Below are 48,065 nucleotides of genomic sequence, written 5' to 3'. Positions count from 1 at the left end.
GTTCATAATTTATTCTGGTAGCACAATTCTTATCAACACTTAACTAATATTTGAGCAGCGATAAGTACAGAAGAGCCCTTTTTTTCAAGCAGTCTCAAGTACTTACCCTTTTTTTGCTCAAAAGTCAATAGGTTGCGCGGGATATTAATGAATCAGTCGGGAGAAAGAGGATGTTATCAGAATATTTCAATAAATTAAGAAATATAAGAACACTAAAGACATCCAGAGGAGACACGACAGATGGTAGCTACCTTAGAAGATACCAAGCGTCAAGCGATCGCGACTAAATTAGCAGACATGAAAGCGCTGCAAAACTTGTTGATCGCCAACGAGCAATTGTTCATCAATTCCTGCAACGACTCCGAACTAGCCCAGCGCTTCCGGGATATGCTTGAGGACGATCGCAAAAACTTGGGCGTATTGGAAACAACCATCATCCAATATGGCATTCAATCCGAGCCCAAAGAAACCACCACAAAAATGATCGAAGCAGTTCAGAAACTAATGAAAGGTTCTGAACTCACAATGTTTGAAAAAGTCGGTCAGCACGAACTGCTCAAACACCAACAAACAATGGCCGGCTTGTTAATTCATAAAGCCGCTCAAGTAGTCGGCGCCGACATCGAAGCAGCCATTACCCCCCTCAACACCGTTAACTTTGAGAACCGCGCTCACCAAGAACAACTCAAAGGAGTTCTCGAAATTTTAGGCGTGCGCGAACTGACCGGCAAAGACCCCGACCAAGGCGTTTGGGCTCGCGTGCAAGATGCAATGGCAGCCATGACCGGCATCATCGGCGGTGCTGTCACCCGCACCAAAGATGAGATGAACATCGTCGAAATCATCACAATGGATCACCGCAAAGTCGATACCCTATTTATGGAAATCGAAAAAACCGACGATCCGAAAAAATTGCAAGAATTCTTCGGTCAAATTTACAAAGACCTCAGCGTTCACGCAGAAGCCGAAGAACAAATTGTTTATCCCGCAGTTCGCAGCTACTACACTGATACCCAAGAACTGTACGACGAGCAAGCAGAAATGAAGCAAATGCTCGCCAAAATCAAGGCTATGAACCCCAGTTCTTCTGATTTCAAAGCTCAAATCAAACAGCTCAAAACAGCGGTTCAGGATCACGTCAAGCAAGAAGAAGGCGATATGTTCCCTCAAATTCGCCGCAACCTGAGCGAAGCACAAATGGAACAAATGGCTACTAAATTTAAAGCAGCCAAAAGCACGATGCAGCAAGAAATGGCTAACATGAGCTAATTCAGCAGCGAGCTAATTGTAGCTCTAGCTGAGTTCAAAACTAGCTAAACTGCAACCTATCAATCCCGCTACCCAGGTGGCGGGATTACTGTTTTGTGTGAAAAACAATATATATTACTTGTAGGGGCGGGTTTCACGAAAGATATTTCGGGTAATTAAAGAGATAAATAAACCCGCCCTCCTCCTTCTTTGGTTGTGGGGGGCGGGTTTATTTATATTATGAATGTCATCACAGATTTTCGGTAAAACCCGCCCCTACGAGCATTGCGAGCAAGAAGATTTTAGCCATTAATCACAGAACCGCCGTTGGGATGCAAAATTTGACCCGTCATGTAAGACGAATCTTTTGAAGCTAAAAACACGTAACTGGGAGCAACTTCATCGGGTTGACCGGCGCGTCCCAATGCCGTGTCTGCACCAAATTTCTCCACTTTTTCTTCAGGGAAAGTTGCAGGAATTAGAGGCGTCCAAATCGGGCCGGGAGCTACTCCGTTAACGCGAATTCCTTTCTCAGCTAAACTTTGAGACAAAGAGCGGGTAAAGGCAACAATTGCTCCTTTTGTGGAGGAGTAATCTAGCAATTGTTGATTGCCTTTGTAGGCGGTGACTGAGGTAGTGTTGATAATTGCACTTCCTTCTTTGAGGTGTTTGAGAGCGGCTTTTGTGAGGTAAAACATTGAGAAAATGTTGGTGCGGAAGGTGCGCTCTAATTGTTCGGCTGTGATGTCTTCGATGCTTTCTTGGGGATGCTGTTCGGCGGCGTTGTTGACGAGGATGTCGAGGCTACCAAATTCTTTAACTGTTTGTTCTACAAGGTTTTGACAAACGTTTTCGTCGCCGATGTCGCCGGCGATCGCAATACAGCGCCGGCCTTGTTGTTCGATCGCCTCTTTGGTCTTTTTGGCATCATCATCTTCGTTAAGATAGCTGATGACCACGTTAGCGCCTTCTTTGGCAAATGCAACAGCCACTGCACGCCCGATACCGCTGTCTCCGCCTGTAATTAAGGCTACTTTGCCGCGCAATTTGTCGCTACCGCGATAGCCCTCCGCGAAGGATTGGGGTTGCGGGGTCATTTGGGATTCAATACCGGGTTGCTGTTCTTGATGTTGAGCCGGATTAATCTTCTGTTCGGTTGGCATAAAAAAATTCTCTACGTTCTACCTCCATAAATAAAGGTTTTCTGGATGTAGGACATCGTTCTTTTTGCCGATCGTGCCCTACGACTAAAGACAGTTTGGGCGATCGAAACCGCTTGTTATAGTTGTCACAAAAGCAAAAAGCACGCCAAAAGATCATTTGACGTGCAGTTTAAACAAGCTAGTTGCTAATTGCTGAGTCTCAAACTAGAAACCCAAATTAAGATTAAAGCAGCGAATTCGTAGGAGGCTTAGGAGGAGCAACAAACAATGATTCATCGAGACCATTCTCTACTAAAAATGTTGCAATCAGCGAATTCGCCGAGTTTACCAACTCGTCGGTGTTAACAAAGCTGCTAACACCTTCAGTCTTATTTGCGATAAAGTTATCGGCGCTGTTGTCCGGTACCAGAGCCGCCACTGAACGGCTGGGGTTATTCAGCGGATCATTGGGGATGCTAGAACCAGTTACCCCACCCGTGCCGCCAGTCAATGGATCGAGGCTCAAATCAGTTAGCTCTGGCGCCGGCACGATCGGCGTTACAAAAGTAGATGGCCCCGGCACGGAGAACTCCACAGGGTTATCCCCTGTCGGAATCGGGAATGGGTTGGGAACGCCCGGAGCGTTGAAAACTTCCAATACCGAGTAGTTGCCCGGAGGTAAATTGGTGAACAGGGCAATACCACTGGCATCACTCCTTACCAGAGGCTCGGTAGCAGCATCGTAGCGCTCATTGTTGTTCAAATCCAAAGTGAACGGGATGCCCTCCAAAGGAGGCTCGCCCGGATCTGGAAGGCCGTTGCGGTTGTCGTCCCGGAATTTAGGAACTCGCAAGTTAAAGAACTGGCCGTTGCCCACCAAAGCACAACTAAAGGTTTGGTTTGCGCCCAGAACGATGTCTAGTGGTTGAGTAGTTTGGAAAGAATTGGAAGGCGTGACTTCCCGGACTCGGTAATTACCAGGGGTCAAATTGCCAAACTCCCAGCGGCCGAACTGATCGCTAACGGTACTTGCTTCTCCGGCATCAAGGGCGTCGTTACCGTTGCTGTCGAGGTAGATTGTGACCCCTGCGATCGGCGTTTCAAAGCCGTCTCGGTAGCCGTTGGCGTTCAAGTCTTGGAATTTGCACCCAGTGATCCGGCTGTTGGGGGTGTTGCCAAAGACGACGTTGGCATCTCGATTGCTGAGGTCGAACTGCACCCGATCCGGAGTAGTAGCACTAAAACCAGGTTGCGGCACTTCCCGAACCACATAATTGCCCGGTTCCAGGTTGGTGAAAGCACCACGCCCGTTCGCATCAGTTACTAGGGACTGTTCCCCTGTGTCGAGAGCGCCGTTGTCGTTGGCATCAAGGTAGACCGTGATGCCGCGAATGCCCACTTCCGGTAGACTGTTGCCCGGTTCGAAACGACCGTTAGCGTTCTGATCGTTGTATTTGAAGATCGTGATGTTGGGGCGCGTATTCCCGACAGCACCGATACCTTCATTTACCGAAATCGGGGTGAAGAAGACTGCGGGTTCCGGGTTGATCGGCGGGAACGGGGGCGGAAAGTTCGCCGAAACGATCCGCTGGCCGCCTGGAACTGTTGGATCTGCCACTATGAAAGGCAGCGATCCCTGCTGTCGCGATTCGGGCCCGGGGACTGTGACTTCTACCGGGTTCTCGGTAGTTGCAATTGGCGGCTGGTTGGGTATGGGTGTTTCAAAGGTTTCCAATACTGAGTAGCTGCCAGCTTTCAAATCTCTGAAGGTAGCCCTACCATCAGGGCCGGTTAACAGTCGCGGTTCGTCCTCGTCTGTCCTGCCGTTCTCGTTCAAATCGAGGATGAACGGGATGCCGGCGAGGGGAACTTCGCCTGCGTCTTGTATGCTGTTGGCGTTGTCGTCCCGGAATTTGAAGATCGGGATTTCGTACAGGGGAGTGTTGCCCACTTGAGCGCAGGCCCAGATTTCGTCCTGGCCGAGGTTAATGTCAAGCAGGGAGATGCTGCCGGGGGGCGTGCTTTGGGGAAAATCTTTTTCTAAAGGTTCAGTGCCCGGCCCGTTGGCTCGCTCTTCCCGAATCCGGTACAGCCCTGCCTGCAAATTGGTGAATCGGTACTCGCCGTTTCTATCAGTTAAGGTACTGGTGTCCCCTGCATCTAGCTGACCGTTGTTGTTGGCATCGATATAGATTCTGACGTTTTCCATCGGGGGTTCACTCCCGTCTCGAAAGCCGTCGTTATCTACGTCGAGGTATTTGCAGCCAATAATCTGACCGCCACCTGTAGCATTACCGAAGAACACTGTGGTATTCCTGCCCGCCAGGGTGACAACGACTGGGTTGGCAGTTGTCGGGCTGAAATTGGGTGGCGAGATTTCCGTGACAGTATAAGTGCCTGGAGGCAAGCCTGGAAATACGAAGTTTCCGCCGGCGTTAGTCAACGTCGAGGGTTCACCTGGCTCGAGAATGCCGTTGTTATTGTCGTCAATAAAGATTCGGACGTTGCCGATTCCCGGTTCGCCTCCATCTCGAATGCCGTTGCGGTTCTGGTCGTTGAACTTGATACCCTGGATACCCGCAGGAGCGTTGCCAAAATTGATGGTTGGATCTAGCACTACTGGGGGAAATACAGGAAATACCTGACTAGCTATTCTTTCGTCGTTTGCCATGATTTTCTTTTCCTTCACACCTAAATCTACGTAAGCTACAGGCTACTGTATCACTTTGTCAATCAGCAGTTAGCTGCTAGCGACTGACGATCGCTACTCAATCATACATACGTCTACGTTGCTCAAAGGTTCCTCATCTAACCTCCGGCTTACTCCAGCTTTGTCGCACGAGATTATATCAGGTTTTGAATAGCTGTGGCAATTTGAGCGCAATATCTTCAAGATTTGCGCCCTGAGTTCTTCTGCCCGTGGACACTTGCTGTTTAGAGCTGGAACAACGTTAAGATTCACTGAACCTCTGTGAATTGAGCGACCTGGCCACGAGGGCGATCGCACTTGGGGAATTGTCTGATAATTCCTAAAAACAGGTATGATACTGCCTCTGAATCTTGCTCCTGATCTACAAGCCAGCTTTGGGCTTCCCGGAACTCTGGCTATGCGTTGGAGGTTGCCAACAATAGGGTATCACGCGATCGCCCTTTAATCTCTTCCTTATTTTTATCTGCGGTTTGGGATTCGGGGCGATCGAGCTTTGTGTCACCCTAAATCACCGGGAAATCTCTTACACCCATCGGCACAACCGAGTGAGCGATCGCCCCATTAATTAATTCATTTCTATTGACAAATTCACCGATTTGTGAATTAGGCTCCAGACCGACATTCTGTTGCCCAAAGTTAGGAATATAACCTAAATTCGCCAAAGGTCGATCGGCCAAAAATTCACTACTAATTTGATAACTATCACGACCCTCGCTCAAAAGCAAGTTATAGGCCCCCATATTACCCGCAGGTTGCAGTTCCGCATAGCTGCTGGCATTCGTCAGCGGGTCGTCCTCGTCCTTCAAGGATTTAGCCGACCTAACCTCAGTATCTCCCGTCACCAAATCGATGCTGCTGGCCGCAATCTCTGCCGAGACAACAACCACCGCAGGCGGAGTCGTTTGAATAAAACCCGGCGGCGGAACTTCGCGGACAACATAACTACCTACAGGAACGTTACGGAAACTGTAATTGCCCTGAAGGTCGCTTAATGTACTCGCTTCACCCGGATCTAAACTGCTGTTATTGTTGAGGTCGATGTAAATTTGAGTATTGGCGATCGGCGGTTCCCCGGGATCTAGGCGGCCATTGGCATTAAAATCGTTAAATTTCACACCGCTGATCGTACCCGTTACCAACACGTTGCCAAAGCTGAGATTAGTGGCATTTGTGCCGTTGCCCACGGTGATTGGAGTCGGATTTGGCGTGGTTTGTCGAAAACCGGGCTGCGGGACTTCCCTAGCAACATAAGTTCCTTGAGGCAAATTGATAAAAGAGAAATTACCTTCGGGGTTGGTTAAAGTCGAAGGTTCGCCCGGATCTAAACTGCCGTTGTTGTTGAAATCAAGGTAAATCGGCCAGTTGGCAACTCTCGGTTCCGTCGGTTCGTTGATACTGTTAGCGTTGAGGTCGTTGAACTTGAAGCCGCTGATGCTGCCGGTGGGGAAATTGTTGCCGAAATTGAGGCCGACAGCGTTGGTATTGCCGGTGATGTCGATCGGGCCTGGATTTGGCGTAGTCTGTACCCATCCCGGTTGCTGGACTTCCCTCACCAAATATCGGCCGGGAGAAACATTGGCAAAAGTGTAGTTGCCTTGCGGGTTTGTGATGGTGTTGGGTTCGCCCGGTTCAAAGCTGCCGTTGCTGTTGAGGTCGAGGTAAATTGGCCAATTTGCCAGAGGCGGATCTGTCGCGTCTCTGACGCTGTTGGCATTGAGGTCGTTGAACTTGAGACCGCTGATGCTGCCGACAAAAAAGACATTGCCAAAATTGATGTTGTTGACAGTGGCGTTGGAAGTAACGTTAACCGGGCCGGGGTCAGGTGTGGTTTGGAGAAAACCCGGTTGTTGGACTTCTCTCACCAAATATGTATCTGCAGGAATATTGACAAAAGCGTAATTGCCTTCAACGTTTGTCAAAGTAACAGGTTCGTCGCCGTCTAGCCTGTTGTTGCGGTTGAGGTCGAGGTAAATTTGCCAGTTAGCTAGCCCTTGTTCCCCGGGATCTCGGCTGCTGTTGTTGTTGATGTCGTTGAATTTTGTGCCTGCGATCGTCCCTGCGTTAAAGTTATTGCCAAAATTGATATTGCCAGCGTTTGTGCCGCTGGTAATCGTGATGGGTGCGGGATTTGGGGTAGTTTGGCGAAAGTTCGGCTGCTGGACTTCCCTAACTTGGTAAGTTCCCGGCGGCAGGTTGGCGAAGATGTAGTTGCCTTGCGGGTTTGTAAAAGTGGAAGGTTCGTTAAATTCTGGCTGGCCATTGTTGTTGAGGTCGAGGTAGATTTGCCAGTTGGGAATGGGGACTTCTCCGGGATCAGGGCGGCCGTTGGCGTTAAAATCGTTGTATTTGGTGCCGCTGATGCTGCCGACTTGGAAGTTCCCGATGTTGACGTTGCCGATGTCTATTTGGCTGGCGGTTCTGGATTCGGACATGGTGTTGCTGGGGCCCAATGAACGCGGTTCAATGTTTTCTGTAGGGCAATCTAGCAGTTTTTTTGCCAATTGCAGCTATTTCAGGGGATAAATTATTTTTAGGAAAGGGAAGGGGAGGAGGGAGAGGGGGAGGAGGGAGAGGGGGAGAGTGGGAGAGTGGGAGAGGGGGAGAGGGGGAGAGGGGGAGAGTGAAAGAGGGGGAGAGTGGGAGAGTGGGAGAGTGGGAGAAGGGGAGAGGGGGAGAAGGGGAGAGGGGGAGAGGGGGAGAGTGAAAGAGGGAGAAAATCTTCACGCTTGACTTGTTCGCTCAAAACCCATCCGTTAAATCTGAGATGTTGCACCATTGTCAATAAGCCTTTTATGAACGGGCAAGATGCCCGTTCCACAAGAAAATCTACTCTTTGTGGAACAGGCCGGAGAGCCTGTTAAGAGAGAATGGTGCAAGATGTGAGTTAAATTCGCCCTTGCCAATCCGTTGCCGAACTTCACGCTTGACTTCTTTGCTTAACATCCATCCGTTACATCCCGTACATTGCTCGTTGCCGAAATTCCCAATTTTTCCAGATTTGATGTACGATCGCTACCAGTTTTGCAGAGGTCGAATTCCCAATGTCCCAAAACTTGACAGCAAGCTGGAATGAAGCCCGCGAGGTTCCGAGTTTGCTCTTCGGCTGGAGTTTGTGCGGTTTATTGGTAATGGGATCGATCGCCCCTACTCCTGCTGCTGCACAGCTACCTACCTCCGAACAGAGTAACAGCAACAGCCCGATCGCTCAAACAGGTGCGATCGTCCGCCCCACGCTCAAATTGGGCAGCCGCGGCTCAGAAGTGAGCGAACTCCAAGCTGCTCTTAAATTATTGGGCTTTTACGCTGACACTGTAGACGGGATTTTCTCGCAAAGCACTGCTAGAGCTGTGTCTCAGTTCCAGGAAGCAGCAGGCCTGGCTCCCGACGCCATAGTCGGTCAAGATACTTGGAACCGGCTGTTTCCAGCAGATCCGAGCGCGATCGAAAACCCGATCGCCAACGCTCCGGCAACTGCCGATAACTCAGAGATTAACCCCCAAGTGCAGCCAACTAATTTTCCGGTTTTGAGAAGACGAATGCGGGGGGTGGCAGTCAGAGATTTGCAAGAGCGGCTGCGGGCCAAGGGATTTTTGCGGGTGAGTGCTGACGGCGTGTTCGGCCCGGAAACTCAAGCTGCTGTCAAGGCGGCTCAGCGACAATATCAACTGCCAGCAGACGGCATTGTCGGCCGCGCAACTTGGGAAGCTCTGCTGCGTTGACAGCAAGCGAAAAGTGCCGGCTATGCACGTTGCGGTATCGGGCGATCGTACAAATTGTTAATAATCGCTTTTGGAAGTATTTCTTCACATCAAAAAGTGTCAAGTTTGGTAAACAAAGTGTTTTTATGCGCGCAGTTGGTGTTAACTTAAAAACATGAGGGGCAAAACCAAGAAGCACAAAAAACTTGGATAAAAAATTTGGAATTAGAGTATTTGTCCCGATCGGCTCTAGTTCGCAGGCAACGCCTGAACCGTGTAGCTTATTAGCAAAGAAAGGTTGACATTGCGATAGAGATTTGTTAAATAGCTTGAGGCTATTGGATTAATTGAAAGTTGCGATCGCACAACAGTCAAACACAGAAGTCTGAATAGACTCCGCTGATAGCTAGCTCGTCCGCAGAGTAGTTGCAAAAAAGTCCACCTTAGTTGTAGTTTGCTGAAACTCAGCATAGCTAAAAATCCACTTGAATCAACTTAATTTACAAAGTTTTTAGGGTCTGGCATCCGATATGCTAGGCCCTAAAATTTTGTTGTTGACAGTTGATAGTTGATATAGCAATCCTAAATGATTTGCGTAATTATTGTAGCAATCCCCCCGTGGTTGCCCCGATAGATAGGGGGTAGGCACGGGGGCACTACCCCTACAAATTTATCTGAATGATTTAGGATTGCTATAGTGGACAGTTGATAAACTAATAGACCTCTTGCAAAAGTCCTTTTAATAAAATTTTGGAACGGGCAAGATGCCCGTTCCACAAAAAACATTTTTTCTTTTGGAACGGGCATCTTGCCCGTCCTAGTTATTTTTGAAAGAGGTCTAAGGACTAATGACTAAGGACTAAGGACTAATGACTAATGACCATTTCATTTGATATCTTCAATTCGAGCATTCCAACCGTTAGCGCTGAGCATTTGTAGCAATTCCTCAGCTTTTTCGCGTTCCCGAAAAGCACCGGCTTGCATCACAGGTCGCCCGCTGGAAAAAGAGCGAAAAGCACCCGGAACCAGGGCTTGCATTTTTTGTCGATCGCCCGGCCTGTCAGTATCCACCACAACTCGATAGCGCAAACCCAAAGCGGAAGCTCGATCGAATGACGGCGAATTATCCGTGGCATCGGGCAAAGAATTCCCCCCTAAAGCAGCAGGTACATAGCCGCCCCTTCCGATCGGAATGTTGCGGCCCGGAACCGGCAATCTACCCTCGGAAGAAACCGAACTCGAACTATCAAAATTGGGAGAAATCATTGGTTGCTGTACCGAAATTTCCGAAACCGATCGAGAATTCGGATCGGGCACGGGAATTGCGATGACCCCTGGGACTACCGCTGAAGCAGCGGCAGTCCTCGGAGAAAGCTCTTGCTGCAACTGAGCGCTTCGCGGTGCGGGTCGATTTTGCACCGGTTGCCTGGAAACTGGCGCCGGTGGGGGCAGTGGCGCTCTTTGAACTCTGGGACTTAGCCGCCCGGGAGTGTAAGCAGGGAGAGAAGTGTCTGGGCCACCGATGCTGGGAGGTCGATCAATCGTTAGCTGCAAAGCACTTTCCCCCATTGCCCCAGGGGTAAAAGTTCCCGCCACATCAACCGATCCCGTAGTCCGGCTGCTCAACAATTGATTGCCGTAAGCTGGGATTACTTGACCTTTGGCCGCATTGTTCACATCGTACTGACCGTTGTTGCGAATAACATTGCCCCCCGGTTCGGCAGCAGTTCCCAAATCCGGCAGAGATCTCGATATCGCCACAATTCCGTCCCGCCGATTACTCTCGATATAATTGTTACGCAGCACAGGTCTAGCATCAGCTTGCACCACCACGCCATCTTTATTGCGAGTAATTTTGTTACCGATGAGCAGAGGCTTCGCGTTCTGCGCTACATTCACCCCAAATCCCGTGTTTTCAAACACATTATCTCGAACTTCCGGCTGGGAACTGCCAAAAATAGTAATGCCGTTAGCTCCATTTTTCGAGAAAACATTCCCGCCAATCGTCGGCCTGGAAGTACCCACTACCGAAATGCCGTCGTGAGTGCTGCCAGAAAAAGTATTGTTGACAACCGTCGGAGAACTCGATTCGATCCACAAAGCGTAACCGCGATAGTTGGTATTCGTCACCGTCACCCCGCTGAGTCCCGCCCCATCTGCGCCTAAAATCGCAATATTTTGACCCGCCGAAGTCGGACTGATAAAGTATCCTCCGCCTTTGATGACAATATTCTGACCGCGAGTGTTGGGATTTCCCTGAACTGTCACGCTGGGCCTTAACATTAATGGAAATTTTTCGCCGGTTTGCTCGCTGTAAGTACCGGGTGCTAGCAAAATCGCTGTTTTGGGCGGGGCCACGCTTAAAGCGTAGGTAAGGGTTTTAAACGGAGCTTGATCGCTGCCGTTGCCCCCCGTGTCGCTGCCACCAGTCGAGCTGACGTAGAGTATGTTAATGTCGCTCTGCGGCGTCTGAGAAAGTAGCTGCACTCCGGGTATCCCGGCAGCGATAACTGACGGTTGATGGTTGCAAAGAGCGGTCATCGCAAAGACGAGTAGAAGGCAAGAACTCAAACAAAATTTTTGCGATTTTTTTTCTTTGCACTCGCTATATTGAGAATTTAGGAGCATAAATAAACCCCACTGATTTGCGATCCGAGTTCCGCTTCCCGAGTTCGGTGTCCGGTTTTTGCGATCGAACTTTGATTTCACCCGCCTGCTGGGGTTTTCTTCTGTTAATCTTTTGTGTTGTTCTGCTAACCTCACGGCTCTCCTCCGAAGTGTGGTATGCAGTTTAACGATTCCACTCTCATCAAGTTTGATCTATTATGCTTTTTTTTCATCAAATTCAATAAAACTTAAAAAATTATTGTCTAATTTACATTGGTTTATGCCAAAATTAAGCCGCCTGCTTTGCCACAATCTTGACGGCGTGGGACAATGTAGCGGTTTGACGGGTGGGATTAACTATAACTAAGGTGCTTCTGATGACCGATAAACAAAACAGAACTTTACCGGCACAGCCAGCCCTCTGTCGGATTTTAGATGCAAATTTAGATCGATCGCGCGAAGGGTTGAGAATTATTGAAGAATGGTGCAGGTTTGGTCTTAACAGCGCCGATTTGGCTGGAGAGTGCAAGCAACTGCGCCAGGAATTGGCTGCTTGGCACGTCGCTGAATTGCGAAGTGCTAGGGATACGCCGGCTGATCCGGGTACGGAGTTGACTCACCCGCAGGAAGAGCAGCGTTCGAGCATTCAGCAGCTACTGGAGGCGAATTTCTGTCGGGTGGAAGAAGCTCTGCGGGTACTTGAAGAGTATGGCAAAATTTACGATCAGAATATGGGCGCGGCTTTTAAGCAGATGCGCTATCGGGTTTATACTCTCGAAAGCAATTTGCTGGCTTACCGGCGCTACCAGCAGTTACTTCGATCGCAGTTATACCTTGTAACTTCGCCGAGAGACAACTTGATGGGAGTGGTGGAAGCTGCTTTGCAAGGCGGACTGACTTTGGTGCAGTACCGCGACAAAAGCTCAGACGACGGCGTAAAGTTGGCTAACGCGCGCCAGTTGTGCGAACTTTGTCACCGCTACGATGCTTTGCTGATTGTCAACGATCGCGTGGATTTTGCGATCGCAGCGGATGCCGACGGCGTACACTTAGGACAGGGAGATTTGCCTGTGGCGGAAGCGCGCAAGTTGCTCGGCCCGGGACGCATCATCGGTTGTTCGACTACGAATGGCGAGGAAATGCAGCGAGCTGTTGATGCGGGAGCCGACTATATTGGAGTTGGGCCGGTTTACTCCACTCCTACTAAACCTGATAAACAGGCGGCGGGTTTGGACTATGTGCGGTATGCTGCTGATAAGTCGCCGATTCCGTGGTTTGCGATCGGCTCAATTGATATCAACAACCTCGATGAAGTATTGAATGCCGGAGCTCAAAGGGTTGCCGCAGTACGATCGATTATGGAAGCAGAACAACCTACTTTAGTCACGCAGTTTTTCATCTCGCAGTTGATTCGGATGCAGAATCTGAAAGCTCAGAAAGCTTTGCACGGAAAAGCTAGGTTTATTGGCTCAGTTGATTAGCGATTTTTCGGGCGGGTTTCGTATACCGATATAACCCGTCTGAGTTCGGGTTTTGTCTGACTTTCTGGCGGTTGAAACCGGCGAGTCTTTTCATTTCAAGCGTATTGAAATATAATTTTTGTACCGAGGCAGCTCTAAAAACTGATAATATTTGAATGATGACAAATCAAATTGCGCTGCAAGTTAACGGAGAAAAACGCAATTGTGCGATCGACACACCGTTACCAAAATTACTAGAACAGCTAGGATTAAACCCGCGCTTAATAGCTGTGGAGTACAACGGCGAAATCCTGCACAAACAATTTTGGGAAACCACACAAATACAAGAGGGCGACATCCTAGAAGTTGTCACAATTGTCGGAGGAGGTTAGATAAAACGGCGGTTGAAACCGCCCAATTTTATGCGTTCCCAGGCAAAACCCAGGAACGCATAAAATTAAACTGCGACAGCTTCAGCCACAGGTGCAACCACAGTTGCAACCACAGGATAAACGCTAAGTTTCTTGCGAGTTTTGCCCTTTCTTTCAAAAGTCACAACACCATCAATCATGGCAAACAAAGTATCATCTCTGCCGATACCGACATTATTACCAGGGTGAACCTTCGTCCCGCGTTGACGAATCAAAATGTTGCCAGCTCTGACAACTTGACCGCCGTACTTTTTGACACCCAGACGCTGGGAATTAGAATCGCGTCCGTTACGTGTGCTGCCTGTACCTTTCTTATGGGCCATAATGTCCTCAACTTTATTTACTTATTGTTTATTCTGATTCAATTTCGCCAGTTTGGGGAGCTTCAACAACTTCTTGAGTTAAGTCTCTCGCTGCCAAAACAACACCATTGACTGTAATAGAGTCAATCATAAACCGAGTTGTTTCTTGGCGGTGTCCTTTTTTCTTCCGAGTTTTCTTTTTCGGCTTCATCTTGTAGACGAGGACTTTGCGGCCCCGGAAATGCCGGAGCACGGTTCCTTCTACAGTCGCATTTTCTAGTAAAGGCTGGCCGATGTGAACGTCGTCTTCGTGCTGGATCAGAAATACTTTGTCAATGGTGACTTTGGATTCCGCTTCAACGTGAAGCAGTTCGATGTCGTAGAAGCGGCCTGGTTCTACTCGAAATTGTTTGCCGCCGGTTTCAATGATTGCGTAAGTCATGGGATGGTTGTTGAGATTGCCGTACAGGTAGCTGATGAGTCATTGGTCATTGGTCGTTGTGGACTTTTGACGGCTGACTGCTCTCCAGCTTTTGGAATGTCTTAACCTGATCCGAGCCGGATTTAGACAGACAATCTACTATTATTGCGGATTATTGGAGTTTTGTCAAGGTAAAATGTACATAATCTTTTCTAATTGTTAGTTTGAGAACAGATTTGTGGGGATTTTTTATGAACAGGCTTTCCGGGCTGTTCCACAAAGAGTGAATTTTCTTGTGGGGTGGGCCCGAGAGCACGCGCCCGAAAGGCCGATCGACATAGGAAGGCCGATCGACCTTATTCTATCCAAAAGCGCGATCGAACGGGATTCAAGCCGTGGCAGAACATTTGCGCGATCGCAACAATTCCAAAGCTTGCTGCTTCACCCTACCTTCCATCACCTCTTTTTGCAAATTAATAAAAGCCTCAAAATCTTCTAAACCGTACTTAGTCATCTGCAACTGCTGTCGCAACTGTTCTTCAGCCTCAACCGTTAAGTAACCTGTTGCCAAAGCTTTTCGGACAATTTTACTGATTAAAGTCATACTAGATTCACCCTGAAGACGCGCACGTTAAAACACTGGAGTCTTGTCAACCGACTAACTCAGATTTTAGTTTGTTTCATAATTACCCTTCAAATAGGTTAAATCTACCTTAAGGTCTATGTAAATAAAGTTATTTTTAATACATCCCTGAAACTTGAGCGATTTTAAATGTATAGTGCGATTAAATTGATCTATTTAGTTTTTGCCCTCCTGTATTATTCTTCAAGTAGGTTAAATCTACCTTAAGGCATAATTTAAACCTAATGATTTGTGACATTGGAAATTGTATCGATTTTAAATGTAGAGTGCGCTTAAATTAGTATATTTAGTTTCTCTCTAACAACAGCCGCCATTCTCTGACAGCAAAAGGAGGAACCAGCAACGCAGCTTTTTTTTCACCTTTCACAGGCAAGTTCAACCGCAAAGGCTGATTACTTTCGACTTGTGTAATGATTGATTTAAAATCGTATTCTCCGACATTAATCGGCAAATCCGACTCGCTCCAAATATCATTAGCCATGCCCATTGCGCGACTTCCCGCAGCCACATTCAGCGGCACAGGGTGCTGCAATTCTGTTCCGGGAAACCCTACCAATCTCAGATTAAAAGAGTTTACTACTCCCGACTTTACTCGCTTGTACAAAACCACTTGCCACGCTTTGTCATCAGTATCGCGCAGGCTTTGTACGGAACGAAACATTACTGTTTTGGCAGTTTCTGGATATTTGTGAATCGAAGCCAAAGCGGGCGCGCTGAGAGTTAAGGTTAGATACAAGCACAAGCTAATGATTGTTAAAGCCTTGAAAAAAGAAGGTTTTGCACTGAGATTGTTCATAGGACGACCAAAATATCGCTTGTTACCCAGAAGTTTGATAGATAAAAAAGTAGGGTGCGTGCGGCGCACCCTACTACTCATTTTAAACCTATAATCCCACTGCCTGCTTAAGCGGGGGGAAGAGCATAAAAAGCAACGCCCTCATCCCGGAAATCTGACCTCATCTGTACATCCCGCCGATCCGCTTGGCTTGAGGTGAAAAAGTGTGTAATATTTTGCGAATTTTCCCGTTCCCTCGACAGGTTGGTAAAACGATAGACGGGTATTGCACCCGAAACTGCCGTGTTATATGAATTGAAAACCTCCCCCTCAGCACGAAACTGGGGTAAGTTGTCGCGAATAAACTGTATGTCAGTAGGTTTATTCGTATAGAAATAGGTTCCTGATGCGGTATTGAAGAAGCGTTGAACCTTTGCGTTACCGTTGGCTGGAGCGATAAAGTCATCGCCTTCACTCTGGTAACGAGCAGGGTTGTTTAGTCGGTCAGCTTTCTCTGACGGGTCTGTGGTATAAAAATGCGATCCTGCCTGCTTGTCAAAGAAACGCCGGACGGGAAGATCGCCTGTTAGAGGGTCACCGGGAAGGCCCCGGATGATGTTGCCTGCTGCATCTAAAGTCCCACCTGTTACGGGGTCTTTCAAGGCGACATTGCCATTGGGAGTTGAAACCTGTAATGTGAAAGGCTGAGGAGTTGATGTTAACGCACTAAAGCTAGTCACGCGGAGTAAATAGTCCACACCAGGCACACTTGTAAGCGGGTCAGAAGCACCATTGAAGTAGTCGGTACTAGGACTCGGTATTTTTGAGTTCAGGATGACGGTGGGGATCTCATCATCATTCCGAGCCACAAAAGTACCCGTCTGATCGAGATTCGCACCCTTGCTGCCTTTGGGTATCTGAAAGACTTCCACGTAAGGGTCGTAGCTAGCGCTCAGATCTTTAAAAAGATTGATTGATATTGGCTGATTAACTAACTGTACTTCTAAGATGTAATCTTTAAAGGGAGTTGTTGCACCAGCAGCATCGTTCTGGTTGGGAGTAAAGAGATTGTTGTCTGTTGCAGTTAGCCGATTTGTCAGTTGAACTGATGCCATTTAAACTGTCCTCTTAACTTTTCTGATAGCAGGAGTTATAAAATCCTGCTCTCTACATTTATAAAATACTCAAGACTGATAAGTTACCTAACAGCTATTAGTATTTTTATTAGGTATTTTTGTGAGAAGTACACCAACACAGGGATAGGCTTTATTTACAATAAATTTTATAACGTATCTAAAATATCCTCACAAGCCAGTAAAAATACTTAATAAGTTAGATCCTTAATCTGGTAAAATCATAAATAATTATGAGTGTGCTTCTGCTTGTGAATATACATGACACCTCCAAATAAACCCTTACAAATACCAGAACCAAAGTTTATAGAGGCTGCGGCTTGGTGGAATCTCGAACAGTTATATGCAGACTTGACAGCAGCCAAGCAAGAGTACGCTAGCAGTGGAAAGCAGCGACTCACTCCTTTAGAAAAAACTTACCTGCGAGGATTGCTTTGCAATTATAGTCCGCCGGAAATTGCCGCCGCACTCCATCGCGACTGTGCGGGTATTAGAGTAGACTTATCGAGAGGGCTGTATCGCTACATAGAAGTTTTGACGCTGCAACACCCGAAAGACTGGAAAGAAATCCCAACTATGCTAGAAATATTTGGTTATAAACAAAAGATTCATGGAGAAACGTTCCATTCTAAATTCATAAATTATACCCAAACTCGCATCGAAAATCGAACTGAATGGGGGCTGGCGGTGGATACGTCTATTTTCTACGGGCGTACAACAGAACTTGCTAACTTAGAGCAATGGATTTTACATGAAAACTGTCGCTTAGTTACTATATTGGGTATGGGGGGCATTGGCAAAACTGCTTTAGCATCTAAGCTAACAGATATGATTAAACACCAGTTTGAGTGCTTGATTTGGCTCAACCTCAGTCATGCACCTCTGTTGGCAGATACTCTGGTAAATTTAATCGAATTTTTATCAGATCAACCGCCAAACGATTTAAATAAATTGCAGTTAATTACTCAGGATAAAAAGATTTTTCAAGCTGCGATATCGCAGCTTGAAATTTCCCTGGATCACCTAATCGCTTCCACCAATGGAATAGAACCGACAATCATCGCTGATGGTATCCAGCGGCTGATTCAGTGTTTACAAAAGCGTCGCTGCCTAATAATCTTAGATGAGTGGGAAGCTATTTTCAGCACTCAGCAGTTAACAGGAAATTATCGAGAAGGATATCAAGTATATGGGGAATTTCTGAAACAAGTAGGAAAATCGCAGCATCAAAGTTGCTTGCTGTTGACTAGCTGCGAAAAACCTAAAGAAATTGCAGCGTTAGAAGGTGATAATCAATCTGTACGGTCATTAAAATTGGGAGGTTTGGGAGAGGCGGCTGTGGAAATCCTTAAAAACAAGGGTTTGTCTGAAGAAGGTGAATACTCGGAACTGATAGAGACCTACAGCGGCAATCCTTTGGCGTTAAAAATAGTAACAACAACTATTAAGGATATGTTTGGCGGCAGCATTGCTAATTTTTTAAGAAATGGGCTGTTTCTGGGAGATTATAGCGATACGTTATCTCGGCAGTTTAATCGCTTATCAGCATTAGAAATCGAACTATTATACTCTATGGCGAAAGAAGTCAAACCTGTTGATATTGAAAATTTCTACTCAGATATTCAGCAAGAGCAAGGTTCAGAATTGCTGAGGGCGCTGGAATCGCTTTTAAGGCGATCGCTAATTGAAACAGTCCAAGCCGAAAGTGAAACTCTGTTCGCGCTTCAACCTGCGATCAAGAAATATCTGATGTCTGTGGCAAGATTGCCTAAGCTATAAATAATCTACCGAGGTTCTATTTCCAATCGGTTTCGGCTTGGGATAGCACGTAGGCTGAAACATCGATAATTTGTTGTTCTGACAAACGATCTTTGTAAGCGGGCATAATTCCTTTACCGTTGGTTACTAGGTTGGAAATATTGGCGATGGAATCCATGCCGTATTTTTTTAAGGCTTTTTGTTTCAAGTTTTTGCCGCGCCTGATAATGTTGCCGCCGTTGATGTGACAGCCGGCACAGTTGGTGCTGAATACTTCGGCTGCGGTTGCGGGATTTGTGGCTGTATCTGCGATCGCCATTTGGGAAGTAGTGGCGATTTCTACAAATGTTAGCATCAGTATTAATAAAACGGCGGCGAGGATTTTTTTAAAGTTATTTAGCGAAATCATCTATTGGCAGGTTGAAAAATAGTGGTTGACTTGATGATATCACTAAATACATAGCCGGAACAGGCAAGATGCCTGTTCCACAAAGAGTGAATTTTTAATCTACTTGTGGGGCGCTGCTCCTAGCCCGCCCCTAAAGGCTTTATATTCATTCTTCCCAATCGAAGGTGCGGGAAACTGCTTTTTTCCAAAAGCGATATTTTTGCTCGCGAAGTGCGATCGGCATTTCGGGTTCCCAAGTACAATCCACCGCCCAATTATCCCGCAATTCTGCTAGTTTACTCCAAAAACCCACCGCCAAACCAGCCGCATAAGCCGCCCCCAGTGCAGTAGTTTCCGCTACCACAGGCCGCACCACAGGCACTCCCAAAACATCGCTCTGAAACTGCATCAGCGTGTGATTTCCCACCATCCCACCGTCTACTTTTAAAGACAAAAGCTGCACACCAGAATCCTGATTCATTGCATCCAATACTTCCCGCGTTTGCCACGCTGTCGCTTCCAATACTGCGCGGGCAATGTGTGCCTTAGTCACGTAGCGAGTTAAACCTGCAATTACTCCCCGCGCGCTGTCTTTCCAATAGGGCGCGTAGAGTCCAGAAAAAGCCGGCACAATGTAAACTCCGCCGCTATCTTCGACTGTATTTGCTAATGTTTCTACTTCCGCAGATGTGTTGATGATGCCCAAATTGTCCCGCAGCCACTGCACTAATGCTCCGGCGATCGCAATACTGCCTTCGAGAGCATACACAGCGGGCGATTCCCCCATCTTGTAGGCAACTGTTGTTAGTAATCCTTGCTTTGAAGGGACGATCGCCTCACCAGTATTCAGCAGCATAAAACAGCCCGTACCGTAAGTATTTTTCGCCTCCCCAACATTGAAACAAGTTTGCCCAACCAGAGCCGCCTGCTGATCGCCCAAAGCAGCAGCAATTGGAACACCATCTAACAATCCTTTTGCAGTACCAAAAATGTGACTCGAAGGGCGAATTTCTGGCAGCATCTGGCGGGGAATTCCCATTATTGCCAAAGTTTCAGCATCCCAATCGAGGGTTTGCAAATCCATCAACATTGTGCGGCTGGCATTGGTAACATCGGTAACGTGCGCGCCGCCTGTCAGGTGCCAAATTAGAAAAGCATCGACATTGCCAAAAATCGCATCACCTCGAATTGCCGCTTCCCGCAATCCTGCAATATTGTCCAGCATCCACTTGATTTTCGGCCCGCTAAAATAAGTTGCTAGCGGCAAACCGCATCGTTCTCGAAATCGATTTTTGCCCTCAATTTCCGCTAAATTATCGCACAGAAAGCGAGTGCGGGTATCTTGCCAAACAATCGCATTTCCGTAAGGTTTGCCAGTTTTTCTGTCCCAAACAATTGTAGTTTCGCGCTGGTTGGTAATGCCGAGGGCAGCAATATCTTTGGGGTCGATATTGCCGATTTCGAGGGCATTTTTAATCACGCTTTGGGTGCGCTGCCAAATTTCATCAGGATTGTGTTCAACCCATCCCGGTTGTGGATAAATCTGCTGGTGCTCTTGTTGGTTGCTGCAAATTATCTGTCCCAGGCGATCGAATACGATAAATCTGGTGCTGGTGGTTCCTTGGTCGATCGCTGCTACGTATTTTTTTAACAATTGTCTAAAACCTTTTTTGTTATGATGTCTTTAACAGACCTCTTGCATTCCCCAGCTTTCCAATCATGAAATTATCTGCGTTGATCTGTGTTGATATGCCTTGCATCTGCGGTTGATTTATCAATCAAAAATTTAGGCAAGAGGTCTAACGTCTATGATAGTATGTAAAAGTCAAATTAATCTCAAAAACTTTAGTTTAGGGAACTCCATATTTTGAAACTGGCAGATTTGCTGAGGCTCGATCGCACAATTAAGGTTATTGGCTTTGATGACGCTCCGTTTTCTCGTACAAGCGGCAGCATGGTGTCGATCGCGGGCATAGTCTGCGGGGGAACTCGATTTGAAGGAATGGTGTGGGGACAAGTCCTCCCAGACGGATTAGATGCCACGGATGCTATTTCTGGGCTACTTCTCGGAGGCAAATTTCTGCCGCAATTGCATCTCGTTTTGCTAGACGGAATTGCTTTCGGTGGCTTCAATATTATTGACCTTCCCGAGTTAGCATCGCGGCTGCAAATTCCTTGCGTTGCTGTCATGCGTCGCCAACCAGATTTAGCTGCTATTGAAAAAGCCCTCGGCCATTTGCCAGACTCGGAATACCGTTTAGAATTGTTGCGTCGCGCTGGGAAAATCCACGCTTTTGAACCTTTCTTTTTTCAAGTTTGCGGCGAAAAACCCGAAGTAATTGCGCTGGTGCTTCAGTGTTTGACAGATACTGGGAAAGTTCCTGAAGCTTTGCGTTTAGCTCATTTGATTGGTGCGGCGGTAATTACTGGAGTTAGTGGCAGTTCTGCTTGAATTATTGTTAATAACGGGCAAGATGCCCGTTCCACAAAAAGTAAATTTTCTTATGGGTGGGCCGGAGATCCCGTTAATAACGGGCAAGATGCCCGTTCCACAAAGAGGAAATTTTCTTGTGGGGTGGGCATCCTGCCCGCCCATGAAAGACTTATTGACAATGGTGCAATATCTCAGTTTGTACTCGCTTACTTACACAATCTCACCGTCAATTTCACCGAATTCGATTTTAGTTCCCAAGGCCAAAGTCAGGGTAGTTTCAGGTTCTACCATTTTTATATCTCCTTGAATGTCTGTAGCCCACCAAGCGCGATCGCACAAATTGGTCAATCCTAACGAAAGCTCGTTTCTCGATCGAGAAGTGACTATAGCTACAAGACCGTTAGATGCTGCGGCTGTTAAACTCGGTATGTCAGAGGTGAATAGTTGAGTTCCCGCACTCAGAGGAATAACTCGACTGCCTAATTTCAGAGAAAATTGGCTGCTGGTAAAAGAATTTACTGCGGGCTGATCTGATATAAAGGTAGGTGGAATATTTGCCGGTGTTGGGGCTGGCAAGTCAGAGTTTCCTACTGTAATTGTACAGTTGCCGATTTTCTTTTGGTCGCCCGATCGCAAATAACTCACCGCCCCGCTATCAACATTCTCGCAAACAATTTGACCTGCTTCTAATTGAAACCGCATCGCTAAGGGCGAAACATTAGGAATGCAGATAATAGACAAATTTTCATCACTGCCAAAAGTCACCGGTTCCGAGCCCAGAGTGAGAGTGCGATTTGCTCCGGTATCGTAACTAATTACTAGCCAAGCTTTGTTGAACAAAGTTTCAGCTACAACCAACATGATGCCAATCCAAAAACCGATCGCAGCACAGCCAGCTAAACGGCCCGCAGTACCGGATAAATTGTAAGCAAACATAATAAACAAACAGCCGCCCAACACACCCCCAACACCGCCGCCTCCCGTGCCGCGAAGCGCTCCTAAGTTGGGAATCCGCTGTGCAAGTCCCAGTCCTAACAAACTGCCAGCTATTCCCCAGCAAATTACTCGCAATAATTCGTTTTCTCCGTCGCCAATCCCGCTATAAATACCTTCGGCGATCGCCCCAGAAATGGCCCCCGCAATTAAACCAAACAATCCGCCATTTTTTAAAGCCTGTTTAATTTGAGGCTTGCCTTTGATATAGTAATAATAGCCGAACATGATAGCAGTAGCAATGCCACCGCCTACTAACCCAAACCATCGAGCTGTGGAGAATACACTGTCAGAAAAAGATGCCGAACCAGTGAGTCGCTGCATGAAAGGTTCGGTGATTAGATTGCCGACGAAACCGCCGACAGCACCGCTAATCCCAAACTGCAAAGCTTTTTTAAGGGCTGATAGATTTCTTTTCACGGCGCACCAGATTAAAAGTGAGAGTCAAATCTAGCTACAAGCTCGAAAGTTACGATTTCCGATGATTCTGATATCTTGCACCATGATCGATAACAGGCTTTCTGACCTGTTGCACAAACACAAAGAGTGAGTGTTCTTGTGGGTAGTAGGGGTTGGCCAGGAGATCCCGCCAGTCCCAGACTTATTCAGAATGGTGCAAGATGTGAGACGATCGCACCTCTCCCCACCTCTCTCCCGCCTGTCTCCCCCATCTCCCGCTTGTCTCCCTCTCAGGGAAAAGTCTTTGATCCTCGCTCCGTCGCCCGCCCCAAATGCCTCGCGCAGAATAGATAGCCTGTAACCCTTGCTACAAAATAATTTTAGCAATTTTTTAACTGTGAAATTTTAACGCAGAACACCCTAGCGAGGGCCCAAATATGAAAAGGAATGTTACAAACTATTACAGTAACACTCAGAATGTGAACATAATGCCTCAAAATACTTGCGAGAGGTAGTTGTGTCAGAGGAGCAATATCCTTACTAACTGCCCGATAGTCACTCGATCGCCACTAAGTGGCCTGCTGCAATCTCGATCGTAGATTAAAGATCGCATCAGTCATTTGTGGTATTGTAAGCGACAGGCTTAGTGCGGGCACTCACAAGCGCACCGGCGTGAAGAACCAGCGCCGTCAAACACCGAAGGCAGACGCCCGCCAACAACTTCAACAGTTGCTGGCAAAAAAGGCAAGTCCGGTCTTCCCCGTCAAAGCTCCTCCTTGAGCATGAAAGGTACGGGATGAAAGCGCCCGCCGTCGCTAGCTCAGCGCGGAGCAGTTCGTATAGCAAAATATCCAGCGGGTACACACAAGATGAGTATCGTCACCAAATCAATCGTCAACGCAGACGCCGAAGCTCGCTACTTGAGCCCAGGTGAATTAGATCGGATCAAGAGCTTCGTCACCTCTGGTGAACGCCGCGTCCGCATCGCCCAAATTTTGAGCGAATCCCGCGAACGTATCGTCAAGCAAGCCGGCGACCAACTTTTCCAAAAGCGCCCTGATATTGTTTCTCCCGGCGGCAACGCTTACGGCGAAGAAATGACCGCAACTTGCTTGCGCGACATGGACTACTACCTGCGTTTGATTACCTACGGAATCGTAGCTGGCGACATTACTCCGATCGAAGAAATCGGTATTGTCGGCGTCCGCGAAATGTACAAATCTCTCGGCACCCCGATTGAAGCCGTCGCCGAAGGCGTTCGCGCTATGAAAAATGCAGCAAGTTCGCTGCTGTCTGGAGAAGACGCTTCCGAAGCTTCCTCTTACTTCGACTACGTTATCGGTGCGATGCAGTAAGGAATTTCGATTTTAGGTTTTCGATTTTAGATTGAAAAATTGGGGGTTGCCGGCAACAAGTTAAAAGCTTTTGCAAATAACCAGCCACTTAAAAATCTTAAATCCCCAATCCCAAATCTCAAATTCTCGCTCCAAAATTGGACTGACTCAGCCACTTTCAAGGAAACAAGACAACCATGCAAGACGCAATTACCGCCGTTATCAATTCCTCTGACGTTCAAGGTAAGTACCTCGACATCAGCGCTCTAGACAAGCTCAAGAACTACTTTGCTTCTGGCGAACTGCGCGTCCGCGCCGCTACCGCCATCAGCGCTAATGCAGCCACAATCGTCAAAGAAGCAGTTGCTAAGTCTCTGTTGTACTCTGACGTAACTCGTCCCGGCGGCAATATGTACACCACTCGTCGTTATGCAGCTTGCATCCGCGACTTGGACTACTACCTGCGCTATGCCACCTACGCTATGCTAGCTGGCGACCCTTCCATCCTCGATGAGCGCGTGCTCAACGGTTTGAAAGAAACCTACAACTCCTTGGGCGTGCCCATCGGTTCTACCGTACAAGCAATCCAAGCAATGAAAGAAGTCACCGCCGGTTTGGTCGGTTCTGACGCTGGTAAAGAAATGGGCGTCTATTTCGACTACATCTGCTCTGGCTTGAGCTAACACTCAGGAAGAAGAAAGAAGGAAGAAGGAAGTTCGGCAACGGATTCTGTAACGGATGTAACGAATGTAACGGATGTAACAGATTTCAGTCCGATGGAAGTCGGAAGAAGGAAGAAGATTTATTTCTTGCCTCTTTTAACTTTTTACTTTTTACTTTGGACTTGTTACCTTTGACTTTGAAAAGAGGTCAGGGAAGTTGAGAGTGATTGCTAGACCGTCAAAGGCTTGCCGAGAAAGCCCGACGAGTTTTAACGAGCTAGTTTTGACTCCTAACTCCCTGCCTTCAATCTTTAAAAAATCCATCTAATAATCTGTAAACCTACTCAGGAGTTAGTTTCCCATGAGAATGTTTAAGGTGACTGCTTGCGTCCCAAGTCAAACTCGCATCCGCACTCAGCGCGAATTGCAAAATACCTATTTTACTAAGCTCGTTCCTTACGACAACTGGTTCCGGGAACAGCAAAGAATTATGAAAATGGGCGGCAGAATTATTAAAGTGCAACTGGCTACCGGTAAGCCCGGTGCTAATACAGGTTTACTTTAAGAGCCGAAGCTGGATTAGTAGAGGGGTAAGAGGTCGCGATCGACCTCTTTTTTGTTTGTTATAGTTATAGCATAAGGAATAATGTCCAGCGTTTTTAATCTCATCATTGACAAATATTTCAATAAGCAGAAAGTATAACTGCGATTATCGCTAACAAAACAGCAAGCATTTGTGGTAATGTAATAGCCTCTTTCAAGAATAAAGACGATAATAATATAGTAATCAGCGGGTAGATAGACGTAACACTCACTACATTGGCAACTTCACCTTTGCCAAGGGCTATAAAAAATACTAATGATGCCACCGTGCCACAAACGCCAACTAACATGGCAAACAAAATTCCCCTAATATCTCCCTCAAAACTAAAATTATTAGTGTGGAAAACAATAAATAAAGTCGTTAAAATAGCGCCAACTGCTTCATAAACAAAAGCAGTTTTGTAGTCAATATATTTAGTCGCTAAATTGCCAAAAAATCCCCACAAACCATATAACAGCGAGCAGATTAATGCGTAAATTAACCAATCTGGTACTTTAGCCATCTTTGTTAGAGTTTATTGAGATCATTCTAAAATCATATGGCTAATGACATTCGACGCTTGATTCCCTTTTTTGACCCCAGCGCCTCTCAATGGGCCGCTGAGGCCCGGTGGCTGAGGTGGCTGACTTTTCTGTGGCTGTTTGTCGGGCTGACAGCATTGTTTTCGGCTTCCTATCCCATTGCAAATTATGAATTTGGAGACGGCCTTTATTATTTTAAACGACAGCTAATCGCAGTGGCGATCGGGCTGGCAGGTTTTAACTTGATGGTGTACTCCCCCCTGCGGTATCTGCTTAAAACAGCTCAGTTAGGCGTTTTATTGCTGCTGGGATTGCTGTGGTTGACCTTAATTCCGGGAGTGGGAACCACCGTCAACGGGGCGACTCGCTGGATATCTCTTGGCCCGGTGCCGATTATTCAACCTTCTGAGTTGATTAAGCCGTTTTTTGTTCTCCAAAGCGCCCGCATTTTCGGCAACTGGTCCCGGTTGACGAATAAAGTTCGCTTAACTTGGCTGTTAATTTTCGGTGCAATGCTGTTGGGAATTTTGTTGCAACCGAACTTAAGTACCACGGCTTTGTGCGGGATGACTTTGTGGTTGGTGGCTTTGGCGGCGGGATTGCCTTACTTGCAGTTGGGCGCAACGGCTATGGGGGGAATGCTTTTAGCCGTTTTAAGTATTAGTTTGAGGGAATATCAGCGCCGCCGGATTATGTCTTTCCTCAATCCTTGGGCTGATCCGATGCAAGACGGCTATCAGTTGATTCAAAGTCTCCTGGCTGTCGGTTCAGGGGGCATTTGGGGTGTGGGTTTGGGGATGTCGCAGCAAAAGTTATTTTATTTGCCGATTCAGTACAGCGATTTTATTTTTGCTGTGTTTGCTGAGGAGTTTGGTTTGGTGGGAGGTTTCTCGCTGTTGCTGATGTTGGCGGCTTACTCTACTGTGGCTTTGAGGGTAGCGATGAAGGCTCGAAATATTGAGAGTCAGTTGGTGGCGATTGGGGTGATGGTGGTGATGGTGGGACAGTCGCTGCTGAATATTGGGGTGGCGACGGGGGTTTTGCCGACTACGGGTTTGCCCCTGCCGTTTTTTAGTTACGGGGGTTCTTCGATGTTGGCAAGTTTGTTGTTGTCGGGGTTGCTGATTCGGGTGGCGAGGGAGAGTTCTGAGGCTGATGTGGTTTCTTTAAACGGCCTCCGTGGAAAGCCGGGAAAGCCGAACTTGCGATCGAACAACGGCAATACACAAACCGAATAATTTGTCAATAGCAAACAAACCCGGTTTTTGGAAAAAATCGGGTTTGTTTATTACTTAAAAACTACTGGCAGAATACCAATTTATAGGAACCGGTATTGTAGGGAAGAACACTGATTTTGAGAAAAAAAGAAGTCGGCGATCTTAAGGCAATTCGAGATTTATATCGTCAGAGATGAAAGTCGATCGACTATTTCCGCCCGTCACCCTTATTTGGCGGTTCTTCTTGTTGTTCTTGAGGTTTAGCTGTGATGTTAGCTAATTCTTTTTTGTCGGGTTGCGGTGTTTCTGGAGTTGAGTTAGCCATTGAGTTTTTTCCTAAATAGATGCACCGCTTCATGATATCTTTTCCGGCTACAAATGTGTTGCTGTAGATAGGGGGAGGAAAATCAAGACAGACAATTCTGATGCTATTCGATTTGGGCTTTAATATTAGACAGCATTATGTAGATGCAAATGGCTGTCGCTTGGTATACTGCTGGAGGGTTGCAGCCAAACAAATCCGAGGCGGACGCAAAAAACACCTTTGTTAAGAATTAAATGCCGAGATGGTGATCTCGAACGATTAACCCTTGCTGCTGCAATTTTCCCAGCATTCGCGTTACTGTTACCAGAAAGAATTGGTTTAAAGCCGGAACCGCGATCGGAAGAAATTAAAAGAAGACTATTCATTACTCCAATCCTCTTCCTTCCAGGTAGATGTCGCTATCTTGCGGTCAACAGTCAACAGTCAACAGCCAACAGCCAACAGCCAACAGTCAACAGTCAACAGAACCGCGTCGTGCAAATCGCATGAGCAATATCTTGATGTGTCAAGCGGATATTCAAACCAGAGGCCTGTCAAAAGTTATGAAACTGCAAAAAATTGGATTGTCGGGACTCATCTCAATCTTAGCTGCGCTGACTACAGGTGAGTTTCGGTTTATCGGTAATTCTCAATTTAAAATCATCAATTCTCAGGCCTTGGCTCAAACTCAAGCTCAGCGGAAAGCTGAAGCAGAGCGACTGTTCTATCAAGGGGTTCAGCAGTATAAGATTAGTCAATTTCAAGCTGCATTGCAGTCTTGGCAACAGGCACTAATAATTTATAGAGAAATAAAAGACCGCCAAAGCGAGGGGGCGGCTCTGGGAAGTTTGGGACTTGCTTACTTTTCCCTCGGCGACTACGCCAAAGCGATCGAGTACGCTCAGCAGTTGTTAGCGATCGCGCGAGAAATTAAAAACCGCCAAAGCGAGGCGGCGGCTCTGGGAAATCTGGGAATTGCTTACCGTAACCTCGGCGACTACGCCAAAGCGATCGACTACGCTCAGCAGTTGTTGGCGATCGCGCGAGAAATTAAAGATCGCCAAGGTGAAGGGGTGGCTCTGGGAAATCTGGGAATTGCTTACACTAACCTCGGCGACTACGCCAAAGCGATCGAGTACCACCAGCAGTTGTTGGCGATCGCGCGAGAAATTAAAAACCGCCAAGGTGAAGGGGCGGCTCTGGGAAATCTGGGAATTGCTTACAGTAACCTCGGCGACTACGCCAAAGCCATCGAGTACACTCAGCAGTTGTTAGCGATCGCGCGAGAAATTAAAGACCGCCAAAGCGAGGGGAAAGCTCTAGGAACTCTGGGAAATGCTTACAGTAACCTCGGCGACTACGCCAAAGCCATCGAGTACACTCAGCAGGTGTTGGCAATCGCCCGAGAAATTAAAGACCGCCGAAGCGAGGGGGGGGCTCTGGGAAGTTTGGGAATTGCTTACCTTTACCTCGGCGACTACGCCAAAGCCATCGAGTACGCTCAGCAGCAATTGGCGATCGCCCGAGAAATTAAAAACCGCCAAAACGAGGGGGCGGCTCTGGGAAGTCTGGGAACTGCTTACAGTAACCTCGGCGACTACGCCAAAGCCATCGAGTACGCTCAGCAGCAGTTGGCGATAACGCGAGAAATTAAAAACCGCCAAGGTGAAGGGGTGGCTCTGGGAAATCTGGGAATTGCTTACACTAACCTCGGCGACTACGCCAAAGCGATCGAGTACGCTCAGCAGCAGTTGGCGATCGCGCGAGAAATAAAAGACCGCCGAAGCGAGGGGGCGGCGCTGGGAAATCTGGGAAATGCTTACGATTCCCTCGGCGACTACGCCAAAGCCATCGAGTACCAACAGCAGCAGTTGGCGATCGCCCGAGAAATTAAAGACCGCGAAAGCGAGGGGACAGCTCTGGGAAATCTGGGACTTACTCTCTCCAAATCTGGCAATCTCCCAGCAGCAGAGAAAACCCTACTTGATAGTATTAAAGTTTCGGAATCTCTCCGTGCTGGATTAGACGATGCCAATAAAGTGTCAATATTTGAAACCCAAACTAACCCCTACGTCACTTTACAACAAGTCTTCATTGCTCAGAAAAAAACTAATGACGCTTTAGAAATTGCCGAGCGGGGTAGAGCCAGAGCTTTTGTGGAGTTATTGGCATCTCGCCTTGCCGCATCTGCATCTGTCCCAACTACTATCAACCCCCCCAATATTCAGCAAATTCAACAAATCGCTAAAGAGCAAAACGCTACCCTCGTCGAGTATTCAACTATTGGGAATCAAGCCCTTTATATTTGGGTCATCAAGCCGACTGGTGAAATTACCTTTCGCTCAGTTGACCTCAAATCTCTTAACATCAATCTACCCGAAGCCACCGAACAGACAAGAGTATCTGCTGCTCTGGGGACGAGAGGATTAAACGAGCAAGATACAGCCTTAGCTGAGATGATTCGCGGCACTCGCGAGGCTCTGGGTGTATCGGCGGGGGACACTACCAATAAACAAGCGGCTAATCCCCCTGCTTCTACCCCTGCTAATTCTCGGATAATCTACCCCAAATTACAGCAAAGTTATCAACTACTGATTCAACCCATTGCCGATCTTTTACCTACTGACCCGAATGCTCCTGTCATCTTCATTCCCCATAAATCCCTGTTTTTAGTTCCCTTTGTCGCCTTACAAGATCCGACAGGTCAATATCTGATTGAAAAACATACCATCCTCACCGCTCCCGCCATTCAAATTTTACAGTTCACCCACCAATCACGACAAAAAGTCCGACAACTTTCTCTACAGAATAACTTAGTTGTAGGCAATCCAATTATGCCCAAAATTGGCACCCCGCCGCGCCAATTAGCTCCTTTACCTGGCAGCGAACGGGAAGCAATTACAATTGCCCAACTTCTGAATACTAAACCGATTACAGGCTCTCAAGCCACTAAAGCATCGATTGTTCAACAGATGCTAAAAGCCCGAATTATTCATCTGGCAACTCACGGATTACTCAATGAAGTGAAGAGGCGAGATTTACCGGGAGCGATCGCCCTTGCTCCATCCGGAAATGATGACGGATTGCTGACTTCGAGCGAAATCTTGGATTTAAAATTAAATGCTGAATTAGTCGTTTTAAGTGCTTGCAATACTGGCAGAGGAAAACTCACAGGTGATGGTGTGCTTGGGTTATCTCGTGCTTTAATTAGTGCTGGAGTTTCTAGTATTATCGTTTCTCTGTGGTTAGTGCCCGATGCTGCGACAGCGGAATTAATGGCAGAATTCTATCGCCAATTACAGAAAAACCCAAATAAAGCTCAAGCTTTGCGGCAAGCGATGCTGATGACAATGAAGATGCACCCAACTCCGCAAGATTGGGCGGCGTTTACGCTGATTGGCGAAGCAGAATAAGATTTTTTTCGGCGCTTGCTACACTGCTTGAGGGTTGCAGCCAAACAAATCAGACGTGGACGCAAAAACATCTTTGTTAAGAATTAAATGCCGATCGCCATCTCGACTGATTAACCCTTGCTGCTGCAATTTTCCCAGCATTCGAGTTACTGTTACCCGCGTTGTGCAAATCGCATTAGCAATATCTTGATGTGTCAAGCGGATATTCAAACGAGTTCCCTCAACCACAGGCTGACCGAATTCCTGTTGCAATAATAGCAGTAGCTGATACAAACGGTCATCTACTCGTCGCTGTCCGGCGATCGCTAAAATTGCTTCCATTTGCCGCAGCCGCCGTACCATTTGAGGCAGCAACTCGTGAGCCAATTGAGGAGAAGCTTCGATTTCCACCATAGAATACCACATCAAATAAATATCTGATGTCGCCGTAGCTCGGTAAGTCTGCAAGTTTGTCAACCACAAACCGAAGCACATCGAAGGCCCAACCCAGCCCAAAAGTCCTTCTTCCCCGTTTGGATAAAGCGTACTCAGTTGTGCTAAACCTTGACAGACTCGCCAAAGGCCATGCGACATCATAGGAATGGTTTCGCCCTTGGCATAAAAATGCAAGTTTCGGCTCGCTCCTGTGTTATGCTGGATTTCCGCTAAAAGTGCTTTGGATGTTGGTGGCATATCGCTTATTTCCAGCTAAAAAACATTTGTCTGAGACCTACGCCTCTGACTCTAACCGGCAAAGGTAAAGGTTTGGTAATCGTCTGGTTAGCGGCAAGATAAGCTTTAGTCATTAGTTGTTATTTGTTATAAAATAACTAAGTAAAAGCTGGCTTTTGTCAAACAATTGCGCTCGTTACTTTGGGCGGATTCAATAAATATTTGACTTAAAAAAAACCGCAGAGTATTTGTTAATAAATAGTCAGTTCATCAAGATTAAATAGAAAAAAAAGGCGAGTTCGGAAGTTCGATCGCACTCCCAGGCCCGCCGAGTCAACTGCTGCTACCTGCTGCGGCAACCTTCAAGAACTTCTAAAATAGTTTAAAGAAGTATCAAAAGAGAAAAGTAAGGTTTTTCATGGCCGATCAATTAATTCACGCTACAGCCGCAGATGGCGGAATTCGCGCCGTAGCGGTTATTTCCACCCGCCTCACCGAAGAAGCAAGACAGCGACACAAGCTCTCCTACGTCGCTACAGCAGCCCTCGGACGCACGATGTCGGCGGGGCTGTTACTCGCCTCCAGCATGAAGCGGCCCCAATCAAGAGTCAACATTCGCATCAAAGGAGATGGGCCCCTGGGCGGGCTTCTGATTGATGCGGGACTCGATGGAACAGTTCGAGGTTATGTGGACAATCCCGAAGTGGAATTGCCGCCCAATGCTAAAGGCAAACTCGATGTTGGCGGGGCAATAGGTGATGGTTATTTGTACGTGGTGCGGGACGTTGGATATGGCTTCCCTTATTCAAGTACGGTAGAATTGGTTTCCGGCGAAATTGGTGACGATCTGACTCATTATTTGGCAACCTCGGAGCAAACGCCTTCGGCTCTGGTTTTGGGGGTGTTTGTGGGGGCGGGCGGGGTACAAGCGTCTGGGGGTGTGCTGTTGCAGGTTCTGCCGAAGGCGGCAACGGACGAAAAATTGGTGCAAACTTTAGAATCTAGAGTTGCTGCACTGTCGGGCTTTACGCCACTGCTGCGATCGGGTAAAACGCTGCACCAGATTCTCGAAGAGTTACTGGGAGATATGGGCCTGGAAATTTTCCCGGAAACTCAGATGGTGCGCTTTCACTGTGGCTGTTCGTTTGATCGAGTTTTGGGAGCTCTGAAAATGTTTGGCGAAGCTGAACTCCAAGACATGATTGAAAAAGATGGGGGGGCTGAGGCTACGTGCCATTTCTGCAACGAGGTTTACAAAGCTAATAGCGACCAACTTGCGGAACTGATCGGCGATTTGCGATCAAACTCCGGTTCTTGAGACGATAATGTGTAATTGGCTCTATTGAATGCGAGTTAGGGATGACGGCCTTGACCAATTGCCAATTACGCATTATCAATTACCTAATCACAAAATTTTGATTTTGGCGGTTTGGCGATCGGCTCTTGCAGTCTAGGGCCGACGGGAGTATGTAAAAGTAAGGAACCCCACGCTTAAAAGCGGGGGCTTTCAAGACAGTTCGGCTCTGTGAGCGGGATTGAACCGAAAGCCCAAACCTTACCAGGGACAGGATCAGACCTACGTTTTTTGAGTCACGATACCGGAAAATGCGACGCTAGTTTTCCGCTCTATCGCTGAGAGTTAAACAGGCCCGGGTGGGGTCAAACCAGTGCTTTCAGCCTAACAAGCTCACTAAACATTCAAGGGAGCGAACCTTACCCCGAAAGGGAGATTGAGGCAACCATACCTCACCGGAGAGGCAAACCGACCTCTCCAACCCCGAAAGGGGATTCAAGGCGACGGTCGTCGCAGCCGCCTTCCTCCCCATGCCTAAAGTCAAGGGCTTCCCGCTCGTTTTTTGGTGATGAATACATTTTATAGAGCAGTTGATAGCAGCGCTCGCAGTTTTTAAATAACTAACGCTGGCTGGTTGCTGTTTGTGGTGAGGATATGAGTCAAGATCGCAAAATACCAGGCCGTTGGTCTGCATCAGAATCCTTGGAGTCAACAAAGGATACTTCGTCGCTGGTGCGCTTACCAGCAAGGAAAAACCGGGCTGAACGACTTAAAGAGCTCCGAGAGTTGGTTACTTCGGGAAAACTGCCGGGAGGGCATCTGGAACTACCGCCGAATTTGTCTGGGGAAAACTCGCAGCCGCCGGGGGAACACAATCCGTTCTGGCGGAACTGGTCGAATAAGTGGCAGTTTTGGCTGGCGGTGAGTTTGATCCTGTCGGTGGGTATGGGGTTTGTGGCACTTGCATCTTTGCTCAACCTGACCTCGCAGTCGAATTGCTCAAAGATTTTTTGGCCGACGGCTTCTGCTAACGATCGCTTTTTTTGTGCTCAAGAAGCAGCAAGCAAGCGGACGGCGGATGATTTACTCAGGGCGATCGAATTAGTTAATGCTTTGCCAAAAGACCATCCGTTGCGGCCGAGAATTAACACTCAAATAGATCGGTGGTCGGAGGATATTCTCAGGCTGGGAAATGCTACTTTCCAAGAAGGAAAGCTGGAGGAGGCGATTGCGATAGCGAACAAGGTTCCTAAAGACGTTCCTGCTTACCCGACGGTGGAAAAGCAGATTGAAAAGTGGCAGTCGATATGGAGCGATGCAGAGAAAATTTACCGCACTGCTGAAGACCACTTGCGTCAGGAAGAGTGGGCGCAGGCTTTCCGCCAAGCTACTCTGCTTTTGGATTTGGGAAATACTTTCTGGGAATCGGCTAAGTACGAGGAATTGACTAAGCTAATTCAGACGACTCGGGCTGAGGGCAATAAGTTACTAAAAGCCCGCAATACAGCCTCCGAGGGAGGTCTCGAAAATCTGGTGACGGGGATTAAGCTGGCTCAGGGAATTGGTCAAAACAGTTATTTGTATCAAGCTGCCAATAAGGCGATCGCGGGATTTAGCAAGAAAATTTTGGAGATCGCGCAAAAACGATTGCAGGCTGGCGATTGGCAGGAGGCGCTCACGATCGCTAACAAGATTCCAGAGTCGGCAAATTTAAGGGAACAAGTACAAGATTTTAATGAGTTGGCGAATGCTACTTCTCAGGCTTTGACTGGCTCTGTTGAGGGTTTCTCCAAGGCGATCGAGATTGCTCAAAAGTTGAAGTCCGGCCGCCCTTTGTACAAACAAGCTCAAGATTTAGTCGGCCGCTGGCAGCAAGAAATGGCTGATGTCAAAGTTTTAGATATGGCAAGCAGGCTGGCGGCGCCCGGTGGGGTCAATGATTTGAGGGCTGCGATCGCGCAATTGCAAACAGTCCCCCAATCAAATCCCCGCGCTTCGGAAGCTCGCAGTCAAATTAGCAGCTTGAGCCGTAAAATCGAGCTGCTGGAAGACAGTCCGTATTTGCAAAGAGCGAACGATTTGGCAAGTACGGGCGATCCGAATGCTCTGGAAGCGGCCGTTGCTCAAGCTTCTCGGATCACTAGAGGTAGGGCGCTTTACGTGGAAGCTCAAACCAAAATTCAAGCTTGGATCGAGAGGAGACAGCGGCTTGTTGACCAGCCGTTTTTGGATAGAGCTCAGCAGCTAGCGGCGGGCGGCAATTTGGCGGGGGCAATTGAGATGGCCCGCCGGATTCGATCGGGACGGGTGCTTTATGAGGAAGCTCGATCGAACATTCGGACTTGGGAGGCTCAATTTCAGGGCGAGCAAGGTTTGCAAAACGCCCGTCAGGCCGCCCGATCGGGGACTGCGGAGGCTCTGCAAACGGCTATTGGGCTGGCAAGTCAGGTGCCCGAGTCGAGTTCGCTCCGGTGGCAGGCGAGTGAGGCGATTGATGAGTGGAGCCAGCGGATTTTGGCGCTTGGTGTGGAACAGTCGTCGTCGGATCTGGCTGGGGCGATCGCGACTTTGAAGAAAATTCCCTCGGGCACTCGGGCTTTTGAGCAAGCTCGATCGCAAATCAAAGTTTGGGAGGAGTCGCTGAATTCTTCGGATGCTGAATCTCCCCCTCCCGATCCCCCGGAAACTGAGCCTCCGAGCAGCCCTCCGAGTGGGTAAATGTGAGGGTGAGAAGCGTCTAACTAATATCTTTAGTTATCTGTATTAGGGAACCAAAAATGAAAACGCCCAAGCAAGTTCTCCAAGACTGGGTTGCTGCTTATAACGCTCGTGACCCTCACGCCCTGATCGAGCTTTATCACGACGATGCAGAGAACCATCAAGTTGCCTTTGGCGATCCTATAAACGGGCGCGAGGCATTGCTTGAGAGTTTTGTTAGCTTCTTCCAAGCGTTTCCAGACAATTACACGCACGCTGAGAATCTGTTTGAGGATGGCGAGTGGGCGATCGTCGAGTGGACTGGTGGCGGCACCTTTCTAGGTAAGTTTGGTGGCAACCTACCAACTGGCAAAAGTTTTACCCTGCAAGGCTGTGGCTTCTTTCATGTTGTTGATGGCAAAATCCATTTTCAACGCGGTTACATAGACAAGCACACTTGGTTCATGCAGCTTGGGCTACCGATATCATAAGCTTCCAGTTGTGCAACTGTACAATTATTTCGCATCAAGTCTTTGCTCACTAAAACCTGCGTTGCAGGTAGATACTACCGAAAAAAGGTGCTTTTTCCCGATGCTTGCCATCCCATTAAAAAGACTAATTCCAGAGCCTAAACATCCGCCGGATTGAGGTGCATCATCGCCCAAGTGGTGTAAGTGCCGATCGGACTCCAAAGTATGTAAGGCAGCAATAACAGGGCGGCAGGCTCGGAAACTTGCAACACACTTAAAGCTAGTATTACGCTTAAAATAGCACCCGTTCCGCCGATTATTGTGCCGACTTTTAGGCTCTTAAGTTTGCACATAACTGAGGTGTAAGAGATGGTTACTATTTCTAAAAGCAGGTAAAAGCCCATTCTGAGCCAAGTTTCCTGAGTTGCCGGTTCTTTTTCCCAAACAATCACTGCTGACCAAGCTGCACAAATAAAAATTACTGTCCAAATTATGGGAATTGCTTTTTCAAATACTAGCCATCTCGGACGCTGCAAGCGGTTGAACCATTGGATGTCGCTGGGCGCGATTATGTTAGCTGCTAAAGCTACTACAAAAGCGACGCCTCCAATTACCATCCAGGATTTAATCATTTTTTTACCTTGGGCGAGGTTGACAGGTTCGATTAAGCAGATATTATCTTTAAGTTTGGCGATCGCGCAATCTGTCCCTAGTTATATTAGGTTTGGTTCCGTCGCGAAACCCAACATCAGTTGAAAAGTAATTTAGACTTCTGGGAACTCTCAATTTATTTTCTTCTATTCCGTTTCATAATATAAAAAATGCGACTCTTGATCCCTCCCCTTGAAAAGGGGAAGGTTCGGGTCGGATTTTTAGTAAAATTGACCAGTAAATTGAACAAAAAGTCTATTAGTCTTTCAAAAACATCGGCGACTAGCCGAGCCGATGATGCTGTTCTAATTCTAAACTAGAGTCATTCTCTTTTTTGGGAACCAGAAGCGTATTTTCGCTGCTCGGTTGCAACACAGCTTTAATCACTTGGAGAAAACGGTTAGGCTTTTTAGTTTGACCGTTGAGAGTTCGGCGGTCTTGCACTTTTTTAGAAAGGTGCCTCATCACAGATAAATCGAGTTCATCGATGAAATGGTCTGCTATACGTTCTCCCATTAAATCAATAGCTTCAGCATACTGATCTGTTAGCGTTTGTATGGCATCATAAGCTTCGTCAGCAACTTGACTTGCTACTGTTTTATTTTGGTCGCCCGGTGTCGGGGAATGGCTGCGGCGTCTGTCTAAAAGACTTTGGTAGTCAGCAATACTCATTCCTAAATTGTAGAGATGGTGGTGAGCGTGATCCATCAAATCCACTTCACCGGGATAGAAGAAACCGCGAGTGCTGTTGATACCGTGCAGTTTTGCCCAACGCCACAGAATTGTCTCGTCTTGCAGTTGGTATCGCTCCAACATTTGAGCTGTGTTCAGCTCTACTTCTGGCGTAACTTTGAAATCGCTCATCGGTAAATCCTCGCTGGTGAGTAGATGAATAAACTTGAAACCTAGAATTTGTGATTAGGGTGCAGTCTGAAATTGACGATCGATCTTTTGACGGTATTTAGGGAAGTCTTGCGGGCTGATGCTAGCCGCCGAGCGATCGCGCGAGACGATTTCAGGGTAGGGTAATTTTGGGTTCGGTCTCGATCGCATCCAGGAGCAACTGCACAGGCTTAATAATATAGCTGATTTCCTGTTTTAACAACCGTTAAAAATAGTAAATTTTAATTTTTTGGTTTGAATTGTTAGTAATTTTGAGCTACAATAGCACTAACAAGTCTGTAATCAGTAATTTTAGTAGTTGCGATCGAGATTATTAGTATGCCTCTATACGATTATTTATGTCCCCAAAATAACCAGCAGCTAGAAGTTTCCCACAGCATGAACCTTGAAGTTTCGACTTGGGGTCAATTGTGCGATGTAGCTAAATGCGAACCTGGGGACACTCCCGCAGATGCTCCGGTACACCGTTTGCTGAGCGCTCCGAGGTTACTGAAGCCAACATCCGACACCGATTACAAAAATTCTGGTTTCACCAAGTACGTGAAGCGGGATGAAGGAGTTTATGAAAATGTCACGGCGAAAGATGGTGAAAGCCGTGTTGTCAATCGAGATGGCAAGCCAATTAAAGAGTGAAAATTTACCAAAAAATTGGGTTGTCAGCTAGGGAAACGGCACTGCCGTCTCCTCTATTTCTTGGGTAAAGTAACGGCACTGCCGTGTCCTCTATTTCTTGCGTAGGGAAACAGCACTGCCGTGTCCTGTATTTCAGAGAATTGAAAACAGCAATACTATGCCGATGCCAATCGATCGCGATGCTCTCGATTATACCACAAAACTCACCTCGAATCGATCGCCAAAATCGGTAATAATTTGAGATGGGATGATACAAGGGAGAATTTTTTATGAAAGTGGCGATCGTCGGCTGCGGTTATGTGGGTACTGCGACAGCCAAACATTTACGCGCTAAACCCGATTGTACCGTGACGGCGACAACTACGACGGCGAGCCGAGTCAGTGAATTGGAGGCTGTCGCCCAGCGGGTAGCTGTAGTTAAGGGAAATGATGCAAGTGCGATCGCCAGTTTACTGCAAGACCAAGATGCTGTTATGCTGTGCGTCGGCGCTCCAAATTCTAGTGCTTATCGAGAAAGTTACTTAGAGACGGCGACAACTTTGGTATCAGTTTTGCAGCAGATACCGACGGTCAAACAGGTGATTTATACAGGTACTTATTCTGTGTATGGCGATCGACAAGGTAAACTGGTAAACGAAGAATCGCCCGTGGAGCCAGCCAATCCCAACGGTGAAATTCTCGCCGAAACAGAACGAATTTTATTAGCAGCATCGAGTCCAAATCTTCACGTCTGCATTCTCCGTTTGGGTGGCATTTACGGGCCTGGTCGAGAATTAGTTAAAATCTTTGGAGGCTGGGCTGGAACCACTCGTCCGGGTAGGGGGGAAGATGCTACAAATTGGGTGCATCGGGATGATATTGTTGGGGGATTAACCTTTGCTTTGGACAATCGATTGCAGGGAATTTACAATTTAGTTGGAGATGTGTCGCTGTCGAGTCGCGAATTAGTCGATCGCATTTTTGAAACTCACAATTTGCCGAAAGCTACTTGGGATGGAAGTCCTAGCGTGCGGCCTTATAATGCAAAAGTGTCGAATCAAAAGATTAAGGCGGCTGGTTATCAATTTATCCATCCTGAAATTAGGGAGTATTAAATGCAATCATTAAACACGCATTAAACACAATTGCATTCAGGCGCTCTTTTTTCAACTATCTGCGTCCATCAGCATTTGTCCGCTGGAAATCTGCGGTCAACAGATCGAATATTTGTGCAAAAAGCTAGCTTATTGCGTATGTTTGGCGAGCGCTTTTGCTACAGATATAAGCTGATCCTGAGTTAAATCATCCCCAGGATTTGCCGCGGGCCCCCAGTTTGTATAACGAGTCGATCGACCTGCACCTACTTCCGCAAAGACTCGAATAGATTCTAAGTTGCCGCGAGTCATTTCAAAATAAGTATAGGTAGCTCCCCAACACAGATATTTGTTAGTAATTCCTCCGACTCTTCCACTACCTAAATCCAGAGTTTTTACCAGCGGCACAGAAACAGTAGTTTGACAACTTTTGTCATAATAAGAATAAGCTACCGGAGCATTTTCATTGTATTTATAGTTAGTTGCAAATGTTGCTAATTCTGAGGGAGTCATCGCTAAGCAAGGAATTGCTGTAGATAGAAAAATAATTGTGGTAGTTAGTAGTTTTTTCACGATTTGAGACTCGAATAAAATTTTATATTTGGGTAAATAGACACCATATAATCGATCGAGACTTACGCACAAGTAGCCAGAAACCGGGGTTTTTACAACAATATTTTGGTGTTACCAGCAGATTCGGTAAAAAACCCGGTTTTTTTGGTTGTAATGCTTTTCATAACTGCTGTATTTTTCCCTTAACCCAAGTTCTAAAGGATTTGAGCAAAGCAATTTCTCCGGTTGTGCGAGTTCTATCGAAAAATCCAACCATTTCCGCTACCGATAAAAAAAGAAAAGCAATGCTAAAGTCGATCTCGATATATTCACTCTCTACCAACTGATAAAAATTCAAAAATCGCCCGTTATATCGCCAAAGTTCCGGGACGCGAAGTGCTGAGTAAATTGCCAACTTATTCAGCGAACTGCTGGTAATATCTATTTCAATTGCTAAGTCAGGCGGTGGGGCTGTTTCTAAATCCAATTCTTGCCGGCCTCTGAGGGCTGGTTCGTTTTGAATATAATAGCAATTGTCAGGTTCTATGCCTTTTTTTACATTTTTGAGCTTGAGAGTAGTTGAGCCTGCACTTTTAATTTCAATGCCGAGTTCTTCTGCTAAAGCTACAATGAAATTACCAAAATTACTCTTGTAGTTCTCATGTTCAAATAGTGGAGCCATAATTTCCAACATTCCCTCATCGTAAGCTAGGCGATAACCTCGGTTATTTCCTATTTCTTTGAGCAGGGTTTCAAAAGTTGACCAGCTAATGTTTTCTAGCAGGGTTCTCTGTTCGGCTAAAGTTGAAGTAGCAACAATCATCTCAAAATCTCCTCGATCTGAGAAAACTCTACTTTTATTTTACCAGGCGATCGAGCTTTTGCAACCGCCGATTGAGGCGGATTAACGTTGGATGAACGCGGATAGTCAGAAAGGGCGATCGCACTTTACTTAGGTTGTGTTAAATCTTATTTGATGACACCGCTAATTCTTTCTCTTCTTCCCAAGACAGCGATGTTTGAAGTTGTCCTGATACAGTAAATGTTTGAGCTGCCAACAGTGCCGTCTCTAAATTTACACACATTTTGGCGGAATAATTACCTTCTTGTCCGCCGACAACTAGCTTTTCTATTGCATCGGGTTTTGATAGAACTACTAAATTATGGAAGCTAACATTGTCAAAAGTTACGTTAACAATATATTTGCCTAATTCGCCGCCGCCAATGCTCATATAACACTCGTCATCTGCACCAAAGGTAACTAAAGTTTTACTTTTTCCGTCTAACTCGCGGATGGCTTGCTCTATTTGACTCCAAGTGGGATTTTCTATTAGATCGCCTTCATCTTGGTTGCCAACCCAATTTTCTGCTGATAGGTTTGATACAAACATTATTGTCTCCTTCTATTTGGCGGTTGAACTGTTATTGTCTTACTTCCACTGGGAGTAATAATTTCTAATTCTGCTATATTTAACTGCCAAGCCATAGAGTTTACTCCACCTCTTAAGCCGCAAGCCGCACAAAGTTCGCGATCGCAAATCAAACGTGCTTTACCTCATCTAATTCCCGCATCGGCTGCTTGTTGAAAAGCATCGGCTTCAGCGTGAGTTTTGGTAATAGGATTGACATTAAAGGTTATTTGCCGACGATTGGGGTTGCTGCCAGAGTTGATGCCAAAAAAACTTTGACCCGCTATTTCTAGTTTCGCTATAGTTGATTTATCGGTTTCGCTGCCAGCCAGTGATAAACCGAGGCTTTGTCTGTATGCAGCTAGTTCATCAAACACACTTTATATTTTTGACTTTCATGTGGGTTGACAGCCCCTATTTTACCAGATTGCGTTCGGGTTTTGGGATTTGGGGGCGCGATCGCTCTCTTATTCATCCGCCTGCATCTGCGGTAAAAAAAGAGCGATCGCTTCTAAATTTCTACCCGCGAACCATCACCAACCAACTTACCCCATCATCTAACTGAAAAAGTCGATCGTCTCTTTCAACGCTTTCACAAACACATCAATCTCCTCGCGAGTATTGTAAAAATACAAACTCGCCCGCGCCGTAGATGAGATATCAAGATAGCGGTGCAAAGCTTGCGTGCAGTGATGCCCCGAACGAATCGCGACCCCCTCCTGGTCTAACATGGTAGACAAGTCTTGAGGGTGAATTTCTCCGCTGCTAAATGATGCTAGCGCGGCCCTACCTTCGCCGTTGCTGTCCGGTTGCGGCCCGTAAATTTTGATTGTTGGAATTTGCCGCAATTGTTGGAACAGATAAGCCGTCAATTCGGCTTCGCAAGCGTGAATCTGATCCATGCCAATATTACTAAGATAGTCGATTGCGGCACCGAGGGCGATCGCCTCTCCGATTGCCGGAGTCCCCGCCTCAAACTTGTGCGGCAAATCTGCATAGGTAGAATATTCGAGAAACACCTCAGCAATCATCTCACCACCGCCAAAAAACGGAGGCATTTCTCTCAATAAATCCAGTTTCCCGTACAAAAAACCGATACCAGTCGGAGCGCACATTTTGTGGCCAGAAGCAACCAGCCAATCGCAATCCATTGCTTGCACATCTACTACCATGTGCGGCACACTTTGGCAAGCATCTATTAAAACTTTTGCGCCGAAACTGTGGGCAATTTCGCAGATTTCTTTAACCGGATTGATACAGCCCAAAGTATTGGAAACGTGAACTACAGACACCAACTTAGTTTTATTGGAAATCAGCGTTTTGAACTGTGCTAAATCAAACTCCTGAGTCTCCGTCAACTCAACAAACTTGAGTACCGCACCAGTTTTTTGAGCAATCATTTGCCAGGGAACCAGATTGCTGTGGTGTTCCATCACCGACAGAATAATTTCATCTCCCGCTTGCAGATTGCTCAAACCCCAAGAATAAGCAACCAAATTAATCGCTTCGGTGGCGTTGCGAGTGTAAACAATTTCTTGTCGCGAAGCCGCATTGATAAACGCTGCAACTTTATCTCTCGCACCTTCGTAAGCATCAGTCGCTTTAGCACTGAGAGAGTGAGCACCACGGTGCACGTTAGCATTGTATTGTTCGTAGTAATCGCGCCAAGCATTGAGTACAGCCAGAGGTTTTTGGGAAGTAGCTGCATTGTCTAAATAAACTAGCGGTTTCCCGTGGACTTTTTCATTCAAAATTGGGAAGTCTGCGCGAACTTTTGAGGCTAAGGTTTTTTCTTGAATAAGTGTCATATTTTTTGAAGTTAGTGATTTGTCGTTGCGTGGGGGCGGGTTTACAAGATTGTTGGTTTTAGGCAATTATTATTCGTGAAACCCGCCCCTACAGGCTGTTAAAAATGGTGCAATATGTGGTAGGGACACAGCAGTGCTGTGTCCTAATCTGTCTCTATCAGTTATTCTTGCACAGCCACACAAGTAGAAAGCATTTTCGCCACCCCAATAATCGGCAACATATTGAGAATTTCCGCCGCAAAAGCATCAATCAACAAATAGCGACTTCTTTCCAAATCCAAACCGCGACTTTGCAAGTAGAAAAGCTCATCATCTTCTAATTGGCTGACAGTTGCACCGTGGGAACATTTAACGTTATCCGCCACAATTTCTAACTGCGGTTTAGTATCAATGCGCGCCCTCGGCGAAAGCAGCAAATTCCGGCTCAACTGTCCGGCATCTGTCAATTGTGCGGCTTTGCGAACAAAAACTTTGCCGTTAAATACTGCGCGAGCTTTGTTACCAACAATGCACTTGTGCAATTGCTTACTTGTGCCGTGGGGGTGATTGAAATCAATTAGACTGTGAGTGTCTGCTAACTGTTCGCCAAAGGCTACGGTTAAACCGTTTAAATTTGTTTCGGTGCCTTCGCCGCGCTGAAATACTTCTAAATTGTGGCGCGATATTTTGCCGCCCAAGCTGATAGCATGACAAGTATAGCTGCTGTTGCGCGATTGCTCGATCGCACTTTTGCCAATATGAACCACATTCAAAGTTTCCCGCTGCAGCCTAACGTGGTTCACCGTGGCGTTTTCGCCGACAAAAACATCCGTCACAGCATTCGTAAAAGCGGGTAAATTACCGATTGTAGTGTAATCCTCAATCAGTGTAACTTTGCTGCCAGCCTCAGCTATGATTGAGCAGTGCGGCTGACACATCGTCGCAGATGCACCGGGTGCGGTGAGGAACAGCAAGTGAATCGGCATTTCGACGGACACATTGGCCGGCACGAACACCACCGCAGAATCTGCCAAACCCGCAGTATTCAGCGCTGTAAACACTTCCGTTGGCTGGCTGTGCTTGCTCAAAACATCGGTAATGCGCGATCGATATTTTTCGGGTACATTAGATAGATTACCTGCATAAAAGTCCGGCAAATTCACCGTTGACAAATCCGGCGCATAAAAACCGTTAACAAATACCAATCTTAACGGTAAATCATCCCGATTCTTCACAGGCATAACAATATCAGCCAGCTTAACCGTTGACTGATAGCTTTGCGGTACATGAAAAGGAACTTGCAACATCGACGACAAATCAGTAAAGCGCCACTCCTCATCCCTCACCGTCGGAAAACTTGCAGCAAGCACGTATTCAGTCGCCGCATCCCGCAAATCCTGCAACCCGTAAGCCGAATCTTTGCTATTAGCAACCTCCAACTTGCTGCACTGATTAACTAAATCAGCCAAAAACATTTCCCTAGTAGCAACTTGCGTATTTATCATCGCGCCCCAACTCCTGCTGCTTCCTCTTCCACAACCCAATCATAACCGCGCTCTTCCAATTCCAGCGCCAACTCTTTCGGGCCAGTCAAGATAATTCGGCCCGCTTCCATGACATGAATAAAATCAGGAATAATGTAATTGAGCAACCGCTGATAGTGAGTAATCACCAACATCGAATTTTCAGCAGTTGACAACTGATTCACACCGCCGGCGACTATCTTGAGAGCATCGATATCCAAACCAGAATCAGTCTCATCCAAAATAGCTAACTTCGGTTCCAACAGCGCCATTTGCAAAATCTCGTTGCGCTTTTTTTCGCCCCCAGAAAAACCCTCATTGACGCTGCGGCTCAAAAAAGCCGGATTCATCTTCACAACATCCAGCTTATCCTCGATTAAATCTTGGAAATCAAAAGCATCCAACTCTTCCAATCCCCGATGTTTGCGGTGAGAATTGTAAGCCACGCGCAAGAAATCCACATTACTAACGCCGGGAATTTCCAAAGGATATTGGAAAGCCAAAAATATGCCAGCCAAAGAACGTTCTTCCGGCGGTAATTCCAGCAAATTTTGTCCCAAAAATGTAACTTCTCCACCTGTCACTGTATAAGCAGGATGGCCAGCTAATATTTTGGACAAAGTGCTTTTACCTGAACCGTTGGGGCCCATAATCGCGTGAATTTCACCCGATTTAATTTCCAGATTCAAACCCTTAAGGATTTGTGTATCTTCCACATTCGCCGTTAAATCGCGGACGGATAACACCACTTGACTATTTTCAACAATCATCTCTTTTTTTCCTAACTCCTTTGATTTTTTTGTCTGGTTTTTCTAGTTTTCTCGTTAGTTTTCTCGTTCCTCGGCTCTGCCTAGGAATGCGTATCACGAGACTCTGCCTCGCCGTTTGTGCGAGAGAGAAACGCGAGAAAGAAACACGAGGCAGAGCCTCTAGATATGCGTTACCAGGCTGTGCCTGGTAACGAGAGTTTTCTTCTGGTTTTCTTGTTCCTCGGCTCTGCGTGGCAAGAATAAGACATCCGTTACATCCGCTACAAAATCCGTTGCCGAACTTCTATCCCACACTTCCTTCCAGCTTCAGACTCAACAACTTATCAGCTTCCGCCGCAAATTCCATCGGTAACTGATTGAAAACATCTTTACAGAAACCGCTAATCATCATCGAAATAGCATTTTCTGCGGAAATTCCCCGCTGTGCGAAGAAGAACAATTGCTCTTCCCCAATCTTGGAAGTCGAAGCTTCGTGTTCCACTTTAGCAGTGTGATTCTGCACTTGAATGTAGGGGAAAGTATTCGCTTGAGCGTTGTCGCCAATCAGCATTGAATCGCACTGAGAATAATTGCGAGCGCCCTTAGCGTTGGGGCCCATTTTTACCAATCCGCGATAGCTGTTGGCAGAATTTCCCGCCGAAATTCCCTTAGAAATAATCGTGCTGCGAGTGTTTTTGCCGACGTGGATCATTTTGGTGCCGGTGTCAGCTTGCTGCTTGTTATTTGTCAGTGCTACTGAGTAGAATTCGCCTACGGAGTTGTCGCCGACTAATACGCAACTGGGATATTTCCAAGTAATCGCCGAACCGGTTTCTACTTGCGTCCAAGAAATCTTGGAATTGACTCCTTGACACAAACCGCGCTTTGTCACAAAGTTGTAAATTCCGCCTTTACCGTTGGCGTCGCCGGCGTACCAGTTTTGGACTGTTGAGTATTTGATGTCGGCATTGTCCATTGTTACCAATTCCACGACGGCGGCGTGCAGTTGGTTGGTGTCAAACATCGGGGCGGTGCAGCCTTCGAGGTAAGACACAGAGCTATTTTCTTCTGCAATAATTAGGGTGCGCTCGAACTGGCCGGAATCTTCGTTGTTGATGCGGAAATAGGTTGACAATTCCATCGGGCATTTTACGCCTTTGGGAATGTAAACGAAGGAACCGTCGGTGAATACGGCGGAGTTGAGGGCTGCGAAAAAGTTGTCGCCGACTGGTACGACTGTGCCAAGATATTTTTCGATTAGTTCGGGATAATCTTTGATGGCTTCTGTGATGGAACAGAAGATAACGCCGTCTTTGGCTAGTTTTTCTCTAAAGGTTGTGGCAATTGAAACGCTGTCGAAAACAACATCGACGGCGACATTTCCCAGTCGTCTTTGTTCGGATAGGGGAATTCCTAATTTCTCGAAGGTTTCTAATAGTGTCGGATCAACTTCGTCCAAACTGTTGAGCTTTTTGGGCTTTTGTTTTGGCGCGGAGTAGTAGATAATATTTTGGTAGTCGATCGCGGGATAGTTGACATGAGGCCAGGTAGGCTCGGTCATTGTCAGCCACTTCCGGTATGCTTTGAGGCGGAATTGCAGCATGAATTCCGGTTCGTTTTTCTTCGAGGAAATCAGGCGGACTACATCTTCGCTCAAGCCGCGGGCGATGGTGTCCGACTCGATGTCGGTAACGAAACCGTATTTATAGGGCTGGTTGACTAGGGTTGTGACTGTAGAGCTCATGAATTTTGCGCTTTCGAGTGTTCTGGATAAGTCTCTCAAAGATGGCAGACGCTTGAACTGTCCGGGGCCCGGCGAGTTCTGGGGGCTGCTTGGGGAAGTTAAACAACAATTTTGTTGCTTTACTATATTTTAAGCTACATTAACAATAGTGATATTGTCAAAGTCAAATTAATAATTTTTTGTGAAGATGATGGAGACTACTCAGCAGACTTCCACGAAACAAGACATCCTGGAATATTTGCTCAAGGGGGATAAAGGGACGGCTCTTGAGTTGGCGGAGTCTTTGGATATCAGCCCGCAGGCGATTCGCCGTCACTTGAAGGATTTGGAAGCGGAGGGGCTCATTCAGTATCAGTCGGTTCAGGCTGGTATGGGGCGACCGCAGCATATTTATGAGCTTACCAGTCTGGGGCGCGATCGATTCCCGAATCGTTACGGCGATTTTGCTGTGTCTTTTTTGGATACTTTGGCGGAAACTGTCGGCCGCGAGCAAGTGATTAGTATCCTGCGAAAACAGTGGCAGCGCAAGGCTACGGACTACCGGCGGCTGGTGGGTGCGGGTTCGCTGCAAGAGCGGGTGACTAAGTTGGTGGAACTCCGCAGGGCTGAAGGTTATATGGCTGAGTGTTATCCTGTAGAATCTGTAGAGGTTGGAATGTGCGATCGCGATGTTAAGGGCGATCGATTTGTGTTGATGGAACACAACTGTGCTATTTCTAATGTGGCGGAAACTTTTCCGAGTGTTTGCGGCAATGAGTTGGAAATGTTTGCGGGGGTTTTGCCGGATTGTATTGTGGAGCGGACTCACTGGATTATTGATGGGGAACACCGCTGCGGTTATTTGATTGCTAGAAAGAAGGAAGTAGTCAGTAGTCAGTAGTCAGTAGTCAGTAGTTGTTATTAGTTATTAGTTATTCAACAGTCAACAGTCAACAGTCAACAAATAACTATGGAACCATTAGCAGATTTTTTAAAGCCGGAAGAGTGCGCCGAAGTTGATATGGCGCTGCTGTCGTCGAAGGAAAAGTTTTCGACTCGATTGGCAATTTATGGTTTGAGGGTGCTCAAGCAAATTGCTGGGGAGACTGGTTTGCCGATAACTGATGTGTCTAACCAGCAGGTGATGGATTGGATTAAGAATGATGAGAGCATTCAACGGTCGATTCAAGTTGATGCTAGTTTTGAGAACTTTTTTACGAATTTGGTGGTGGCGTCTTTGCGACCGTTGAAGCAAATTGCGGCAGAATCTGAAAGCGCGATCGAGCAATTAACAGTTAAGCAGGTCGTCGCGTGGTTTGTAAAGGACGGGAAAATTCGCCGAGAGCAGGGTGT

The 48,065-nt window shown here is 46.9% G+C and carries 43 protein-coding genes; 18 read left to right on the top strand and 25 right to left on the bottom strand.

The genetic code is table 11. The features are described 5' to 3' along the window. Window positions 1-240: 240 nt before the first annotated feature. Window positions 241-1,269, top strand: coding sequence for a hemerythrin domain-containing protein (locus tag QUA44_RS13930; RefSeq protein ID WP_333251838.1), 1,029 nt, complete (start codon window positions 241-243; stop codon window positions 1,267-1,269). A 281-nt stretch (window positions 1,270-1,550) separates the two neighbouring features. Here the strand turns inward: QUA44_RS13930 and QUA44_RS13925 are convergent, their stop codons facing one another. The 3 genes from QUA44_RS13925 to QUA44_RS13915 form a co-directional block, all read right to left on the bottom strand. Beyond that, window positions 1,551-2,411: an SDR family oxidoreductase gene (locus QUA44_RS13925; RefSeq protein WP_333251837.1), complete on the bottom strand. Its 861-nt coding sequence runs from the start codon at window positions 2,409-2,411 to the stop codon at window positions 1,551-1,553. 223 nt (window positions 2,412-2,634) lie between these two features. Continuing rightward, window positions 2,635-5,061: an SdrD B-like domain-containing protein gene (locus tag QUA44_RS13920; protein ID WP_333251836.1), complete on the bottom strand. Its 2,427-nt coding sequence runs from the start codon at window positions 5,059-5,061 to the stop codon at window positions 2,635-2,637. Window positions 5,062-5,603: 542 nt separating this feature from the next. Then, window positions 5,604-7,532: an SdrD B-like domain-containing protein gene (locus tag QUA44_RS13915; RefSeq protein WP_333251835.1), complete on the bottom strand. Its 1,929-nt coding sequence runs from the start codon at window positions 7,530-7,532 to the stop codon at window positions 5,604-5,606. 609 nt (window positions 7,533-8,141) lie between these two features. On the opposite strand from QUA44_RS13915, the gene QUA44_RS13910 reads away from it, so the two are divergent. Further along, complete coding sequence (locus tag QUA44_RS13910) at window positions 8,142-8,819, top strand: peptidoglycan-binding protein (RefSeq protein ID WP_333251834.1); 678 nt, start codon at window positions 8,142-8,144, stop codon at window positions 8,817-8,819. Between the two features lie 864 nt (window positions 8,820-9,683). Here the strand turns inward: QUA44_RS13910 and QUA44_RS13905 are convergent. Beyond that, the gene (locus tag QUA44_RS13905) at window positions 9,684-11,561 is read right to left on the bottom strand and encodes a DUF1565 domain-containing protein (protein WP_333251833.1); all 1,878 of its coding nucleotides are present in this window, start codon (window positions 11,559-11,561) and stop codon (window positions 9,684-9,686) included. Window positions 11,562-11,782: 221 nt separating this feature from the next. Between QUA44_RS13905 and QUA44_RS13900 the strand changes: the two genes are divergently transcribed. Then, entirely contained in the window at window positions 11,783-12,886 is a 1,104-nt protein-coding gene (locus QUA44_RS13900; protein ID WP_333251832.1) for a thiamine phosphate synthase, read from the top strand. Between the two features lie 158 nt (window positions 12,887-13,044). Further along, window positions 13,045-13,257: a sulfur carrier protein ThiS gene (gene thiS / locus QUA44_RS13895; RefSeq protein ID WP_333251842.1), complete on the top strand. Its 213-nt coding sequence runs from the start codon at window positions 13,045-13,047 to the stop codon at window positions 13,255-13,257. A gap of 65 nt (window positions 13,258-13,322) precedes the next feature. Here the strand turns inward: thiS and rpmA are convergent, their stop codons facing one another. The 5 genes from rpmA to QUA44_RS13870 all read right to left on the bottom strand — a co-directional run bounded on the left by rpmA (window position 13,323) and on the right by QUA44_RS13870 (window position 16,552). Then, on the bottom strand, window positions 13,323-13,619 hold the full coding sequence (gene rpmA / locus QUA44_RS13890) for a 50S ribosomal protein L27 (RefSeq protein ID WP_106147021.1): 297 nt from the start codon (window positions 13,617-13,619) through the stop codon (window positions 13,323-13,325). 28 nt (window positions 13,620-13,647) lie between these two features. Beyond that, entirely contained in the window at window positions 13,648-14,040 is a 393-nt protein-coding gene (gene rplU, locus QUA44_RS13885; RefSeq protein WP_333251831.1) for a 50S ribosomal protein L21, read from the bottom strand. A 367-nt stretch (window positions 14,041-14,407) separates the two neighbouring features. Beyond that, on the bottom strand, window positions 14,408-14,623 hold the full coding sequence (locus QUA44_RS13880) for a hypothetical protein (protein WP_015176895.1): 216 nt from the start codon (window positions 14,621-14,623) through the stop codon (window positions 14,408-14,410). Window positions 14,624-14,948: 325 nt separating this feature from the next. Further along, entirely contained in the window at window positions 14,949-15,458 is a 510-nt protein-coding gene (locus QUA44_RS13875; RefSeq protein ID WP_333251830.1) for a DUF3122 domain-containing protein, read from the bottom strand. Window positions 15,459-15,565: 107 nt separating this feature from the next. After that, on the bottom strand, window positions 15,566-16,552 hold the full coding sequence (locus tag QUA44_RS13870) for a hypothetical protein (protein ID WP_333251829.1): 987 nt from the start codon (window positions 16,550-16,552) through the stop codon (window positions 15,566-15,568). Between the two features lie 279 nt (window positions 16,553-16,831). Between QUA44_RS13870 and QUA44_RS13865 the strand changes: the two genes are divergently transcribed. Beyond that, window positions 16,832-18,349: an NB-ARC domain-containing protein gene (locus QUA44_RS13865; protein ID WP_333251828.1), complete on the top strand. Its 1,518-nt coding sequence runs from the start codon at window positions 16,832-16,834 to the stop codon at window positions 18,347-18,349. 16 nt (window positions 18,350-18,365) lie between these two features. Here QUA44_RS13865 and QUA44_RS13860 read toward each other — a convergent pair whose 3' ends face one another. Together QUA44_RS13860 and glpK are read right to left on the bottom strand one after the other, a co-directional pair. After that, window positions 18,366-18,737 carry a c-type cytochrome gene (locus QUA44_RS13860; protein WP_333251827.1) on the bottom strand — a complete coding sequence of 124 codons (372 nt, stop codon included), beginning with the start codon at window positions 18,735-18,737 and terminating at the stop codon, window positions 18,366-18,368. Window positions 18,738-18,882: 145 nt separating this feature from the next. Beyond that, a complete protein-coding gene (glpK, locus tag QUA44_RS13855; RefSeq protein ID WP_333251826.1) occupies window positions 18,883-20,370 on the bottom strand; it encodes a glycerol kinase GlpK in 1,488 nt (495 codons plus the stop codon). A 213-nt stretch (window positions 20,371-20,583) separates the two neighbouring features. On the opposite strand from glpK, the gene QUA44_RS13850 reads away from it, so the two are divergent. Continuing rightward, a complete protein-coding gene (locus QUA44_RS13850; protein ID WP_333251825.1) occupies window positions 20,584-21,168 on the top strand; it encodes an endonuclease dU in 585 nt (194 codons plus the stop codon). Window positions 21,169-21,360: 192 nt separating this feature from the next. Here the strand turns inward: QUA44_RS13850 and QUA44_RS13845 are convergent, their stop codons facing one another. Then, window positions 21,361-22,563, bottom strand: a complete 1,203-nt coding sequence (locus tag QUA44_RS13845) for a hypothetical protein (protein ID WP_333251824.1) — start codon at window positions 22,561-22,563, stop codon at window positions 21,361-21,363. A gap of 848 nt (window positions 22,564-23,411) precedes the next feature. On the opposite strand from QUA44_RS13845, the gene apcA reads away from it, so the two are divergent. The 3 genes from apcA (at window position 23,412) to QUA44_RS13830 (ending at window position 25,103) form a co-directional block, all read left to right on the top strand. Then, window positions 23,412-23,897 (top strand): allophycocyanin subunit alpha, encoded by a 486-nt coding sequence (gene apcA / locus QUA44_RS13840; RefSeq protein ID WP_333036136.1) that lies wholly within the window; start codon window positions 23,412-23,414, stop codon window positions 23,895-23,897. Window positions 23,898-24,073: 176 nt separating this feature from the next. Further along, window positions 24,074-24,559: an allophycocyanin subunit beta gene (gene apcB / locus QUA44_RS13835; RefSeq protein WP_006634930.1), complete on the top strand. Its 486-nt coding sequence runs from the start codon at window positions 24,074-24,076 to the stop codon at window positions 24,557-24,559. Between the two features lie 340 nt (window positions 24,560-24,899). Beyond that, window positions 24,900-25,103 (top strand): phycobilisome linker polypeptide, encoded by a 204-nt coding sequence (locus QUA44_RS13830; protein ID WP_006634929.1) that lies wholly within the window; start codon window positions 24,900-24,902, stop codon window positions 25,101-25,103. 118 nt (window positions 25,104-25,221) lie between these two features. On the opposite strand, the gene QUA44_RS13825 is transcribed toward QUA44_RS13830, so the two are convergent. Further along, window positions 25,222-25,644 carry an EamA family transporter gene (locus QUA44_RS13825; protein WP_333251823.1) on the bottom strand — a complete coding sequence of 141 codons (423 nt, stop codon included), beginning with the start codon at window positions 25,642-25,644 and terminating at the stop codon, window positions 25,222-25,224. A gap of 36 nt (window positions 25,645-25,680) precedes the next feature. Here QUA44_RS13825 and QUA44_RS13820 point away from each other — a divergent pair, with 36 nt between their 5' ends. Continuing rightward, window positions 25,681-26,901 (top strand): FtsW/RodA/SpoVE family cell cycle protein, encoded by a 1,221-nt coding sequence (locus QUA44_RS13820; protein ID WP_333251822.1) that lies wholly within the window; start codon window positions 25,681-25,683, stop codon window positions 26,899-26,901. 429 nt (window positions 26,902-27,330) lie between these two features. Here QUA44_RS13820 and QUA44_RS30695 read toward each other — a convergent pair whose 3' ends face one another. Next, entirely contained in the window at window positions 27,331-27,570 is a 240-nt protein-coding gene (locus tag QUA44_RS30695) for a hypothetical protein (protein ID WP_445243666.1), read from the bottom strand. 27 nt (window positions 27,571-27,597) lie between these two features. Between QUA44_RS30695 and QUA44_RS13810 the strand changes: the two genes are divergently transcribed. Beyond that, window positions 27,598-30,597: a CHAT domain-containing tetratricopeptide repeat protein gene (locus QUA44_RS13810; protein WP_333251821.1), complete on the top strand. Its 3,000-nt coding sequence runs from the start codon at window positions 27,598-27,600 to the stop codon at window positions 30,595-30,597. An 18-nt stretch (window positions 30,598-30,615) separates the two neighbouring features. On the opposite strand, the gene QUA44_RS13805 is transcribed toward QUA44_RS13810, so the two are convergent. Next, window positions 30,616-31,269, bottom strand: coding sequence for a Crp/Fnr family transcriptional regulator (locus QUA44_RS13805; RefSeq protein WP_333215617.1), 654 nt, complete (start codon window positions 31,267-31,269; stop codon window positions 30,616-30,618). A gap of 397 nt (window positions 31,270-31,666) precedes the next feature. Between QUA44_RS13805 and hslO the strand changes: the two genes are divergently transcribed. The 3 genes from hslO (at window position 31,667) to QUA44_RS13790 (ending at window position 35,730) form a co-directional block, all read left to right on the top strand. Then, the gene (hslO, locus tag QUA44_RS13800; protein WP_333251820.1) at window positions 31,667-32,566 is read left to right on the top strand and encodes an Hsp33 family molecular chaperone HslO; all 900 of its coding nucleotides are present in this window, start codon (window positions 31,667-31,669) and stop codon (window positions 32,564-32,566) included. A 630-nt stretch (window positions 32,567-33,196) separates the two neighbouring features. Next, window positions 33,197-35,260, top strand: coding sequence for a hypothetical protein (locus QUA44_RS13795; protein WP_333251819.1), 2,064 nt, complete (start codon window positions 33,197-33,199; stop codon window positions 35,258-35,260). Between the two features lie 59 nt (window positions 35,261-35,319). After that, window positions 35,320-35,730, top strand: coding sequence for an ester cyclase (locus QUA44_RS13790; protein WP_333251818.1), 411 nt, complete (start codon window positions 35,320-35,322; stop codon window positions 35,728-35,730). Between the two features lie 137 nt (window positions 35,731-35,867). Here QUA44_RS13790 and QUA44_RS13785 read toward each other — a convergent pair whose 3' ends face one another. Together QUA44_RS13785 and QUA44_RS13780 are read right to left on the bottom strand one after the other, a co-directional pair. Further along, a complete protein-coding gene (locus QUA44_RS13785) occupies window positions 35,868-36,341 on the bottom strand; it encodes a TspO/MBR family protein (protein WP_333251817.1) in 474 nt (157 codons plus the stop codon). A 301-nt stretch (window positions 36,342-36,642) separates the two neighbouring features. Then, complete coding sequence (locus QUA44_RS13780; protein WP_333251816.1) at window positions 36,643-37,224, bottom strand: hypothetical protein; 582 nt, start codon at window positions 37,222-37,224, stop codon at window positions 36,643-36,645. A gap of 357 nt (window positions 37,225-37,581) precedes the next feature. On the opposite strand from QUA44_RS13780, the gene QUA44_RS13775 reads away from it, so the two are divergent. Further along, on the top strand, window positions 37,582-37,896 hold the full coding sequence (locus QUA44_RS13775) for a zinc ribbon domain-containing protein (RefSeq protein ID WP_333251815.1): 315 nt from the start codon (window positions 37,582-37,584) through the stop codon (window positions 37,894-37,896). Window positions 37,897-38,165: 269 nt separating this feature from the next. Further along, a complete protein-coding gene (locus QUA44_RS13770; RefSeq protein WP_333251814.1) occupies window positions 38,166-38,990 on the top strand; it encodes an NAD-dependent epimerase/dehydratase family protein in 825 nt (274 codons plus the stop codon). Window positions 38,991-39,119: 129 nt separating this feature from the next. Here the strand turns inward: QUA44_RS13770 and QUA44_RS13765 are convergent, their stop codons facing one another. The 8 genes from QUA44_RS13765 to sufB form a co-directional block, all read right to left on the bottom strand. After that, window positions 39,120-39,542 carry a hypothetical protein gene (locus QUA44_RS13765; RefSeq protein WP_333251813.1) on the bottom strand — a complete coding sequence of 141 codons (423 nt, stop codon included), beginning with the start codon at window positions 39,540-39,542 and terminating at the stop codon, window positions 39,120-39,122. A gap of 160 nt (window positions 39,543-39,702) precedes the next feature. Then, window positions 39,703-40,344, bottom strand: a complete 642-nt coding sequence (locus QUA44_RS13760; protein ID WP_333251812.1) for a Uma2 family endonuclease — start codon at window positions 40,342-40,344, stop codon at window positions 39,703-39,705. 139 nt (window positions 40,345-40,483) lie between these two features. After that, entirely contained in the window at window positions 40,484-40,912 is a 429-nt protein-coding gene (locus QUA44_RS13755; RefSeq protein WP_333251811.1) for an Imm1 family immunity protein, read from the bottom strand. Window positions 40,913-41,076: 164 nt separating this feature from the next. After that, entirely contained in the window at window positions 41,077-41,307 is a 231-nt protein-coding gene (locus tag QUA44_RS13750; RefSeq protein WP_333251810.1) for a deaminase, read from the bottom strand. 180 nt (window positions 41,308-41,487) lie between these two features. Further along, window positions 41,488-42,738 carry a SufS family cysteine desulfurase gene (locus tag QUA44_RS13745; RefSeq protein WP_333251808.1) on the bottom strand — a complete coding sequence of 417 codons (1,251 nt, stop codon included), beginning with the start codon at window positions 42,736-42,738 and terminating at the stop codon, window positions 41,488-41,490. Window positions 42,739-42,899: 161 nt separating this feature from the next. Next, a complete protein-coding gene (gene sufD / locus QUA44_RS13740) occupies window positions 42,900-44,222 on the bottom strand; it encodes a Fe-S cluster assembly protein SufD (protein WP_333251807.1) in 1,323 nt (440 codons plus the stop codon). Beyond that, window positions 44,219-45,010: a Fe-S cluster assembly ATPase SufC gene (gene sufC / locus QUA44_RS13735; protein WP_333251806.1), complete on the bottom strand. Its 792-nt coding sequence runs from the start codon at window positions 45,008-45,010 to the stop codon at window positions 44,219-44,221. Before sufC ends, sufD begins: the two co-directional genes overlap by 4 nt. 283 nt (window positions 45,011-45,293) lie before the next feature. After that, window positions 45,294-46,733: a Fe-S cluster assembly protein SufB gene (gene sufB, locus QUA44_RS13730; RefSeq protein ID WP_333115878.1), complete on the bottom strand. Its 1,440-nt coding sequence runs from the start codon at window positions 46,731-46,733 to the stop codon at window positions 45,294-45,296. A 187-nt stretch (window positions 46,734-46,920) separates the two neighbouring features. On the opposite strand from sufB, the gene sufR reads away from it, so the two are divergent. Next, on the top strand, window positions 46,921-47,613 hold the full coding sequence (gene sufR, locus QUA44_RS13725; protein WP_333251805.1) for an iron-sulfur cluster biosynthesis transcriptional regulator SufR: 693 nt from the start codon (window positions 46,921-46,923) through the stop codon (window positions 47,611-47,613). A gap of 69 nt (window positions 47,614-47,682) precedes the next feature. Next, on the top strand, window positions 47,683-48,065 hold a 383-nt coding region (locus QUA44_RS13720; protein ID WP_333251804.1), incomplete at its 3' end, for a hypothetical protein.

Origin of the sequence: Microcoleus sp. N9_A2 (assembly GCF_036701775.1) — a bacterium.
Classification (GTDB): Bacteria; Cyanobacteriota; Cyanobacteriia; order Cyanobacteriales; family Microcoleaceae; genus Microcoleus.
The sequence above is the reverse complement of the archived record's forward strand: the minus strand, read 5'-3'. Positions and strand labels throughout refer to the sequence as shown.

Bases quoted from the DNA above. Each gene is read 5' to 3' on its own strand.
- QUA44_RS13930 (WP_333251838.1), top strand. From the start codon at position 241: ATGGTAGCTACCTTAGAAGATACCAAGCGTCAAGCGATCGCGACTAAA.
- QUA44_RS13925 (WP_333251837.1), bottom strand. From the start codon at position 2,411: ATGCCAACCGAACAGAAGATTAATCCGGCTCAACATCAAGAACAGCAA.
- QUA44_RS13920 (WP_333251836.1), bottom strand. From the start codon at position 5,061: ATGGCAAACGACGAAAGAATAGCTAGTCAGGTATTTCCTGTATTTCCC.
- QUA44_RS13915 (WP_333251835.1), bottom strand. From the start codon at position 7,532: ATGTCCGAATCCAGAACCGCCAGCCAAATAGACATCGGCAACGTCAAC.
- QUA44_RS13910 (WP_333251834.1), top strand. From the start codon at position 8,142: ATGTCCCAAAACTTGACAGCAAGCTGGAATGAAGCCCGCGAGGTTCCG.
- QUA44_RS13900 (WP_333251832.1), top strand. From the start codon at position 11,783: ATGACCGATAAACAAAACAGAACTTTACCGGCACAGCCAGCCCTCTGT.
- thiS (WP_333251842.1), top strand. From the start codon at position 13,045: ATGACAAATCAAATTGCGCTGCAAGTTAACGGAGAAAAACGCAATTGT.
- rpmA (WP_106147021.1), bottom strand. From the start codon at position 13,619: ATGGCCCATAAGAAAGGTACAGGCAGCACACGTAACGGACGCGATTCT.
- rplU (WP_333251831.1), bottom strand. From the start codon at position 14,040: ATGACTTACGCAATCATTGAAACCGGCGGCAAACAATTTCGAGTAGAA.
- QUA44_RS13880 (WP_015176895.1), bottom strand. From the start codon at position 14,623: ATGACTTTAATCAGTAAAATTGTCCGAAAAGCTTTGGCAACAGGTTAC.
- QUA44_RS13875 (WP_333251830.1), bottom strand. From the start codon at position 15,458: ATGAACAATCTCAGTGCAAAACCTTCTTTTTTCAAGGCTTTAACAATC.
- QUA44_RS13870 (WP_333251829.1), bottom strand. From the start codon at position 16,552: ATGGCATCAGTTCAACTGACAAATCGGCTAACTGCAACAGACAACAAT.
- QUA44_RS13865 (WP_333251828.1), top strand. From the start codon at position 16,832: ATGACACCTCCAAATAAACCCTTACAAATACCAGAACCAAAGTTTATA.
- QUA44_RS13860 (WP_333251827.1), bottom strand. From the start codon at position 18,737: ATGATTTCGCTAAATAACTTTAAAAAAATCCTCGCCGCCGTTTTATTA.
- apcA (WP_333036136.1), top strand. From the start codon at position 23,412: ATGAGTATCGTCACCAAATCAATCGTCAACGCAGACGCCGAAGCTCGC.
- apcB (WP_006634930.1), top strand. From the start codon at position 24,074: ATGCAAGACGCAATTACCGCCGTTATCAATTCCTCTGACGTTCAAGGT.
- QUA44_RS13830 (WP_006634929.1), top strand. From the start codon at position 24,900: ATGAGAATGTTTAAGGTGACTGCTTGCGTCCCAAGTCAAACTCGCATC.
- QUA44_RS13825 (WP_333251823.1), bottom strand. From the start codon at position 25,644: ATGGCTAAAGTACCAGATTGGTTAATTTACGCATTAATCTGCTCGCTG.
- QUA44_RS13820 (WP_333251822.1), top strand. From the start codon at position 25,681: ATGGCTAATGACATTCGACGCTTGATTCCCTTTTTTGACCCCAGCGCC.
- QUA44_RS30695 (WP_445243666.1), bottom strand. From the start codon at position 27,570: ATGAATAGTCTTCTTTTAATTTCTTCCGATCGCGGTTCCGGCTTTAAA.
- QUA44_RS13810 (WP_333251821.1), top strand. From the start codon at position 27,598: ATGTCGCTATCTTGCGGTCAACAGTCAACAGTCAACAGCCAACAGCCA.
- QUA44_RS13805 (WP_333215617.1), bottom strand. From the start codon at position 31,269: ATGCCACCAACATCCAAAGCACTTTTAGCGGAAATCCAGCATAACACA.
- hslO (WP_333251820.1), top strand. From the start codon at position 31,667: ATGGCCGATCAATTAATTCACGCTACAGCCGCAGATGGCGGAATTCGC.
- QUA44_RS13795 (WP_333251819.1), top strand. From the start codon at position 33,197: ATGAGTCAAGATCGCAAAATACCAGGCCGTTGGTCTGCATCAGAATCC.
- QUA44_RS13790 (WP_333251818.1), top strand. From the start codon at position 35,320: ATGAAAACGCCCAAGCAAGTTCTCCAAGACTGGGTTGCTGCTTATAAC.
- QUA44_RS13785 (WP_333251817.1), bottom strand. From the start codon at position 36,341: ATGATTAAATCCTGGATGGTAATTGGAGGCGTCGCTTTTGTAGTAGCT.
- QUA44_RS13780 (WP_333251816.1), bottom strand. From the start codon at position 37,224: ATGAGCGATTTCAAAGTTACGCCAGAAGTAGAGCTGAACACAGCTCAA.
- QUA44_RS13775 (WP_333251815.1), top strand. From the start codon at position 37,582: ATGCCTCTATACGATTATTTATGTCCCCAAAATAACCAGCAGCTAGAA.
- QUA44_RS13770 (WP_333251814.1), top strand. From the start codon at position 38,166: ATGAAAGTGGCGATCGTCGGCTGCGGTTATGTGGGTACTGCGACAGCC.
- QUA44_RS13760 (WP_333251812.1), bottom strand. From the start codon at position 40,344: ATGATTGTTGCTACTTCAACTTTAGCCGAACAGAGAACCCTGCTAGAA.
- QUA44_RS13755 (WP_333251811.1), bottom strand. From the start codon at position 40,912: ATGTTTGTATCAAACCTATCAGCAGAAAATTGGGTTGGCAACCAAGAT.
- QUA44_RS13745 (WP_333251808.1), bottom strand. From the start codon at position 42,738: ATGACACTTATTCAAGAAAAAACCTTAGCCTCAAAAGTTCGCGCAGAC.
- sufD (WP_333251807.1), bottom strand. From the start codon at position 44,222: ATGATAAATACGCAAGTTGCTACTAGGGAAATGTTTTTGGCTGATTTA.
- sufC (WP_333251806.1), bottom strand. From the start codon at position 45,010: ATGATTGTTGAAAATAGTCAAGTGGTGTTATCCGTCCGCGATTTAACG.
- sufB (WP_333115878.1), bottom strand. From the start codon at position 46,733: ATGAGCTCTACAGTCACAACCCTAGTCAACCAGCCCTATAAATACGGT.
- sufR (WP_333251805.1), top strand. From the start codon at position 46,921: ATGATGGAGACTACTCAGCAGACTTCCACGAAACAAGACATCCTGGAA.